The following is a 56,344-nucleotide window of genomic DNA, read 5'->3' as shown; positions in this document are numbered from 1 at the left end:
GAAGGCGCGCAGATTGGCCTCGACGGCGGCACCGTTAAGCGTGATCGCCTGCGTGATGGCATCATGGCTCAGCGGCAAGAGGCCGCGTTGCCACGCCGCACCAAAGATCATCATGTTGGAATAGATCGAATCGCCCATCACGGTTTTCGCCAGATTTGAGGCATCGAACATCTGCACGCCCTCGCGCAAACGCGCCTCGAGCGCCAGTTGCAGCCGGTCGGCGGGCAGGTGAAACTCGGGGTCGCGGGTGAAATCGCCGGTGACGATCTCGTGGCTGTTCACGACCGCCCCGGTGCGCCCCTGCCGCGTAAGGCCAAGCGTCTTGGCGCCCGCGCTCACCACCAGATCGCCACCGATCAGGGTATGCGCCTCGCCCGTCGCCACCCGGATCGCATTGATATCGCCGGAATTCTCGGCAATGCGGCAGTGGATATGCACAGCGCCGCCCTTTTGCGCGAGCCCGGCCATCTCCATCATGCCCGCCCCCTTGCCGTCGATCTGTGCGGCCTGCGCCATGACCGCGCCGATGGTGACGACGCCGGTGCCGCCCACACCGGTGATCACCACGTTGTGCGTGCCGTCGATTGCGGGCAGCGTGGGCGCGGGCATATCGGGCAGGTGCAACTCGGTCGTGCTTTCCTTGCGCGGCTTCGCCCCTTCGAGCGTGACAAAGGACGGGCAAAACCCCTTGAGGCAGGAGAAGTCCTTGTTGCAGCTTGACTGGTCAATCGCCCGCTTGCGGCCCAACTCGGTCTCAACCGGGACGATGGCCACGCAGTTTGACTGCACCCCGCAATCGCCGCAGCCCTCGCAGACATCAGTGTTGATGAAGACGCGGCGGTCAGGGTCGGGGAATTTACCGCGCTTGCGGCGGCGGCGCTTTTCGGCGGCGCAGGTCTGGATATAAAGGATGACACTGACACCTTCGACCTTCGCCAGCCGCTCCTGCACCGCCATAAGATCGGAACGCTCTGCAAATTCAATGCCCTGCGGAAAGGACTTAAGGTTCACATCCTCTTTCTCATCATAAACCACCGACAGGTGCTTGACCCCCATGGCGCGCAGTTCAGCGGCAATGCGCGGTGCATCCAGCCCGCCCTCATTGGCCTGTCCGCCGGTCATCGCCACGGCGTCGTTGTAAAGGATCTTGAAGGTGATCGTCGTGCCCGCAGCAAGGGCGGCACGAATGGCCTGCACGCCGGAATGGTTATAGGTGCCGTCGCCGAGGTTCTGGAACACGTGGTTGCGCGTGCTGAACGGTGCCTCGCCGATCCAGTTCGCCCCCTCGCCGCCCATATGGGTGAAACCGGTCGTCTCGCGGTCCATCCACTGCACCATGTAGTGACAGCCGATCCCGGCATAGGCGCGGCTGCCCTCAGGCAGCTTGGTCGAGGAATTATGCGGGCAGCCGGCGCAGAAATAGGGCAGCCGGGTCGCGATCTCCTCGGCATTATCGCCGGCGCGCGCCTCTGACAACGACGCAAGCCCCGCCTTGATCCGGTCGGTGCCGCGGCCCTCCTCAATGAGGATGCCGCCAAGCTTCTCGGCGATCCAGATCGGGTCCAGTGCGCCGCGCGTCGGAAACAGCTCGTCGCGATGCATGCCGCCCGCGCCGCCCTTGTACCAGCCATAAACACGGCGGCCGCGCCGGTCGTCAAATATCGCCTCCTTGATCTGCACCTCGATCAGCTTGCGCTTTTCCTCGACCACAACGATCAGGTCGAGCCCCTCGGCCCAGTCGTGAAATCCATGCATGTCGAGCGGAAAGACCTGCCCGACCTTGTAGGTGGTGATGCCCAGACGCTCGGCCTCAGTCGCATCAATCCCCAGCAATTCCAGCGCATGCACCAGATCGAGCCAGTTCTTGCCCGCCGCGACAAAGCCGATCTTGGCCCCCCGCTTGCCCCACATCCGCTTGTCCATGCGGTTGGCTCGCGAAAACGCCTCGGCGGCAAAGCGTTTATAGTCGATCATGCGGGTTTCTTGCGCATGCGGCGTGTCGATCAGGCGGATGTTCAGCCCGCCCTCGGGCATCGGAAAATCGGGCGTGACAAGCTGCACGCGGTCGGGATTTCCATCGACCACCGCCGTCGCCTCGACGGTGTCCTTCATCGTCTTGAGGCCCACCCAGACCCCTGCGAACCGGCTGAGCGCATAGCCGTAAATGCCGTAATCGATGATTTCCTGCACGCCCGCAGGGCTGACCACGGGCATGTAGGCATCCACCAGCGCCCATTCGCTCTGATGCAGCACGGTCGAGGATTCGCCGGTGTGATCGTCACCCATGGCCATCAGGACGCCGCCATGCGCGGAGGTGCCCGCCATATTGGCATGGCGCATCACGTCGCCCGAACGATCCACCCCCGGCCCCTTGCCATACCAAAGGCCGAAGACGCCATCATACCTGCCCTCACCGCGCAGTTCCGCCTGTTGCGCGCCCCAAAGCGCGGTCGCCGCCAGATCCTCGTTCAACCCTTCCTCAAAGCGCACCTGCGCCTCGGTCAGGACTTTCTGCGCGCGACGCATCTGCATGTCCACCGCGCCCAAAGGCGAGCCGCGATAGCCGGTAACATAGCCGGCCGTGTTCAGCCCCGCGGCCCGGTCCCGCGCGGCCTGCGTCAGCATCAGCCGCACCATGGCCTGCGTGCCATTCAAGAGAACCGGCGATTTTTCCAGATCGAAGCGGTCGTTCAGCGTTACCTTCTGCGTGGTCATGTTCGTGCCTTCCTTGGTTTGAGGGCCTCGCTTCAGTATAGGGCAATATTAGGTCATAATATGTGACCTACAAAGGGGAATTTCGTCAAAATTGCGCGCGCTTGCTATCGCCTCGCAGAGATTTTCTGCTATTACGTCAAGCGTGCTGCGGTTTTTCGGAAAGTTAGGGTCATGGACTGGGATAAACTCAGAATCTTTCACGCGGTCGCGGATGCCGGCAGCCTGACCCATGCGGGCGATCAGCTCCATTTGTCGCAGTCGGCGGTCTCCCGCCAGGTGCGGGCGCTCGAAGAGTCACTCAATGCCACCCTGTTTCACCGCCATGCGCGGGGACTGATTCTCACTGAACAGGGCGAATTGCTGTTCGATGCGACGCGCGCCATGCTCAAGCGGCTCGATGCCGCCACCGCCCGCATCCGCGACAGCGAAGAAGAGGTGTTCGGCGAATTACGCGTGACCACCACGACCGGATTTGGCACGCTGTGGCTTGCCCCGCGCCTGCCCAAGCTTTATGCGAAATACCCCGATCTTAAGATCGACCTCATGCTCGAGGAGCGCGTGCTGGATTTGCCGATGCGCGAGGCCGATGTCGCGATCCGCATGAAGGAGCCGAGCCAGGCCGATCTGATCCGCAAGCGGCTGATGAGCGTGCATATGTGCCTCTATGCCACGCATTCATACGTGGCGCTGCACGGCAATCCCGAAGCGCCCGAAGATCTGCAGGCGCATCGGGTGATCTGTCAAAACCCGCGCTCGACTCAGGTCGGGGCTGCGGCGACATTGGTCAACGAATTGATGACAAACGATATCTCCTCGCTGCTGACCGTGAACAACTATTTCGGCGTTTTGCAGGGCGTGCTGCATGATCTCGGCATCGGCGTTCTGCCCGATTACCTGATCCGCGATTTCCCACAGCTTGTACGCGTGCTGCCCGAGGTGTTTTCAAACGAAGTGCCGGTCTTTCTCGCCTATCCGGAGGAGTTGCGTCACTCCAAGCGGATCTCCGCCTTCCGCGATTTCGTGCAGGATGAGATCATCGCATATCGGAAAACGATGAAAGAACGGGCGCTTGGCTAAGGGATTGAGCGGGCCTTGAGGCAGTCATGCAGAAATCGCATATCGGCCATGCCGCATATGAGGTATCATTTCCCTTGATCGGACCGGACCGCCCCCTTATCTGCCCATTGTGACGGTGATAGCCGCAAGGCACTCACCCTCATACCTCCCTGTTGGACTTTGGCCGAGCTTAGTGCTCGGCCTTTTTTTTGCGCTGCCCGGAATTTGCGCACGCCCGTCAAATCACAGGCAGGTCGGATGTGGCGAACCGCGAGAGCCTGCGCGGCGCGGCATCGGTGATCACGATGTTTTCCTCATGCACCATGATCCGCCCCGGACCAAGGTCCACGCCCGGTTCCAGTGTGATGACCATGCCGGGCTGCAACACGGTCTGATCCTTGGCGGTCAGCGACAATCCTTCGGTCAGTTGCATGCCCAGACCATGCCCCAAACGCCCCGCCCCTTCGCCGCTGCCGACGATATCGGCCATCGCGCGCCAAAGATCACAGGCTCGCGCGCCCGCGCGCGCCGCCTCTTCCCCGGCAAGCGTGGCCTCGATCAGCCGTGCCTGCGCGTCGCGCTGCGCCGGGCTTGACCGCGTGACGGCGAAATTCCGGTCATAGTCGCAGAAATACCCGTCCCAGACCGCGCCGGTGTCGAGCATCAGCACGTCGCCCTCCGCCAGCGGCGCGTCCGAGGCAGGGGAGATTACATCGGCATAGCCCTGCGGCCCGGCCCCACCGGCAATGTAAGGCACCCAATCGGCCCCCTCCTCCAGCAGCAAACGCTGAAAATCGCGAAACACGCGTGATAGTGGCACGCCGGGGGCTGCGATTTCGCCCACCCGGTCAAAGGCGCGGCGCGCGATATCGCAGGCCCGCGCAATCTTGGCGATCTCGGCCGTGGACTTGACAGCGCGCAGCGCCGCCACGATGCCACCGTCGCCGCGCCAGTCCAGACCGCTTGCCCGGCGCACCCGTTCAAAATCCGCCCACGGCATGCGCAAGTGGCTCTCCGGCCCATCCGGAACGCCCACCGGATCACCGATTTCGCGCAGTGTATCGGCCAGCAGCGAAACCCCTTCATCGTCGGGCTCAGGGGCCGCCCATGTGCGGATATCGCTGATCCAGGTGGTGCCCATCAGCGCCGCGCCGATTGACGGGATCACCGCCACCGGATCGCCCGAGGCGGGCAGGATCAGAAACCATGGGCGCGACGGGCTTTCCCAAAAGCGTGTCAGAAACCCGGTGAAATAGCGGACTTCAGGCTCGGCCGTAAGCAACAGCGCGCGCAGTCCTGCCTGTTCCATTTCCGTCTGCGCGCGGCGCACCCGCACGCGGTATTCCGCAACCTCGACGCCGCGCGTCACCCCTCGGCCTCTTCGCTGAGAATGCACAACACGCGGGCATCTTCGGGCAGATTGAGCCCGCACAGCGCCGCCACACCGGCCGCACCCGAGGGCGTCGAGGCAAGGCCGCGGGCGGCGAGATCGTCCAATACCGCCTCGGCCTCGGCATCCGAGATCGTGACGAAGGCATCGGCATCCCGCGCCAGCCCCTTGAGCGCGATCAGCGACGGCACCTTGCAATCGAGACGCCCCATGTTCGACACCTCACCACTTGTCTCCAAGGGGCGGCCTGCGCGAATGCTCTCTTGCAGGGCGGGCGCGCGCTCGGGCTCGACCACGATGATGCGCGGTCCATCCCCCCAGACATGGCGGAACCACGCCGCCGCGGCGCCGGCCAGCCCGCCGACCCCAGCCTGCAACAGGATATGGCTGGGCGGCTCGGCCATCTGCCGCGTCACCTCCTCGGCCATGGCGAGATAACCCTCCATCAAGCGATGCGGCAACTCAAAATAGGCGGGCCATGAGCTGTCGGACAAAAGCGTCCAGTCGTTGTCGGTTGCGGCGCGACCGGCGGCGACCATGCTCGCCTCGTAATCCACGCCCACTCGCGCCACCTCCGCGCCCTTGGCGCGCAGTTTGTCGGCAAACCATTCGGGCACCAGCTCCGACAGGTAAATGACTGCCCGGGCACCGAATACATGTGCACCGGCAGCCACAGAGAGGCCGTGATTGCCAGCACTCGCCGTGACATAGGTGCGCCCCTGAAGCGCGCGGCCCATATCCCCGGTGCCGGTGGCGGCGGCATCATGCGCGATCACATACGCAGCCCCAAGCGCCTTGAAGCTGCCCAGCCCCATGCGCCCGCGTTCGTCCTTGATCCACAACTCGGCGCCAAACCCGTCAACCTGCCGCAAAGGCGTCTCCGCAGCAGCCGGACAGCGGGTCAGTAGATCGCGCACCGCCCCTGCATCCACGCTCGGCCACGGCGCGCCAGCCAGCACGCCTTCATCCATGCCGTTGCCACGAAACGGATTTTCTAGAATGTCCATGATACCCCCTTGTTTCGCGCATCAGAGCGAAAGCCGCCCGCGGCGTCAATCCTTCAACCCCGATGCTACCATGATTTCGTGGGATCATGGCATAACCGGAAATCCCGGCGATCCACTGACGAGGCACGAACGCGCCCCCGACAAGATCCTGCGAAACCGCAGAAAATCATCGCGCCGTATCTTCCTTTGGAACCATGCCCCGATCACCTGCGTTGGGTCACCAAGCGCGCAAGAAGCGCTTCGGATCAACCGCAGGCAAAACCCTGCAGAAACGGAGGATATCAATGACTTTCCGCACACTCGCATTCGCAACCGCCCTGACCAGCGTATCGGCGCTCGCGGCCCATGCCGCAAGCGACGCGATCGAAGACGATGGCACCGTCCGCCCACAACCCGATGAGGCCGCAGAGTCGACGCAAAGCCGCAGCGACGCGAACCCCGAGCAGCACGCCGACGACAAGGATCTCGACCCGGTCGCAGGTGACTTGCCCGAGGCGAGCGTGGCAATGCCCGAAATCAATCCGGAGGTAGATCTGCAGGCAGAAGCACCGTCGCAGACCGATCTGATGGCCAAGGAGTTGACCAATGCCGAGAAAACATTGATCGAGAACGTCCTGGCAGAGGCCGAACCGGGCTCCACGGTCAGCACGTCGAATGACTATGTGATCGGTAAAGTGACCGGTACGCATGGCGAAGAAGGTGCCGATCATCTGATCTACGTCGAAGTCAACGAAGATGCGGATATTCCGGCGCAGATTCTCGGTTTCCGCGCCAGCGCACTGAGTGTCGAACAGCTTGGCGATCTCGAATACGCCATGTCGCTAGAGACGCTGCGCAAGAACGTCGCGGAGCGCGTGGCGGCACAGACCCAATAAGAGCGCGCATCCGGCGGAGCGATCCGTCACATGGATAAGGCCCATCTGCGGCCCGGCCCCGAGCCGGGCCGCTTTTTTTCATCGCCGGAACCGGAATCCAACTCTTCCCTATGCGCCGCCCCTTTCCCCACCCACTGCAATCGCATAAAAGGCGCGCAATCGGACCACCTTGAGGGAAACCACGCAGATGCAGGACCCGGCACTCACGCCCGAACTGATCGAGGCCCATGGCCTCAAGCCCGACGAGTACGACCGCATTCTCGAGATCCTCGGGCGCGAGCCCAGCTTTACCGAGCTTGGTATCTTCTCGGCGATGTGGAACGAGCATTGCTCCTACAAATCCTCGAAGAAATGGCTGCGCACCCTGCCCACCACCGGGCCACAGGTGATTTGCGGGCCGGGCGAGAATGCGGGTGTCGTCGATATCGGCGACGGGCAGGCGGTGGTCTTCAAGATGGAGAGCCACAACCACCCGTCCTATATCGAGCCCTATCAGGGCGCGGCGACCGGCGTCGGCGGCATCCTGCGCGATGTCTTTACCATGGGTGCCCGCCCGATCGCGGCGATGAACTCGCTCAGCTTCGGCGAGGTGTCGCATCCCAAGACGCGCCAGCTTGTGCATGGCGTGGTCGAGGGGGTCGGCGGCTATGGCAACTGTTTCGGCGTGCCCACGGTGGGCGGCGAGGTGCGGTTCGATCCGGCTTATAATGGCAACTGTCTTGTAAATGCCTTTGCCGCCGGTCTGGCCGACGCTGACAAGATTTTCTATTCCGCCGCGTCGGGCGTGGGCATGCCGGTGGTCTATCTCGGGGCCAAGACGGGGCGCGATGGCGTTGGCGGGGCGACCATGGCGTCGGCCGAATTCGATGACAGCATCGAGGAAAAGCGCCCGACCGTACAAGTGGGCGACCCGTTCACCGAAAAGCGCCTGATGGAGGCCACGCTGGAGCTGATGCAGACCGGCGCGGTGATTTCCATTCAGGACATGGGCGCGGCGGGGTTGACCTGCTCCGCGGTCGAGATGGGCGACAAGGGCGGGCTTGGCGTCAAGCTTCAACTCGACGCCGTGCCGCAGCGCGAGACAGGCATGACCGCCTATGAGATGATGCTGTCGGAGTCTCAGGAACGCATGCTGATGGTTCTGCGCCCCGAGAAAGAGGCGCAAGCGCGCGCTGTGTTCGAGAAATGGGATCTCGATTTCGCCATCGTCGGCGAGACCATCGCCGAGGACCGCTTTCTCATCCTGCATGGTAATGACGTGAAGGCAGATCTGCCGCTGGCCACGCTGTCGGGCAGCGCGCCGGAGTATGACCGGCCCTGGGTGGAACCTGCCCTGCCCTCGCCGCTCGATCCCGCCTCTGTGCCCGGCGTCGACCCTATCGACGGGCTGCGCGCGCTGATTTCCTCGCCCAATTACTGCTCGCGGCAGTGGGTGTACGAGCAATACGACACCATGGTCATGGCCGACAGCGCGCGCACGCCCGGCGAGGGCGCGGGGCTGATCCGCGTGCATGGCACCGAAAAGCTTTTGGCCTTCACCTCGGATGTGACACCGCGCTACGTCAAGGCGAACCCCGTGGAGGGCGGCAAACAGGCGGTAGCCGAGGCATACCGCAACCTCTCGGCCCTCGGGGCCGTGCCGCTCGCCACCACCGACAACCTCAATTTCGGCAATCCCGAAAAGCCCGAGATCATGGGGCAATTCGTGGGTGCCATAAAGGGTATTGGCGAGGCCGTGGCGGCGCTCGACATGCCGATCGTCTCGGGCAATGTCTCGCTCTATAACGAGACCGACGGCGACGCGATCCTGCCCACGCCCACCATCGGCGCGGTGGGCCTGATCCGCGATCCTGAAACGGCGATCACCGGCGCGGCGCGCGAGGGGCATGTGGTGCTTCTCTTGGGCGAAACCCGTGGCCATCTGGGGCAATCCGCGCTGCTGGCCGAGGTGTTCAATCGCGCCGAGGGCGATGCACCCCCGGTCGATCTCGCTGCCGAGAAGCGCCACGGCGATTTCATCCGCGCCAATCACGCGCTGATCAAGGCCTGCACCGATCTCAGCGATGGCGGGCTGGCACTGGCGGCCTTCGAGATGGCCGAGGCGGCTGGCGTCGGCGTGCAGCTTGACCGCGACGACACCGCGACGCTTTTCGCCGAGGATCAGGGCCGCTATCTGATCGCGTGCAATTTCGATCAGGCCGAGGCGCTGATGATCGCTGCCGGTCAGGCGGGTGTGACGCTTGCGTCGGTGGGCCGGTTCACCGGCGATTCTGTGCGCATGGGCCGCGCCGAGGCGCCGCTCGCTGAGTTGTCAGAGCTGTTCCGGTCCAGCTTCGGGGCAACCTTCGGCTGAGGCAGGTGCGGCGCTCGGCTGGCCTGGAGCGGCGTTGACGGTTTCAGAGATGAGCCGTGCGGTGCCCGCCCGAGGGGGCGATCGGGCGCTGCGCGGCGGTGCCTGTGGCACCTTGGTTCCGCGCATTGGTTCTAGACTTCAACGACCGCTCCAGACCAAAACCCAACCAACGCCCCCGCCCGGCGTCATGCGAAAATCTGCGCCCGGTGCTCTTCGAGATAGATCCTCAGCCACGGCGTAAACCGCGAAGGTTCCGCCGCGATCCGCGCGCGCAACTCCTCCATGGCGCACCACTCCACCTCCATCACCTCATCCGGGTTGGGCTGCACGGGGATGGGCGACGCAACAACGGCGGTAAAGATATCGACCACCTCATGCTCGATCAGACCACCGCCCACATCGGCGCGATACTCCACCCGGTCGCGATAGCGCAGCCGCAGCCCGGTGATGCCCAATTCCTCATCCAGCCGACGGCGCGCGCAGTCGGCAGGGTCTTCGCCCCAATGCGGATGCGTGCAGCAGGTATTCGCCCACAGGCCCGGCGTGTGATACTTGCCCAGGGCCCGGCGCTGCAACAGCACCCGGTCGCCGCATAACACGAAGACCGACACCGCCTTGTGCCGCAGCCCGCGCCGATGCACCTCCAGCTTCTCGACAGCGACCAGATCGCCGCCCATCCAGGTGGGGATCATCACGCTCACGTATAGACCGCCGGAACCAGCCGGGTCAGATGTGCGAGGTTTCTCAATCCGATCCTGAGATGCGCCATCGGGCAGGCCTTCACCGGTTTCTTGTTCATACAGGCCTCGAAGGTGAGCCGTTGCACGTCGATATCATGGCAGAGCGAGACAAACCGCTCACTCCGCTCATGCGACTTGTAATAGGCATTGTGCATCTAGGCCAGCACCCGGAACACGGTTTTATGCTCACGCATGAACAGCTGCCGGGCCGGCCGCAGGTCCTTCACGCGCCCCGAAGCAAGGCACGCCACCACCGCCGCCGCATGTCCGCCGACCGTCGCGTCGTAAATCCCTTCACCCGAAGTTGGTGGCCGATACCAGTTCCTTCAACGACACCGTGTAGGCCAGGTCCATCACGCCCTTCATCGCCTCGTCACTGACCGCGACCGCACCCTCGGTGGCCGGATAATCGCACGGCGATTGCTCGCGCAGGATCAGGCCAAAGCCCAGATCCCCCGCGATGCCGTTGCCAGACCGCATCGCTCAATCGCCTCACGGATCGACTCAACGGCATGATCGGAGCCAGTGCGGCGTTCAATCATCCGCGCATCTTCCACCGCGCAACCCCCAATGGCGTTCGGCGGGCAGTCAAGATTGTCAGCCCGGATGTAATCTATTAATTCCGTCACATTTTCAGCCGTTTTCGCGTCGCCGCGCTCATGCTTGGCATGGAAAAACGTCCACTCGAGATAAGCTTGGTCAATCCCTCGTGATTGAGCGCGATCCCCATATGGACCCAGAGCCCGTGGCGGCGGAATTGATCGACCGCGACAAACGCCCCGAGCGAGTGATGTTCGAACTCGGGTGTGATCATCAGAACCGACTGGCCAAGCGGTATGCTGTGGTTGGCACAGGCGAGGGATCGCAGCGCGAATTCAACCAAAAAGCGAATTCCTTTGCCTTGCTCGCCGATATCCTGATGCGCGACTGGGGCATCAATGTGAAGCCGGTCAACTATTCAGCCCAACTGGCGGCTGCGCTTCACCCCGGACCGCTGCATTCGGATGCCGATATCGACCACCTCATGACGGCGCTCACGACGCTGTGCAAGCAATGCGCGCGGGCTCGTGCGGTGGCCTGACGAACGCCCGGCCACCAGCACCGCGATCGCTCAGAACGACATGATCCGCGTGTCGTCCGCCAGAAGGCGCTTGGCTACCGCAGGCGGCTTGGCCACGCCGATCCCGTCAAGGAGCGCGTCCTGCGCAACCCCCTTGCCCGGCAGGTAGATCGCACAGACCTCGACCGTGGCCCCCTGCTCCATGATCTTCTGCATCAGCAGTTGCGGGCTCATCCCCTTGGGCGGTTGTGGCGCGGTGGCCGCCTCCGGGGGCTCTTTCAGCGCCAAATCGCCCGCGGGGCCGCACAAGAGCACATAGGCCCCGGCCCCCGCCTGCATGGATTGCATGGTCAGGACCATGGACATGAGCTGCGTCTGCGGCTCTTCGCTCGTGAGGATGGTGACCATCTGTTTGGCCTCTTCGGCCTGGGTTGCGGGCGCGACAAGAGTGGCAATGCCAAGTGTGACGGCGGTCAAAATGCTACGCATGGGAACCTCTCGGGTTAAGGTGACTTCAGAATCTCTCTTTCACAGTCACACCCTAGAGGCCGCGCCATGCGCCCGGCCTTGATCCACGTCAAACATATTCGAATTTCGGCATTTATGAACCCTCACCCCCCAACCGCGCCAGAACCGCATGCGTATCAATTCCGCCGATTGCCCCTGCGACGCGCCCGCGCGGATCGCTCAGACGGGTGGCGATATAGGCTCCGGCCACGGCATCCGGCGCCTGGCGCAGCAGCACCGAGGCGGTGAGCAATGTGGCGAGGCTCTCGGCGTACCAGCGCGCCTGCGCCTCTTCGGGGGGCTTGGGAAAGGTCTGCATATGCGCGCGCAGCGCTGCGTCAAAGCGCCGGTCCTGCCCGGCCACCTGCGCCAGCTCCTCCGACAGGGCCTCGCCCGCCAGCGGCTCGCGCGCCAGCGTGCGCAGGATATCGAGGCAAATCACGTTGCCCGACCCTTCCCAGATCGAATTGAGCGGCGCCTCGCGATAGAGCATCGGCAGGGCTGTGTCCTCGACATAACCCATGCCACCCATCACCTCCATCGCCTCATAGACCAGACCGGGGCACAGCTTGTTGCCGAGAAACTTGGCCAGCGCAACGCCAAGCCGGGCAAAGGCGCGGTCACGCGGGCTGCTGCCGTCAAACGCCCGCGCCACATGCAGGCCCAATGCCAATGTCCCCTCCCAATCGAGCGCCAGATCGGCCAGCACAGACCGCATCAAGGGCTGGTCAATCAGCTGTTTCTGGAACGCGCTGCGGTACCGCGCCCAATGGCCGGCGTGATCAAGGGCCGCGCGCATCAGCCCCGCCGGGGCCATCGCGGTATCGAGCCGGGTGTGATGCACCATCTCCAGGATCGTGCGCACGCCCGCGCCCTCCTCGCCCAACCGATGCGCCAGCGCGCCGTGATACTCGATCTCGGCCGAGGCATTGGCACGATTGCCCAGCTTGTCCTTCAATCGCTGGATATGAATGCCGTTGCGCGCCCCCTCCAGCCAGCGAGGCACCAGAAAACAGGTCAGCCCCCCCTCGGACTGCGCCAACGTCAGAAACCCGTCCGACATCGGCGCAGAGCAGAACCATTTATGCCCGCTCAGCCGGTAATGCGCCCCCTCCGGCACCGCCCGCGTGGCATTGGCCCGAATGTCCGAGCCGCCCTGTTTCTCGGTCATCGCCATCCCCAAGGTGGCCCCCGCCTTGCGCGCCAGCACCCGGGCCGCAGGATCATAAAATCGCGCGGTCAGCTTCGGAACCCATTCGTCAAACAGCACTCTGTCGGCCCGCAGCGCCGGGATCGCGGCATAGGTCATGGTCATCGGACAGCACACGCCCGGCTCCACCTGAGAGGTGAGATAGACCATCGCGGCATGGGTGGCATGGCCGCCCTGCGCGCCCTCCCACGGCAGTGCGGCATAACCCGCGCCGATCCCCGCCTGCATCAGATCGTGATAGGCGGGGTGAAAGCGCACCTCGTCGAGCCTGCGCCCGCCCGCATCGAAGAGCACCAATTCGGGCGGCTGCCGGTTGGCGTCCCGCCCCGCCGCGCGCATCGCCTGCGTGCCGATCCTGGTGCCGTACTCGGCCAGATGCGCCGCATCCGCCCCCGCGGCCCCGGCATGGGATTGCACCGCCGGATCATCGCCCCACAGATCCAGGTCGCCTCGCGGCGCGGGCTGGTTCAGGACCTCATGGGTAGCAAGCGCGTCCTGCGCAGGGATCTGGGACATGCCGGGCCTCCTTTGCCTGCGATGCTAAAGCGCCGGAATTCCGGGCGAAAGGGGATTCACAAAGCAAATTGCCTGTGGCATGCTACGCGGGATCGCCCGGCAAGAGGCGGCGCAATGAGGCAAGGCACATCATGACCCCCCGCAACCGCCCCTGGGGCACACTGATCTTCTTCACCGTGGCGTTCTTTATGGGGGCCTATTTCACCTTTGCCGCCGTCCAGGGTGATTTCGGCCTGTTCCGCCGTGCCGAGATCGAAGCCCAAAGCGCCGAGCTGCGCGCCCAGCTTGACACGCTCGAGGCCCGCGTTGCGCGGATGGAAAACCTGACACACCGCCTTTCGGACGACTATCTCGACCTCGACCTGCTGGATGAACAGGCCCGCGACGTGTTGGGCGTGATGCGCAGCGACGAGATCATCATCCGGTAGGGGTACCCACCCGGAGTAAGATGCAGAATGGCGGCGGACGCGCGGGCGCTGGTCCGACATCCTTGAGCGGAACGGTCAGAAGACAGATCAGAGCCCGACTTGCGCAGGGCGGCGCGTTGAGGCGATGGGCGGTTTCGTCGCCTGAAGCGATCTTTGAAGCCTGCTACCAATGCGCGGAATCAAGGTGCCGCATGCACCGCCGCGCAGCGGTCATGCCGAAGGCATGCCCGGGGCTTGAGTTCCGGCACTGCATCCCCCACTCTGCCCCCTTGCCCGGGATGCTGGCAAAAGGATCACAGCCGATGCACGCCACCGACACCGATCTCGACGCGATGATCGTCTGTCCGACCTGCGATTTGCTCTATCGTGCGCCGCCCGTGGCGATGCGCGAGCGGGCCTTTTGCGGGCGCTGTCATACCGTGCTGATCGCGCCCCGGCGCAAGGCGGGCAAGCAACTGATCGCGCTCGCCCTCACCGTGCTGATCCTTATCGCGGCGGCAACGGTCTTTCCCTTTCTCGCCATCGGCGCGGGCGGGGTGCGGAATGAGGCCTCGGTGCTCGATACCGCCTTTGCCTTTTCGGGGCTATTGTCGGTGCTTGCGGTGGTGGTGCTCCTCTTCATCGTGATCATCCCGGCGCTGCGGCTGATGCTGCTGATTTACGTGCTCGCCCCGATCATCCGCGACCGACCGCCCGCGCCGCATGCCCGCACCGCGTTCCGCCTCTCGGAGGAGCTTTTGCCCTGGTCGATGGCCGAGATTTTCGCGCTTGGCTGCGCGGTGGCCCTTGTCAAGCTGAGCGATCTGGCCGAGGTGTTCTTTGGCCCGGCGGCATGGCTTTTTGCAATTCTGGTGGTCATTGTGGTGGCAACGGACCGTTTGATGTGCAGGTATTCGATATGGACCTCCCTGAAGGAGTGAAAACCGCGCGGGAGCAGGGGCTTGTGGGCTGCACCCGCTGTACCCGCCCCGCGCCCGCAGGCACCGCGCGCTGTCCGCGCTGCGGCAGCCGCTTGCAGTCGCGCGATGCGATGTCGCTGCAAAAGGTCTGGGCCTGGTGGCTGGTTGGGCTGGGCTGCTATATCCCGGCCAATATCTACCCGATGCTGGAGACCCGCACGCTGGTCAGCACGCAGAGCGACACCATCGTCGGCGGCGCGGTCGATCTGGCAAGACATGGCAACTGGGGGGTGGCAGCGATCATCCTGATCGCAAGCGTCCTCATCCCGGTGGGCAAGTTCGTGGTGCTCGCCGGGCTCGCCATCGGGGTCCGGCACGGGCCGCAGATCTCCGAAGGCTGGCGGCACCGGCTCTACGAGGTGGTGGAATATATCGGGCGCTGGTCGATGATCGACGTTTTCGTGGTGGCCATCCTGTCCTCGCTGGTGCAGCTTCAGGCGCTGGCCACGATCACGCCGGGACGGGCAAGCCTGTTCTTCGCCCTCTCGGTAATCTTCACCATGCTGTCGGCGCAGAGCTTTGACAGCCGATTGATCTGGGACAGCGCCGAGGGCACGCCGCCCCCCGCAAACCGAAGGAGCGTACCGCTTGAGTGACGAGACCACATCCCCGCCCGAGGCCCCGGTTTCTGCGGCCCGCCGCCCGGTCTGGCAACGGCTGTCGATCGTCTGGATCGTGCCGCTTTTGGCGCTCGTCGTGGTGTTGGCCATCGCGTGGCAGAACTACGCGGATCGCGGGCCGCTGATCGAGATCGGCTTCGAGAACGCCAGCGGCGTGCGCGCCGGTAGCACCGAGTTGCGCTATCGCGATGTCAAGGTCGGGCTGGTCGAGGAGGTGGGCTTTGCCGATGGCCTGGGGCAGGTGCTGGTCAGGGTACGTCTGGATCAGGGCGTGGCGCCCTATGTCGACAGCGATGCGCGGTTCTGGGTGGTGCGCCCGCAGGTCACGACGCAGGGCGTCTCGGGGCTCGATACGGTGCTCTCGGGCGTCTTTATCGAAGGGCTCTGGGATACCGAGCCGGGCCCGGCGGCCACCCGCTTCGAGGGGCTGGCCGATGCCCCGCTGGAACGACTGGGCGATCCCGGAATGCGGCTGACGCTGCGCGCCGCGGGCGGTGCGGCGCTGACCGAGAACGCCCCGATCCTCTATCGCGGGATCGAGGTAGGGCGCGTCGGCAAGCCGGTGATATCCGCGGACAACACCGCCGAAGCCGAGGCGGTGATCTATGCCCCGCATGACCAGCTGATCAACAGCGCGACACGGTTCTGGGATGCGTCGGGGTTCTCGTTTTCCTTCGGTCCGGGCGGGGCTGCGGTCGATTTCTCGTCCCTCGCCTCGCTGGTCTCGGGCGGCATCACGTTTGACACCATGCTGTCGGGGGGCGCCCCGACAGAGCCGGGCGCGCGCTTCACGGTCTTCGAGGAGGAATCGGAGGCGCGGGCCAGCATCTTTTCCGGCAACGAGGGCGAGACGCTGACGCTCTCGGTGATCTTCGACGAGAACATCACCGGGCTTTCCACCGGCGCGCCGGTGGAATTGAACGGGCTGCGCATCGGCGAGGTCGAGGCGCTCAACGGAATGGTCGACGAGGCGCGGTTCGGCGATAGCAACGTGCGCCTTGCCGTCACATTGGCGATCCGGCCCGGTCGGCTTGGCCTCGATGGCGAGAACGGCACCGAGAACGCGCTCGATTTCCTGCGCGAACGGGTGGCCGAGGGGCTGCGCGCGCGGCTTGCCACCGCGTCGATCCTCACCGGCGGGCTCAAGGTGGAACTGGTCGAGATGTCGAACGCCCCGCAGGCGCAGATCACCGAGACCGAGGGCACGCCGCCGGTGCTGCCCGCCACCGATAGCGAAATCTCCGATGTCTCGGCCACCGCCGAAGGGGTATTCGAGCGGATCAACTCCCTGCCCGTCGAGGAGGTCATGGCGCAGGCGATCAGCCTCATGCAGAACGCCAACACGCTGATCGCAAGCGATGATACCCGCGCCGTGCCCGGCAACGTCAACGCGCTGCTGACCGAAGCACAGGCCTTGCCCGCGCGGCTCGACACCACGCTGGCCGAATTGGAAACGCTGATCGCGCAGATCAACGAGCAGGCGCTGGCGGCGCGCATAACCGATCTGCTGGACGAAGCGGCAAAGGCCGCCCGCAGCGTGGGCACCGCGACCGAAGGCGTGCCGCAACTCATTGACCGGCTCGATGCGGTCGCCGCCCGCGCGGGCGCGGTCGAACTCGATGTGCTGGCCGCCGATCTTTCGGCGCTGCTGACCAGTGCCGATGCCCTGATCGGCCAAGACGACACCCGCGCCCTGCCCGGCCAACTCAATGCCACGCTTGGCGAACTGACCCTCGTGCTGGAAGAATTGCGCGCGGGCGGTGTCGTGGACAATGCCGTCGCCGCGCTCGACTCGGCCCGCAGCGCCGCCGATACCTTCGCCGAGGCCGGAGGCGACTTGCCCGGCCTCATCGCCGAGGCGCGCGGCGTGTTGGCGCGTGCCAATACCACGCTCGAAGGCTATCAGGCGCAGGGCGGCGTCGGGCGCGACGCCCGCGCCGCCCTGCGCGAGGTCGAGGCCGCTGCCAAGGCCGTCGCCTCGCTCGCCCGCGCCATCGAGCGCAACCCCGATTCCCTGATCCGAGGACGCTGAGCCATGTTCAAATCCCTTTCCATCGCCTGTTTCGCCACCCTGTCCCTGCTGACCGCCTGCGCCTCCGTTCCCGAAGAGCGCCTCACCATACCCCGCGCAGAAGTCACCGAAACGCAGCGCATCGCGCACACGACCGTCGCCCTGCGCAACGTCTCGCTGCCGACCTATGCGGCGGGCGAGGCGATCTTTACCGCCGATGCGACAGGCCTCCTGCGCGACAGCGGCGGGCTCCTGTGGGCCGACGATCCAAGCCGCGCGATGACCCTTGAACTGGCGCGTCACCTGACCGGGATCACCGGCGCGCGCGTCGCATCAGAGCCGTGGCCCTTCCTCGATCCCGCCGCCGCCGAGGTGGAGATCCGCGTCGAGGAAATGCTCGCCCGCGCCGATGGCACGTTTCACCTCTCAGGCCAGTATTTCGTGAGTTCCGAGCAGGGCCGCGACCGCGCGCGCCTCTTCGATCTGCAAACCGGGATCGGGGCAGAGACCACCCCCGAGGCGCTTGCCGCCGCGCGCGCCCGGCTGATACGCGATCTGGCGCTCGATCTGGCGAAACGCGGACTGCGATAGAAACAGCGTAGGGCGATCAGGCCTCCGACCCGCCCGGCATCCGCCGGGCAAGCGCGCAGAACCGTTCCAGATCAACCGTCTCGGCGCGATCGGTGGGCTCAATCCCGGCGGCCAGCAAGCGGTCCTCGATATCCGGGGCCGCCCCCTTGAGCGCCGCGCGCAGCATCTTGCGCCGCTGGTTGAAGGCGCGCGCCACGACCTGTTCGAGGATCTTGGGATCGGCAGGAAAACGCGGCTCGGCCAGCGCCGTCAGATGCACCACCGCGCTCGACACCTTGGGCGGCGGGATGAACGCCCCGGGCGGCAGATGCATGACAATGCGCGGCTCTGCCCGCCATTGCGCCAACAGCGCGAGGCGCCCATAGGCTTTCGATCCAGGTGCCGCCACGATCCGCTCTGCCACCTCGCGCTGAAACATCAGCGTCAGCGATTGCCAGAAGGGGGGCCAGTCACGCGGTGTCAGCCAACGTATCAGCAACTCCGTGCCGACGTTATAAGGCAGGTTCGCCACCACCCGAATGGGCGGCGTCAGATGCGCCAACGGATTGATGTCGAGCGCATCGCCGTTGATCACCTCCAGCCGCCCGTCCGAAACCGCCACAATCTCCTCCAGCGCAGGCAGGCATCGCGCATCCTTTTCGATGGCCAGCACCCGGCGCGCGCCTTCCGTCAGCAGACCGCGCGTCAGCCCGCCGGGCCCGGGCCCGATCTCCAGCACATCACAGCCCCTCAGATCGCCCGCCTGTCGCGCGATCTTGGCGGTCAGGTTCAGATCCAGCAGGAAATTCTGCCCCAGCGACTTGCGCGCCGATAACCCATGCGCCGCGATCACGCGCGCCAGCGGCGGCAGGTCGTTAAGCCCGCTCATCCCCGCCGCGCCCGGCCCATGGCCTGCGCCATGCGTAGCGCCTCAATGAGCGAGGTCGGGTTGGCCACCCCCTGCCCGGCGATGTCGAGTGCTGTACCATGATCGGGCGAGGTGCGGATGAACGGCAACCCGAGCGTGACATTCACGCCCCGGTCGAAATCCAGCGTCTTGATCGGAATGAGCGCCTGATCGTGATACATGCAAATGGCCGCATCATAGCCCGCGCGCGCCGCGCCGTGAAACATCGTGTCCGCCGACAGCGGCCCGCGCAGGTCAAGCCCCTCGCCGCGCAACCGCTCCAGAACCGGGGCGATCACCTCGATCTCCTCAGTCCCCATGCGCCCGCCCTCGCCCGCATGGGGGTTGAGGCCCGCCACGGCAAGGCGCGGCGCACTGATACCGAAATCGCGGATCAGCGCGGCATGGGTGATGCGGACCGTCTGCTCCAGCAGGTCGCCGGTCAGCGCCTGCGACACGTCCTTCAAGGGAATATGGATCGTCGCGGGCACCACGCGCAACGCATCCGAGGCCAGCATCATCACCACGCGCCCCACCCCCGCCAGATGCGCCAGGTACTCGGTATGGCCTGGAAAGGCGAACCCCGCCCCCTCCTGCAACGCCTGCTTGTGAATAGGCGCGGTGCAGAGCGCCAGCGCCTCACCCGCCTGCACCAGCCCCACCCCCCGCGCGATCACGTCGATCACGCCCTGCGCCTGCGCAGGCTGCGGCGTGCCGGCAATGCGCACCCCGGCAAAGTCATGCCGCAGCACCGGCAGGGCCTGCGCGCAGGCCGCCATTGCCTCGGCGGGGTGCTCGATCACCACATGCGGCGTGCCCTCGGGCAGATGCGCGGGATCACCGATCAGGAAAAACGGCAGATGCCCCCGCAACGCATCCCAGGCAGCGGCGGCGATTTCAGGGCCGATGCCGGACGGCTCGCCACAGGTCAGCGCGACCGGAACGCTCACTGCTCGACGATCCGCGCCTCGGCGCGCAGCTGCTCCAGAAAACTGTTGGCGAAGGACTCGATCCGTTGGTTGCGGATGAAGTTCGACAGATCCTCGACCGTGGGCTGCTCGCCTTCAAGCTTGGGTGTGCGACCACAGAGCATCAGAAAAACCAGCGTCTGCCCATTTGCCCGGGTGACATTGGCCGAGGTTTCACCGGGATCAAGCCGCGCCAGTTCAGCGGCGATATCGGCGGGGATCTCCTCGGGGGCCTTTGAGCCGCGCTCCAGCACCTCCGGCGGCTGACCCTGAGCCACGCCGTATAGGTCGTCACAGGTGTCGACCTCGGCGCGCACATCCGCAGCGCGCCGCAGCGCCTCCTCGCGACGCCCGCCTGGAATGTAATAGGCGGCATATTCAATGGCGGAATATTCCGGGACCGAGACAGCGGTCTCCTCGATATCGCGCATGAAGAACAGCGCAATCGCGCCGTCGATCGGCAGCGGATCCGACACCTCGCCGGGGGCCAGCGCCAGCACGATCTGGCGCAGCCCGGGCGGCAGGTCACTGGCCTTTGTCCAACTCATCCGCCCGCCTTGCCCCGCAGACCCGGCAGCGGAATGCTGCCGGGCGAAACCGGCAAACTCGGCCTCGGTATCGACCGTGCCGATGCGCGCCGCAAGGTCTTGCTGCGCCTCGGCCTCCTCCAGGCTTCTGATCGGCAGGATGATCTCCGACAGCAGCACCCGCACCGAAGAGCCGCTGGTCAGCGCCTGTGTCGCGCGCTCCAGATCTGCCTCGCTCACCGAAACGCGCGAGGAAAAGCGCGCGCGGGTGTACTCGCGCCAGGTGATCCCGGCGCGCACGAATTCGCGAAACGATTCCTCCGAGACACCGGATTGTTCAAGCCCCGCGATCAGCTGCTCTCCGGTCATGTCGGCCCGCCCGGCGAATTCCTCCATGCCGGTGCGCACTGCCTCGTCGTCAAGGGCAAGGCCCACGCCGCGCGCGGCATCGAGCTTGATGCGCTCCTCGATCAGTTGCTCGCGGGCCAGTTGCGCCGGGTCGCCCGGCGCGCGAAACAGGGTCAACATGCGCGCGCGCTGTTGCAACTCGTAACGGGTGATCGCCTGATCGTTCACAAAAATCACCGGCTCGAACAGATTTTGCGCCGCCGCCGGCACGATCGGAAGCGCCATGCCGATAAAGGCCGCGGCAAGAGACAGAGCCAGGCGGGCCATCGGGCGGCGGATACTCGGGGTCATGCTGATCAGTTCCTGCATTTGCGTGTAAAGCTCCGGTTCCGCGCCGCGGCCGAAAAGCCTTGTAGCGCCACCGTAAAGCCGATGTTGGTCTCGGGTTCAAGGATAGTCGACGTGGTGAACCGGCGCGAGACGGAAAGCGTGATATCCACGCATTCGTTGGAATAGGTCATGCCCGCACCCGCGCGCACGCTGCGATCGGTCGCAGTATCGTAGCGCCATTCGCCGCTGGCGGTCCAATGCCGGGCAAAGCGGTAACTGCCGTCGATCGACCATTCCGAGACGCTCGCATTGCGGCCCTCGCGCGGATCGCTGACCAGCCAGATATAGGTCGCGCCGATATCCGTGCGGTCGTTGCGCCAACTGGCGCGGGCCTCGGCCTTGGTGGCGTCGAACACCTCGTTGAACAGGCTACGCCCGGTCAGGACAAGACCGCCCACCGTGCGCAGCTGCGCGGCGAGCAGCAGATCCGAGCTGCGGTCGCGCAGGCCCGAGGACCGGGTGAAGCTGGTGCTGCCATCGGATTCGAGCAACCGTTCGTCGCGGAACACCTGCCCCATGGCCAGCCTGCCCTCCCAGCCGGTGGGGTCGATGCGGCTATAGCTCAGGCCATAGGCACCGCTATAGCCGCGCTCGCGCCGGTCCGGTGCGTTAAAGCGCGAGACGTTGAACAGATTGCCCTCGTCGAACTCGATCGCGGTGGTCTCATCCTGCGGGACGTCGGGGTTCGATCCGCCCGACCAGGCCAGTTGCACCACCGGTTCGATAACGTGGCTGACCCCGCCCAGGCCGGTCTTCATAAGCGGCCACCCCAGGCGGAGCGCCGCACTCGGCGTGATCTCGGTGGCATTGTCCCGCGCGGTGGTGCCGATCTGGCTGATCTCGAAATGATCGAGCGTGAGCCCGGTGCGGATATCGGCGCGCAGCCCCGCACCCAGAATCCAGCCCCGCTGCCAGTCGAGGCTCGAGGTAAAGCGCGTGACATCGCGGCCATCGGCAAAGCGGTCGGGGTCGGGCCCGTCGGTGATCAGGCCCGAGGTCCGCGCGTGGCTGTGCGCCGCGGCGGAAAACCGCAGCTCGCCACCCAGACGGGACGGAAAGAACCGGCGTTCGTATTCGGCATTGCCGATGATCGTCGGCAGAGTGGAATTGCGCTCGCCCACGCGCAGCGAATCGACCAGCGTGAACGCCCCGCGCACAAATTCGTCACGGCGCGCGCGCTCGATGGAAATCTCGCTCTCCAGCCGGTCTTTGTTGGAAAACCCGTGATCGAGCAGAAACGCGTCGTCGCTGGTCCATTCGACATTGAACCGCAGGGTAAAGTCGCGCGGCAGATCAAAGCGGCCCTCACCGAAGATATAACCCCTTGTGTCCTTTGGGCTGAAATCGTCATCGGAGATGGCCCCGTTGAATTCAATCTCGCCGGTCCGGAATGCCTGGCGATAGCGCAGTTCGAGCCGCCGCGAATCGGTGCCATAGAAAGGCGCCAGCGTCAGGTCGCGATGATCGCCCATGCGGATAAAGAACGGCACCCGTACCCCGGTGCCCAGCAGGCTGGAGTTGATGAGCGTGGGCACCAGAAATCCGGTCGCGCGCTCGACCGTCGGGTCAGGCAGGCGCAGGCGCGGCAGGTAAAACACCGGCACGTCGAGAATCCGGAACTGGGCGTTGTGAAAATAGATTTGGCGGTTCTGCTGATCGTGCACCATCCGCTCGGCACGGATCTGCCAGAGCGGCGGTTGCCCCGAATTGCAGATCCGGCAGGAGGTGACGGAGGCCTTGTAAAGCTCGTTGTAGCGCGCATCCGTGCGGCGCATCTGATGGGCGGCCAGTTGCAGCTGATCACGCATTACGATGCGCGCCCCGCGCAGGATACCGTCGGTCAGATCGCGATCGAGCTCGCCACTGTCAGCGACGACCACGGTCTCGCCATCGTCTTCGGTCAGGGTCATCGGGCCGGTGATGAACAGCCGGTCCTGCGCGCGGTCATAAACGATTTCCCGTGCGGTCAGACGACGGCCACGGTGCAGCGTCTCGACATTGCCGGTGGCGATCAGGCGCTCATCGGCCGTAAGGCGCACCTCGTCGGCCACCAGCATCGCCGCATCGCGCGCCGCGCCCTCCTGCGCCAGCGCCGCCCCCATCCAAAGCAGGAAAGCCACCAGTATCGAGCCCGCACGCGTCATCCATCCTCCAGATGCAACAAGAGTCCAACCGCAAGACACAGCGCCGCCAGCGGTGGTGCCCACCCCGCAAGCAGCACCGGAATCTGCCCGCTCTCACCCAGTATCTGCGCGAAATTGCGGATGTAATGCAACCCGAAGCCAACAAGTATCGCCGTCATGACCATAAGCCCGGCATTGCGCCCGCGCATGTGGCGCATGGTAAAGGCCGCCGACATCAGCACCAAAGCCACCAGAAACACCGGTCGCGCAAGCTCGCTGTGATACCAGACCGCATACCGCCGCGCCGAGAAACCGGCCCCCTCCAGCGCCGCGATGAAGTCTGGCAATTCCCAGATCGAGACATAGCGGGGCCGCCCGAAACTGTCGATGATGCGGTCCTGCGTCAGCTCCGACGGGATGGTCAGGCTTTCGACCTGCCGGGCCGCCGCCTCGGGATTGGTGCCGCGCGCAAGATCCCAGATCTTGGCATCGCTCAGATGCCACTCGCCCTGCGCCAGCCGCGCCTCGGTCGCCAGAACCCGGCGCAGCGGCGTGCCGTCGCCGGCAAAATTCAGAAAGGTCGGCTCATAAAGCGTGCCGAGATCGGAACTGGCGCGCAGCGCGAAGATGACGGTCTGCCCCTCCGCCCCCGCCTGCCGCAGCCACAGACCCTCGGCTGCGATGGCAAGCGCGGCGGTCTCCTGACCACGATAGCGATTGGCCAGGTCATGCTCGCGCTTGGAGGTGGCGGCGACGATGGGATTGCCGACCGCCAGCGCGACCAGCGCGATCGCGAGCGCGGCCAGACCCGGTGCCAGCAGGCCGCGAATGGCCGAGCGCCCCGAGGCGCGCAGCACCACCAGTTCGGACGACCGCGACAGCCGCAGGAACATCGCAACCGAGGCGAGGATCATCACCAGCGGCAGGATCTCGTAATTCGACCAGGGCATCTTGAGCAGCACGATCCCGAGCACATTGCGAAACGGCTGACCCGGAAAATCGCCCAGCTCGTCCATCAGTTCGATCATCACGATCAGCACCGCGAGGGCCGCCGCCACGGCGGCAAAACTGGTCAGAAAGCGCCGCGCGAAATAGAGATGCAGAATCATGCCCCCGCCCCCGCCAGACCGCGCCACGCACGTCGCACAGCCCGGCCCGGCATCTCGGGATGCATCGCCAGCCACAGCAGCAGCAGCGTCATGACAAGGCCGCTCAGCACCGGCAGATAGAGCAAGGGCCAGAGTGCGGCATGGACCAGAACCGGGGTCAGCACCGCGCTTTCGACCATCTTGAGGGCGATCAGCAGGCCAAAGGCCAGCACCACGCGCCGCCAGATCCCGAACCGGCTGAACCGGCCCACAAGCAGCGTGCAGAACCCCACCAGTGCCGCGATCACGCACATCAGTGCCGCCGTGAAGCGGCCGTGCAACTCCGCCATCACCGCACCCAGGCTGCGGCCCGTCCGCTCGGCCACCGCCTCCGGCTCGCGCAGCATCTCGCCGGTCGAGGCGAAGGCCACCTTGTTGAGGTTGATCGCCGCTCTCTCAATCAGCGTGCTGATATCATAGGAAAAATCGTCGAAATGCGTGGTGAAGAGCCGCGCGCCGCCGCGCTGCACGGTCTGGGCGAGCCCCGACACCATCACCAGCCGCACATCCTGCGCCTCCTGCACCAGATAGGCGCGCGACGAGGTATAGGTCACCGTCCTGTCCAGATCGCGCCGGTCCGACAGGAACACGTCGCGCAACTCGCCCTCGGGCGTGATCTCGCGGATGTAAAAGGTGATGCCGGGGGCGGGATGCAGAAACTCGCCCTCGGTCAGCAGCTTGACCGAGATGTTGCGCGACACCTCGTCCTGTCGCAGACGCAGCTGGCTCAGGCTGCTGGGAATGAGAACATGCGCCAGCACCGACATCAGCGCCGCGACGATCACCCCGAAGACCAGCACCGCACGCACCAGCCGCAGCGGCGAAAAGCCGGTCGCCTGAATGATCGTCAGCTCGCTTTCGACCACCAGCCGGTGCATCACATGGACCGAGGCGGCAAAGGCCGCGATCGGCAGGATGACGCCGATCACCCCCGGCAGCGTGAGCGCGGTAAACTCCAGAAACACCAGCGTGGACTGCCCGTCGGCGATCAGACGGTCGAACATCCGAACCGCCTTGTTGATCCAGAAGATGGCGATCAGGACAAGCGCGAAGAACCCGAACAGAACCATGAATTGCGACAGCATGTATCTGTCGAATCTGGTCACTGTCTTCCCCCACCGCTGACGACTTGGCCCGCAACCTAGCCGAATTGGCCGGGCGGGAAAACTGCTAACTGGTCATCGGCGGCCAGCCGCGCTAGGTCTGGACCGAACCAACAGAGGAGCCGTTTCATGACCACGCCCGTTTCCGTTTCCTTCGCCGAGACCGATCTCGACGCCATCGCGCATGCCGAGGGCCGCGTGGCCGTGATCCTGACCCCCGACGGCAAGCTCGATCAGGCGGCGCGGCGGGTCAACCGGTTGACCAAGGGCACGCTGGCGCGCATCGCCGAAAGCGGCGCGCTGGAGAAGAAGAAACCGGGCGATATCGTGACCCTCGCCTGGCCCGTAGGCCTCGCCGCCGAGGCGCTCGATATCGTCGTGCTGCCGCGCAATGCCAATGTCGAGGACAGCCGCCGCGCTGGTGTGGCACTCGGCCGGGCCAAGGGCGACAAGGCCCTGACGATCCTGGGGGCATCGCTGAAACGCCCGGTTGAGGTGGTTCTCGGTGCGGTGCTGCGCGCCTACGAGTTCACCCCGCACAAAACCGGCGACAAGGCCGAGGCCGGGCCGATCACCGTGATGGTCGCCAAACCGTCGGAGATCGAGGCCGAGGCCGCCCCGGCGCTCGCCGTGGCCGAGGGCGTGTTCTTCTCCCGTGATCTGGTCAGCGAGCCGGCCAATCACCTCACCACCACCGAATTCGCCAACCGCATCGCCGCGATGAAAGACCTCGGGCTCAAGATCACCGTGCTCGAGGAAAAGGACATGGAAAAACTCGGTATGGGCGCGCTCCTGTCGGTCGGACACGGCAGCATCAGCCCGACCAAGCTGGCAGTGATGGAATGGCACGGCGGCCCCAAGGGCGAGGCGCCCCTCGCGCTCGTTGGCAAGGGCGTGGTGTTCGATACCGGCGGCATAAGCCTCAAGCCCGCGCAGGGCATGGAGGACATGACCATGGACATGGGCGGCGCGGGCGTGGTGGCGGGCGTCATGCGCACGCTTGCGCGGCGTGGCGCCAAGGCCAATGTCGTGGGCCTCGTCGGGCTAGTGGAAAACATGCCCTCGGACCGCGCCACGCGGCCCGGCGACGTCGTGACCTCGATGAAGGGCGACACGATCGAGGTGATCAACACCGACGCCGAAGGCCGCCTGCTGCTCGCGGACGTGCTGTGGTACGCACAGGAAACCTATCGCCCACGCGGCGTAATCGACCTTGCCACGCTCACCGGGGCGTGCATCGTCGCGCTCGGCCATGAGAACGCCGCCGTTCTCAGCAATGACGACGCGCTCTGCGACGCCTTCCTAAAATCCGCGAAATCCGAGGGCGAAGGTGCGTGGCGTCTGCCCCTGGGCAAGGCCTATGCCGACATGATGAAAAGCCAGATCGCCGATATCAAGAACTCTGGCGGGCGGCCTGCGGGCACGATCACGGCGGCCGAATTCCTGCACCGCTTCATTCAGGACGGCATGCCCTGGGTGCATCTCGACATCGCTGGCGTCGCCAGCGTGAAATCTGACACGCCCTACGCCCCCAAGGGTGCCTCGGGCTGGGGGGTGATGGCGCTCAACCGCCTGGTCGCGGACATGCTTGAGAACGACTGATGGGCGCGGCCTATTTCTATCACCTCACGCAACGCCCGCTCGAGGTGACCCTGCCCCTGCTTCTGGGCAAGGCGCTTCAGGCGGGCTGGCGCGTGGCGGTGCGCGGGCGCGACCCGGGGCGCATGGACCGGCTCGACCAAAAGCTGTGGCTGGGACCGGAGGACGGATTTTTGCCGCACGGTCTGGCGGGTGGCCCGCATGACGCCGATCAGCCCGTGCTGCTGACCACCGGTGCGGACCACCCCAACGGTGCGGTCTGCGTGATGGCGGTGGATGGCGCCGAGGTCGCCCCGCACGAGGTACAGGCGCTGGAACGTGTCTGCATCCTCTTCGACGGCAATGACGCGGAGGCCGTCAACTTGGCGCGCGGCCAGTGGAAGGCGCTGACAGCGACGGGCTGTTCGGCGCAATACTGGTCCGAGGCGTCCGGCAAATGGGAGAAGAAGGCCGAGGCGTGACAGGCCTGTTGGGGTCGTTGCCGTCAACGAGATGAGCCGCGCAGCGCCAAGCTGACAAAGGCACCGGTCGCGCAGATCGTGGTGATCTGCCACAGCCCGCCGTCTATCAGCGGCGCCAGGCCCAGACCATAACTCAGGTCAGGCGGCGCGATACTTATGGGCCAGAGGTTGAAGGTGCCCTGTTGCGCTGTCCCCCAAAAAATCAGGATGGTCCCAAGGAGGGCGAAAGCCGCCCAAAAGCCCAGTCAATATTGGTCCAATGGCAGCGGGCGGTGCGTCAGGGTCGCGCCGGGCGCGGTGGCGGTTCGGCGTCTGACCGCGCTCAGACCTTGGTGGCCGAAACCGGCGGCGTCACCCGCCGCTTGAGCACCGCCTCTCGCCACGAGATGAAGCTCACCGAACCCACGATCACCGTGCCCCCCAGCACGACGAACATGTCCACCCCCTCGCCAAAGACCAGCGCGCCCAGAAGTACCGCCCACACCAGTTGCAGAAAAGTAACCGGCTGCGTCACCGTCAGCGGCGCCGACCGAAACGCCAGCGTCATCGTGTAATGGCCGCCGGTAGCGAGGCACGCAACAGCGAAGAGCACGCCCAATTCCCACAACGTGGGCGTCACCCAGACCGCCCAGGCCATCGGCGCAAGCCCCACCGTGACCGTGATCGACAGCATCGCCACGACCACGCCCGCGCTCACCCGGCCCGAGATCATCTTGGCCAGCAGGTAGGAGCCGCCGAAAAAGATCGCGGTAAACAGCATCGCCAGATGACCGCCGCCCACCTCGCGAAACCCGGGGCGCAGGATGATCAGCGCACCGCAAAGCGCCACCACCACCGCCAACACCCGGCGCGCCGCCAATGTTTCGCCAAGGAAAAGGGCAGCCCCCAGTGTCACGTAAATCGGCGAGAGGTAATTCATCGCCGTCACATCGGCGATTGGGATGCGCGCCATGGCGTAGAACCACAGCGCCACGCCCAATGTGTGAAACGCCCCGCGCGCGCCGATCAGCCCCCAGGTGCCCCGGTCGAGCCGCAGATCGCGCAAGGTGGTCAGCAGCGGCAACAGAAAGACGAGCCCGAGCAGATAACGCAGGAACGCCGCCTGCGGGGCGGGCACCCGCGTGCCCAGGACCTTCACCAGCGCCGTGACCCCGACAAAGAGAAGCCCCGTCACCACCATCCAGAAGATACCCCAGCCGGGACGTGCGGCGGCCTCCGCCCTGATCGTCTCATTCGCGCTCATGCCCGGCATTAACTCATGTCGTGCGGGATCTGTCGAGCGCGGGCGAGATGGATATTCATGCACTACTTGCAACACCCTGTCCCACCTGACGCATAACTCAGGGCAGCGGAATGAACTCCGCGTCATCTTTCGGCGGCAGTCTGAACCGCCCCCGCGCCCAGTCTCCGGCCGCCCAATCCGCTTTGGCTGCCTCGATCTTCTCGCGGCTTGAGGCCACGAAATTCCACCAGATATAACGCGGCCCGTTCAGCGTCTCGCCGCCCAGCACGATCAGCCGCGCGCCCTGCTCGCCTGCGCGCAGCCCGATCCGGTCGCCGGGGCGAAAGACCATCATCTGCCCGGCCTCGAAGACCTGCCCCGCCACCTCGACCGCGCCTGCGATCACGTAAACGCCGCGATCCTCGTGATCTTCGGGCAGCGGCAGGCCCGCCCCCGGCACAAGCCGCACATCGGCATAGAACATATCCGTAAAGGTGCTTACCGGTGCCGCAGCCCCCCAGGCCCGTCCCATGATCAGCCGCGCCTGCGCGCCGCCCGCCTCCAGCACCGGCAGCACGTCCTTGCCGTAATGCTCGAAGCTTGCAGCGCGCTCCTCTTCCGCGTCCGGCAGGGCGACCCATGTCTGGATGCCAAAGAGCTTGCTCTCACCGCGCCGGGTGGCGTCGCTCGTGCGTTCCGAATGGGTCACACCGCGCCCCGCCACCATCCAGTTGACCGCGCCGGGATGAATCATCTGATCGGTCCCGAGACTGTCACGATGCTGAAACTCACCCTCAAAGAGATAGGTCACCGTGCCCAACCCGATATGCGGATGCGGGCGCACGTCGATACCCTGCCCGATCACAAACTCCGCCGGGCCCATCTGATCGAAAAAGATGAACGGCCCCACCATCTGCCGTCGCGGCGCGGGCAGCGCCCGGCGCACCTCAAACCCGCTGATATCGCGGGCGCGCGGCACGATCACGGTCTCTACCGCATCAAGCCCCGCCTCGGGGCAGACCGGCTCAACTGTCGGGTTCCAGCTCATCGCGCATCCTCCAGGCTTTTGCCCAGAATAGCACGATCACGCCCGCCGCTCAGCCCCAAGCCCCGCACAGCCCTGTGCAGGTTCATCCCTTCAGCAGGCTCGCGGCGATTGCCCACATCACCGCCCCCACGCCCACATCCAGCACCCGCCAGCTGACCGGACGGCGAAAGACCGGGGCAAGCAACCGCGCGCCATAGCCCAGTGCGAAGAAGAACACGAAACTCGCGCAGACCGCGCCGATGCCGAACCCCAGCCGATTCTCGTACTGCGCCGAGACCGAACCCAGGAGTACCACCGTATCGAGATAGACATGCGGATTGAGCCAGGTCAGCGCCAGACAGGTCAGCACCGCACGCCGCAGGCTGCCCGCGCCCGTCCCTGCCTCCAGCGCCGCGCCCCCGCGCCAGGCGGCCCGGAAACTGCGCGCGCCGTAAACCAGCAGGAACGCCGCGCCGCCATAGCGCATCACCCGCTCCAGCCCCGGCACCGCCTCGGCCAGCGCGCCGAATCCGCTGACCCCCGCCGCCACCAGCATCGCATCCGAGATCGCGCAGACCAGCACCACCGCCAGCACATGCTCTCGCCGCAGCCCCTGCCGCAAGACAAATGCATTCTGCGCCCCGATCGCCAGGATCAACGAAAATCCCAACGCGAACCCCGCCAGCCCTGCCTGCATGCCCCTGCCCTTTCTTCTTGGTAGAAATACTCAAAATCCGACCGCAGCCACCAAAGGCCCTGCCTATCGCCGGGCACGGGATTATTCAAACTCAATCGCTGGTCCTGCATGATGCGCCCGTCACGGCTCTCGCGCCGGGGCGCGCATCTCCCACCCGGCCGAGACCGGGCTTGCCCTTTGCCACGGCGCGTCCTAACACGAGATCCATGAAAATACTCTTTCTCGGTGATGTGATGGGGCGCGCGGGGCGCGCGGCGGTGGCGGACAAACTGCCCGGCCTGCGCGCGGCGTGGAAGCTCGATTTCGTGGTGGTCAATGGCGAGAACGCCTCGGGCGGGATGGGGCTCACAAGCGCGCATGCCAAGGGTCTCTTCGAGGCCGGGGCCGATTGCGTGACACTGGGCGATCATGCTTTTGACCAAAAAGACATGTTGCAGGCCATTGAGCGCGACAGCCGCATAATCCGCCCGCTCAACTATTCCAAGGTGGCGCCGGGCCGGGGCGCGCGGGTCTTCACCGACGGGCGCGGACGCAAGATCCTCGTGGCGCAGGTGCTGGGTAACGTGTTCATGCGCCGCGCGTTCGATGATCCGTTCTCGGCCATCGACGCCACGCTGCGCACCCACCCCCTTGGCGGCGCGGTGCAGGCGGCGCTCGTTGATGTGCATTGCGAGGCGACCTCCGAGAAGATGGCGATGGGCCATTTCTGCGATGGCCGCGCAAGCCTCGTGGTGGGCACCCATACGCATATTCCCACCGCCGACACCCAGATCCTGCCCGGCGGCACCGGGTTTCAGGGCGATGCGGGCATGTGCGGCGATTACTATTCGGTCATCGGCATGGACAAGACCGAGCCGATGCGCCGTTTCGTGACCGGCATGGGCCGCGAACGCTTTACCCCCGCCATGGGGGCGGTCACACTCTCGGGCGTCTACCTCGAGACCGACGACACCACCGGCCGCGCCACGCGGGTCGAGATGGTGCGGCAGGGCGGGCGGCTCACGCAGGCGGGGCCGGATTAACGCCAGCTGATCTCGAACCGGCAGGCCGTGGCAGCCGCAGGCGTGGCCTTGATCGCGGTCTCCTCCAGACAAGCCAGCCCCCGGCACGCAGCGCGCGCCCGGCACGTCCTCCTGCGCTAGCTTGCGAGTGCATTCCATGACATGGATCGACGGGGTGATGGCGGTGACGCCGATCACATCGGGCTGCAACTCGCGCATATGGCCCGCCAGATAGGCGACCCGGGCGGGTGGCCAACTGCCCGCGATCTAGGCGCCGCCGGGCTGGTAATCGGGGTGGACAGGCACGATGCGCATGGTGATATCTTCCTGTCCTGTCAGATCAGGCTATCAGAGGATGTGTCCAGATTAGGTGAGATATATCGAACCCACGCGATACCGACATGATACCGATGCAATACCGCCCCCGCCGGGCCGTGTGAGAGGGGCGTTGCCCTGCCGCGCATCACCGGATAAAAGGCGGCAGATTTGCGAAAATGCAGGAGAAGGCACCATGGCCGGCCATTCCAAATGGGCGAATATTCAACACCGCAAGGGGCGGCAGGATGCCGTGCGGGCAAAACTATTCTCCAAGTTCTCCAAGGAGATCACCGTCGCCGCCAAGATGGGTGACCCGGATCCCGACAAGAACCCCCGCCTGCGCCTCGCGATCAAGGAAGCCAAGGCGCAGTCCATGCCCAAGGACAATATCGAACGCGCCATCAAGAAGGCCTCGGGCGGCGATGCCGAGGATTATGAAGAAATCCGCTACGAAGGGTACGGACCGAACGGCGTCGCGGTGATCGTCGAGGCGATGACCGACAACCGCAACCGCACCGCATCGACCGTGCGGTCGACTTTTTCCAAGAACGGCGGGAACTTGGGCGAGACCGGCAGCGTCGGCTTCATGTTCGAGCGCAAGGGCGAGATCACCTATCCGGCCGAGGTAGGAGACGCCGACACGGTAATGATGGCAGCCATCGAGGCGGGCGCCGAGGATGTCGAGAGCGCCGAAGACGGCCACGTGATCTGGTGCGGGGATACCGATCTCAATGACGTGGCGACCGCGCTCGAGGCGGATCTGGGCGAAAGCGAATCGACCAAGCTGGTGTGGAAGCCCACCACCACCACCGAGATGGATCTCGAAAACATGCAAAAGCTGATGAATCTGATCGAGGCGTTGGAGGACGACGACGACGTACAGCGCGTCACCACCAATTTCGAGGCTTCCGACGAGGTGATGGAGCAGCTTTGACGGCCAGCGTTGCCATGCCGACTAGGTGCTGATGCGGTAACGCGCCTTGTACTCGACCGGAAAATTCACCGAGCGCGCGATGAAGCAATAGTCATGCACCCGGGCATGAAGCGCGTCCGCCGCTTTCAGGTCGGTCCCCTGCGCCACGCTGATCCGGGGGCGCAGCGTGGCGTGCAGAAACCGGCTCGCGCCGGTGGCATCGGTCTCGCCTGTGGCCAGGGGATCGTCCTCGTATCCGGTCACGATCACACCGGCATCGCTCGCCAGATGCAGGAACCACAGCATGTGACAGGCCGAGAGCGCGGCGATCAGCATGTCCTCGGGATTGTGCAGCGCCGGGTCACCGCCAAGAAGTGGATCGTTGGAACAGGGAATGACCGGCTTGCCCGGCGTCTCCACGTTCCAGGTTCGGGCATACCCCTTGTAATCGCGGGTGCCAGTGCCGCGATTGCCGGTCCAGACCACACGCGCGCTATACTCATGTTCGGCCATTGCCCTGCCCTCCAACCGTTGACGGCACAGACCTCAGGTCAGCCGAAAATCCGCTCGCCCTGCTCGTCGATCACCTGTTTCGCCTTGCGGATCGAGAACGCCTCGGCGTTCTCAAGACTGCGCAATGTATCGGCGCGCAGGAGGTGATGCACCCTGACCTCGCCGTCCACATCCTTCTCAATCCGGGCGCCGACGCGATAGCCGTCGGCATCCGATTGCGGGGCGGCGATGATGCGGAACTCCTTGTAGGTCTCCGAGGGTTCCACCCGCGTCTCGGGCTTGGTACCCCCTCCGAACAAGCGTGACAGGATCGACATGCGACCTCCTATTTGGCGTGACCGCGCAAGCCAGGCGCGGCAATGGTCATGGCAGCGGCACCGGATGTCCATTGCCGCCCGGATCACAGGATAAACCAGACGAGGCGCGCGGTCCATGCGCCGCGCTCGGAACCTCGCCAAGGGATCCCGCTGCGCCACGCGCGCGGGTGTGCCGTTGACAGGGTTGCTCTGTAAATCGGACAGTTCAGGCCGAACGTGCCGTCTCCTGCGTCCGTCCGGCCTCGGCGGCGACGCGCTCGGCCAGACGCAACGAGAGCGCGATGATCGTTAATGTCGGGTTCGACCAACCGCCCGTCGGAAAGACCGAACTGCCCGCAATCCAGAGATTGTCCACGCCGTGCAAGCGGCACTCGGGATCGACCACGCTGCTTGCTGGATCGGTGCCCATGCGCGTGGTGCCCATGTGATGATAGCCGCCGAGCGCATGGCCACTGATCGTCGGATCCGCGGGCCAGCCCGCCGTCGCGTCATCGAGCCAGTCGGCACGGGCGAAGCCGCCGATGCCCTCCCGGTCGAGCGTGGCACCAAAGACCTCACCCATCGCGCGGGCTGTGGCCACCTCCTGCGCGCCGATGCGCCAGTCGAGCCGCGCCATCGGCTGACCAAGCGCATCGCGCTGCGCGCTCAGCGTGATCCGGCTTTCGGGATCGGGGGCCTGTTCAGCGCGCACCATGACCTGAAAGCTGCCCGCCCCCGCCGCGATCTGCGCCCGGCGCAGGGCCATCTCGGCGCGCTGAACGACGGCCCGGTCAACCAGCGATTTCATGCTCCAGATGCGCCGCACGAGTCGGTTGGGCGAGCCCCGATGGCGCACCTCCTCGTAGAGGCGCGCAAACACGGACCGGCCACCGTTCGGACGGTATTTCAGCGTCACCGCTGCGTTGAGCACACCACGCGCCTCCTGCTCGGCATCGGGCAGACGCAGGGCCGGGGTAAGCTTGGCACCGGCCTTGTGAAAGGCGCGGTAGGCCTGCCACAGCCGCAAACCGTCCTGCCCGTGCACACAACCGATCAGGGCGCGGGGATGCTCCATGAAATAGCGGCCCACCTGATCCTGCGCGTTGCCCAGCCCCATCGGCATGGTGCCCCGCGCATTGAGCAAAAGGCGCGGATTCTCGATTCCGCCCGCCGCCAGCACCACCTGCCCCGCCCGCAGCCAGCGCCGTTGACCGTCGCGCCCGGCCAATTGCAGATCCTGCACATGGCGCGCCTGCGGGTCGGTCACGATATCCACCAGCGTCGCCCCGAGCAGGATGCGCATATCGTCGGCCTGCACCAGATCCTGGCAGTTGGGTAGACCAAAGCGCCAGAACGCGTGGTCGAATTGCCAGAACGCGGTATCGAGCCCCGCGCGTTCCAGCGGAAAATCCGGCAGGTCGAGCACCTTGCGCAGGCGTGCGTCGAAGTGCTCGAACCGCAGGTCAAGCCCGGCACCCGCCTTGCGCAGCCACGGCGCAAGCGCGGCCTCATCGATCGGCCATCCGCTTTGCGGCACCCAGGGTCGGGCGCGATAATCTATCGGATCGAGCGGCATGCAGCGCCCGCCCCATATCGCCGTGGTGCCGCCGAAAAAGCGCAACCGCGCATCGCGCAGATCGTAATAGGGCTGGCCGCGGGTCTCTCCGATCGAAAGATCCTGCACCTCGGGCTGATAATCCGCATCCCCCGATTCGACGAGACAGACGGACAAGCCACGCCCCAGCAGGGCGCGCGCCAGGGTAATGCCCGCAGCCCCCGCGCCGACGATGGCGACATCCGCATGAATCCGCGCATCCGGCGCGTGCTCCGTTAACCGGTTCAGCATGTTATCCCCCACGTCCGATGCGACTGCTCTTGCCAGCAACGATACACGCTGTCACCCCGCCTTGCGCGCCACATACCGAAACGTGACCGAAATCGCGCACTGTGTGACCCGGCCCGCCCATAGCCGGGCGCGACCGTCACGCCGCCTCGGCGGCGACCATCTGGATTCGCTCGATCATCGCACGCAACCCATTGGAGCGCTGCGCCGAAAGGTGATCGTTGAGTCCCAGGCGTGCAAGCTCCGCCGTCGCGTCCACCTTTGGCACCTCCGCGACCGGCCTGTCGTTATAGAGCGCACGCAGCACTGCGATCAGCCCGCGCACGATCATCGCATCGCTGTCGCCGTCAAAGCTGAACCTGCCCTGCTCAATCCGGGCATGCAGCCAGACCTGGCTGGCACAGCCCTCGACCTTGGTGGCCGGCACCCTGAGTGCATCGTCAAGCGGAGCCATCGCCTTGCCGCGCTCGATCACATAACGATAGCGATCCTCCCAATCCTCGAGGAAATCGAAATCATCGACAATCTCTTCAAATGCCGCGCTCGTCATGGGGTGCTCCTTGTGTTCCTGAGCAACACCTAGGCAGGCTGCCCCCGAAGGTCCAGTCTCGGCTTGCACCTTTTCAAACGGATCCGGATGCGATAACCCGAGCCAAGGATATCAGAGGCGGATGACATGCAGAGGCGGGTTTTTCTTTCCATGGCCGGGGCATTTGTGCTGGCGGGCTGCGGCGGGTCGCGATTGAACCCGCGCAACTGGTTCGGGCGCAGCAGCGAACGGCGCCGTGCAAAGGCCGAGGCCCCGGCCGAACCGACCAATCCGCTGATTCCCGAGCGCGAAAATACAATCTTCAGCCGTCGGCGGGAACCCGAGACCTACGAGGGCACACTCGTGGATCAGGTCACGGTTCTGGAGGTGAAACCCACCACCGACGGTGCCATCGTCCGGGTTGAAGGCCTGCCGCTGCGTCAGGGGGTCTTCGATGTGCGTCTCGTGCCGGGCACGCCTGAGGCGGAGCCGGTGGACGGGGTGCTCGTCTTCGAATTGCGCGCGATACAGCCAGACAATACACCACAGGGTTCCGAGCGGTCGCGGCGCGTCATGGCTGCGGTCGCGATATCGAAACAGACCGTCGAGCGCACCTCGGAAATCCGCGTCCTAGGCGCACGAAACGAGCAGATCAGCCATCGCTGACCATTTCTGTTTCGGCCCTTGCCTGCGCTCAGATCTCCACCGGCTCGACCGCGCTGCCTTTGACCGCCAGCGCGATCTCACCTTCGCAGAGCCGTAACGCATCGTGACCGAACACATCGCGCCGCCAGCCGCGCAAAGCCGCCACGTCGCGGGTGCCGCCCGCCATGGCGTCGAGATCGGCAGCGCTGGCGATCAGCTTGGCCGCGACCCCATAGGTCTCGCTCTTGGCCTTCAGCAGCACGCGCAGCAGATCGGCGAGCGCGGGATTGACCTGCTGGCGATCCGCGCTCTTGTCGGGCACGGGCAGGTTCTCCTGTGGACACTCCAATCCCGCCCGGACCGCCGCCAATATACCCTCGGCGATCTCACCCTTTCGCGCCTCTCGCAGCAGCAGCCGAGAGCGGCCCAGATCCTGCACGCTCTGCGGTTTGGTCGCGGCCAGTTCGACAAGCGCATCATCCTTGTAGACCCGGCTACGCGGGACGTTACGGCTCTGCGCATAGTCTTCGCGAAACCGTGCCAGTTCACGCAAGAGCGCTAGAAAGCGCGGCGACGTATTGCGCGTCTTGATACGCTGCCAGGCCTCACTCGGTTCGGTGCGATAGGTTTCGGGATCGGTCAGCACGCGCAGCTCTTCCTCGACCCATTTGTCACGCCCGCTGCTGGCCAGTTTCCGGGCGAGAAATTCATAGATCCCGCGCAGATGTGTCACGTCCGCCAGGGCGTATGTCTTTTGCGCATCGGTCAAAGGGCGGCGCGACCAGTCGGTGAACCGCGAGCTTTTGTCGAGCGACTGCTTGGCTATCTTCTTGACCAGCGTCTCATAGCCCGCCTGTTCGCCGAAGCCGCAGACCATCGCCGCCACCTGCGTGTCAAATAGCGGCGCGGGGATCACTCCCGCCTCGACCTGGAAAATCTCCAGGTCCTGCCGCGCGGCATGAAACACCTTGACCACCGACGGATCGCGGAACAGCTCGTAAAGCGGCTCCAGCGAGAGGCCCTCACCGGCTAGCGGATCGACCAGGACGGCGCTGTCATCCTCCTTGCCGGGTACGGCCAGCTGCACCAGGCAGAGCTTGGAATAATAGGTGCGTTCGCGCAGGAATTCGGTATCCACGGTCACGTAATCATGCTGCTGTGCCTTGGCGCAGAACGCCGCGAGATCGTCTGTTGTGGTGATGGTCTTCATGGGGTCCGCTGTCTACTTTCGTTCTTGTCTTGTCCGCCCTGCACCGCCCCCCATGCCCCAGCTATAGACGAGAACGCGCGGAATGCAAACGCCACCCGCCCGCACAGTCAGGGCAGATAAAGCGGGGCAGTCTCACCCGCCGCAAATCGGCGCAGCGCCATCGGATAAAGGATATGCTCCTGCTCCAGCACCCGCGCGGCCAGGCGCTCGGGCGTGTCGTCGGGCCGAACCACGACGCGCGCCTGCCCGAGGATCGGGCCATCGTCCAGTGCAGGCGTGACCTCGTGGACAGTGCAGCCCGCCTCGCGCTCACCCGCCGCAATGGCGCGCGCATGGGTGTTGAGACCGCGATATTTCGGCAAGAGCGACGGATGAATATTGATCATCCGCCCTTGCCAAGGCGTCACGAAGCCCGCCGTGAGAACCCGCATGAAACCCGCAAGGCAGATGATGTCGATCCCATAGGTCGCGATCCGCGCCGCAATCTCGGCTTCAAAGCCTGCCCGGTCGGCCCCATGCGGCCGGTGATCCACCACCTCGGTCGCAATCCCGCGCGCGCGCGCCCAGGCGATCCCGCCCGCATCGGCATTGTTCGACAGCACGAGCGCGGGCCGCGCGGGATGATCGTCCGCCATGTCCTCGACCAGCGCCCGCATGTTCGAGCCGCCCCCGGACAGAAAGATCGCGACCCGCCTGGTCAAAGGAGATGGCCCGTGTAGCACACCGCCCCCTCGCCCGCCGTGACCTGCCCGATCCGGTATACGGTCTCACCCGCGCCTTGCAGCACCGCCTCGACCGCGTCGGCCTGCGCCGGGTCCACCGCCACGACCATGCCGATCCCGGCATTGAAGGTCTTGAGCAATTCGCCCTCTGCCATCCCCCCGGTCTCGGCCAGCCAGCGGAACACGCCCGGCAGCTCCCATGCCCCAAGGTCGATCTCGGCCCCCGTGCCCTCGGGCAGCACGCGCGGCAGGTTCTCGGTCAAACCGCCGCCGGTGATATGGGCCAGCGCATGCACGCCGCCCTCCGAGATCGCCTCCAGCACCGGCCGCACATAGAGCCGCGTCGGCGTCAGTAGCGCCGCCCCCAGACTGCCCTCACCCCAGGGGCAGGCATTCTCCCATCCCAACCCTGACATCTCGACGATCCGCCGCACCAGACTGTAGCCATTGGAATGCACCCCGTCCGACGCGAGCCCCAACAGGATGTCGCCCTCGGCCACGCCCGCAGGCAGCTCGTGGCCACGCTCCATCGCGCCCACGGCAAAGCCCGCCAGATCGAAATCCCCCGCCGGGTACATGCCCGGCATCTCCGCCGTCTCGCCGCCGATCAGCGCGCAACCAGAACCCTCACAGCCCCGCGCGATCCCTTCGATCACCTGCGTCGCCTGATCAAGCGCGAGCTTTCCGGTCGCGAAATAATCCAGAAAGAACAGCGGCTCCGCACCCTGGCAGATCAGGTCGTTGACGCACATCGCCACCAGATCGACGCCCACACCCCCGACATGGCCGGTGTCGATGGCAATCCGCAGCTTGGTGCCCACGCCATCGGTGGCCGCGACCAGAACCGGATCACAATAGCCCGCCGCCTTGAGATCAAAGAGCCCGCCGAACCCGCCAAGTCCCGCCATCACACCGGGGCGTACTGTGCGCTTGGCGGCAGGCTTGATCCGTTCGACCAGTGCATTTCCCGCGTCGATATCGACGCCGGCCTCTGCATAGGTGATCCCGTTTCGCGTATCGGTCATGGCTGTCCCCGTCGGATGAATGCGCCACCCGTTAGCCCATCAGCACCCGCCACGCAACGTCAAAGCCTTGACCTCCCCCCGGGCTACACTTACGACGAACATCAGGTCGGGCCTGTAGCTCAATTGGTTAGAGCAGAGCGCTCATAACGCTTTGGTTGGGGGTTCGAGTCCCTCCGGGCCTACCAAAATTCTGTAAAAACAATAACTTGCGCATACGTTGGGGCAAATGCCATGTTATTGGATTTCAAAGGCTTGCGGTGCGTCTGTTCCCATGCCCCGTCAGTGGTAGCGCCCCAAACACAATGGCACGGGCCACCGCGACACGCTGGCGCTGCCCGCCCGGATTGAGCAACAGCCGCCGACCCGCGAAAAGGCGTGTTGCGCGCCGGAGGTGATGAAGACCTGCTGCGGGTGACATTTGATCCCCTTGAGCGCACTGAGATGCGCGGCGATGGCCCGGCGCAGCACGTCGAGCCCCTTGGGCAGACCAAAGCCCATCACATCGCTGCCCTCCCCGCAAATGCCGCGCCGACAGCCGCGCCCAACGGGCCATCGGAGAGGCCGTAGGGCTGCCGGTGACGCCGCATTGCGTCAGCCTGTCGCTGGTGACGCTCTTCACCATGCACATTCTACGCGCGATACCGAACGTCGGGAAATACCTGGAGTTCTCTATCGAGAGGCCGGATTACTATCCTTGGTAACGGGGTCTCTTCACCTCCCCCCTACCGGATCGAAGACGGCAACGCTGCGGTGACCGGCGCCCCCGGCTGGGGGGCCGAGATCAACCCCGAATGGCTCGCGCGGGCGGATTACCGGGTGACAAGGTCAGGCTGATCGCCCTGTACAAGGGAAAGGCCCGACGCCGCAGCGCTATCGGATGGCCGCGCCTCGACGGTTCAACAGGCAGACGGGCCAGCCCTCCGATGCGTCGCTCAGAAGGACGGCGGCGTGCAGGCGCTCACGATCTTGCAGACCTCTGTCCCGGTATTGCGAAACCGGTGGGGCAGACGGCTGTCGAATAGATATCCGTCGCCGGGTTTCAGAACTCTGACCTGATCGTCGACGGTGATTTCGATCTGCCCCTCGATCACGATGCCCGCCTCTTCACCCACATGGCTGAGACGTTCCGGCCCGGTATCGGCATTCGGCGGATAGGTCTCGTCCAGAATTTGCAGGGCATGATGGCTGGCATTGCCAAGCTGCCGCAATGAGACCGCTGTCTGGCCCGATTGGGGCGCAATCTCGGTGAACTCGTCCGGGCCGAAGAAATATTTGCTGTTCGGGGCGTCTTCGATCGTAGCAAAGAATTCCGCAATGCTCATGGGAATCGCATCCAGCAGACTTTTGAGCGAAGCCACCGAGGGGCTGGTCTTGTTCTGCTCGATCAGCGAGATCGTTCCGTTCGTCAACCCTGCCCGCGCGGCAAGTTCCCGCTGAGACAAGCCATGCGCCTTGCGTATTTCCTGAAGCCTGTTGCCGATGTCCACGTCTCGCTTCCTTTGCGGCTTTGCGATAATCTTTTGCAAGATCAGGGTCGTACACGCAACCCCATGCTGTAACCGGCGCGGCTATTAAATCGTCTGCCTTGCTCGCATCTGTCGCAGTCTGACATCGCGGTGGCAGAAACAGGATTGACAGGTAAATTAAACGGATTATGAGAATTTTAAACACATCCCACAAGGGGCCAGTGTTCATATGAACCAGGAGACATCATCATGTCCAACACCGTAAAGAAAAAGCCCCGCAAGGCCGCCGCCGCGTCGAAACCGAAGATCTCGGTCGTGCCGGATGCCGCACGTGAGGCGCAAAGCAATGCCGCGCTCCTCGCGCGGCGTGAGGCATCGGTGGCGCGCGGTGTGGCCTCTGCGGCACCGGTCTTTGCAAGTCATGCCGAGAACGCAGAGCTTTGGGATGTCGAAGGCAACCGTTACATTGATTTCGTCGGCGGTATTGCCGTGCTCAACACCGGCCACCGCCACCCCAAGGTGATCGCCGCCGCCAAGGCGCAGGAAGATCACTATACCCATACCAGCTTTCAGGTTGTGCCCTACGAACCCTATGTCGCCCTGGCCGAGAAACTGAACGATCTGGCCCCCGGCGATCACGCCAAGAAGTCGCTTTTGGTCACCACCGGCGCCGAAGCGGTTGAAAACGCGGTCAAGATTGCCCGCGCGGCCACCGGGCGCCCGGGCGTTATCGCCTTTACCGGCAGTTATCATGGCCGCACATTGCTGACGCTTGGCATGACCGGCAAAATCTCTCCTTACAAAAAGGATTTCGGACCATTCCCGTCGGATATCTTCCGCGCACCGTTCCCGAGCGTGCGTGACGGCATCACCGTGCAGGACGCGCTGACCGGCTTGCAGAACCTTTTGCTGACCGATGCCCAGCCCGAGCGGATTGCCGCGATCATCATCGAACCGGTGCTTGGCGAGGGCGGGTATACCCCGGTGCCCTTCGAGATGATGCAGGCCCTGCGCGATATTTGCGACACCCACGGCATCCTGCTGATCGCAGACGAGATTCAGGCCGGTTTCGGACGCACCGGCACATGGTTCGCGGTTGAACATTCGGGCGTTGTGCCGGATCTGATCACCGTCGCCAAGTCGATGGCGGGCGGCTATCCGCTCGCCGGTGTGATCGGTCGCGCCGAGGTGATGGATGCGGTCATCCCCGGTGGTCTGGGGGGCACGTATGGCGGCAACCCGGTGGCCTGTGCCGCAGCGCTCGCCGCAATCGAGGCAATCGAGGAAGAAGGTCTGCTTGCCCGCTCCACGGCGCTTGGCGAGCATTTCCGCACCCGCCTTGCCGAGATCGGCGCGCGCGTGGCACCGTTCCGCATGTGGGACATTCGCGGCCTTGGGGCCATGCTCGCGGTCGAATTCGTCACCGACTTTGACAGTGCCACACCCGATGCCGCGCTGACCAGGGCGGTTGTCGCACATGCGCTCAAGCGCGGTCTGATCCTGCTGTCCTGCGGGATGCATGGCAACGCGCTTCGGATCATGGTGCCGCTGACCGCGTCGGATGCGATCATCGACGAGGGCCTCGCGATCTTCGAGGCCGCCCTTGTCGATGCCATCGCGGACCTGCACGGTCACGCCTGATCGAGACGACGAAAAGGGGCGGGCATCGTGCCTGCCCCTTGCGCGTGGCTGCGCGCCCGTTTCGACCACGGGCGCGCATCGGTCTCTCGGGAATGGCCCGCGCCAAGAGATCGAGGCGGGCGAACGGGACAGGTCAACGCGAGAATCACACCGGCGCCTTCGCGACCGACTTTGCCGCTACAGTGGGCATCGACAGGACGATCAAACGCGTCGAAAATTTCAACCGGATTGAGCGATTCAGGGTGGTCCATTGGTTCGCAAGCAGCTCCGGAAGCGCCTGATCAATCCGGCGGCACGCTGTTTTTGACGGCAGCACCCCACCCCAGACGCTGCTTCTCCAGGACAGGCATGCAAGCCATCCGTGCCGGGTTTTGCAAAGTAACCAACGATCGAGACGCGCAACGGCGTTTGCGACCTCGGTCCGCATGAATGCGTCTAACCGTCTATAATAAAAAGATATTTGAAGAAACCCTCTGGTTCGACATTGCGGGCATTCGCAGTGCCGGGACATATCGGTGGGCGCCGCCGCCCTCGACCGTTGTCAATCATACAGGGCCGTCATTGATTGGCGTCGCACGCAGCGCTCGGCAGTCTAGAATTATTTCAGAGAGCGGGCACAATGCAGCTCCGACGCGGCTCGATCAAAGTTCGAAAGCGCCAATGTAGAAAATATTAAACAACCGACCCTCTTGATAAGATGCGAAAACAGTGCAGACTGATTGGATCGGACAACGATCAGCCGTTGGAGGGTTGAATGTATGAACACTCTGTCTGCGCGCAGTTTCGCGGCTGCTCGCTTTGATCGGCGGGGCATGACCTCACCCAAAGCCGAGCCTGTGCGAGCGTTTCCTGGCGGCTCCCGTGTTAATAGCGTGTTGCTCAGATCACCTGTTTCCGTCTTGCTGATGAGGGCGTAATAGGTGGCCGATGCAGAGAATCCTTGTGCCCGATCCGGGCCGCTCTGCCAGCACGGAGAGCTGACACCATGACCCCATTCGCAATCGCCGGCGTCCAGATGTACGTCAACGCCCTGCAACCCAATGTCGACGGCATGCTTCACCGCCTTGAGATTCTGATGGCGCGGTTTCCCTGGACGCAAATGGTGATGTTCAGCGAGCTTTCGCCCTTTGGCCCGCTCGACAAATACGCCCTGCCGCACGAGAACGACGTGATCGACAGGTTCTGCGAGGCGGCGCGTCGCTACAAGATCTGGCTCATCCCCGGGTCGATGTTCCTGACCTCGTCGGTGGACGGGCGTATCTACAACACGTCCCTTGTCATCAACCCCGACGGCGACGTCATCCGGCGCTACGCCAAGATGTTTCCCTTCCTGCCCTACGAGGCGGGGATTGCAGCAGGCACCGAATTCTGTGTTTTCGATGTACCCGAGGTGGGCCGCTTTGGCCTGTCGATCTGTTATGACATGTGGTTCCCGGAAACCACGCGCGAACTGACCAGTCAGGGGGTCGAAGTGCTGCTTCACCCGGTTCTGACCGGCACCACCGATCGCGACGCGGAACTTGCCATCGCGCGCGCCACGGCGGCACAGTTTCAGTGCTACGTGTTTGACGTGAATGGCCTTGGTGCAGGCGGCGTCGGCAAATCTCTGGTCGTCGATCCGACATCGCTGGTGCTGCACCAGTCGGCGGGACAAGAGGACATGTTCCCGATCGAGGTCGATCTTTCGATGGTGCGCCGTCAGCGTGAAACCGGGATGAAGGGCCTGGGTCAGGTGCTCAAGAGCTTCCGCGACCGCGCCGTTGACTTCTCGGTCTATGACCGCGCCAGCACGACCAACGATTATCTCAGGACACTCGGGCCGCTTGAGATCCCGCAACAGGGATCGCGTGCAGGATTGCACGTGGACGTGCCCGCCGATGCAGAGGCCGAAGAGCGCAATCACACGCGCAACCTCGGCTATGGAACGACGCCTTTCGAGGGCAGAACAACAGTCGGCTAGGGCGCAGGACCGCGGGGGGCCTTGCGTCCCTGATCCGCTGATCGCACTCTTGCCTGACAGGCGGGAGGACGATTGATGGATTCAGTAAGCGACTATTATTCTGCGACGCAGCTTCGCTCGGACCGGTGGAGCGCGTTGCGCGAGGCGACAACCTCGATATGCCGTGAGCGCGACGCCAAGAAGATCGCCGCCCTGAGATCCCGGATAAATGAGCTTTTCGAAGCGCTCGCGGTGATCGAGCCCTATTGGGCCTTTCCCGGCATGGCCGCGTTCGATCACATGCGCCGCCACTTCGAGCATGACAATCTGGATGATCTGTCGTTCGGCGTGCACCGGACCACGCGGGCTCTGACCACCGGGGCCTACCGGCGCCGCACGATCCCTCTTGATCGTGACAGCCATGACGACGAGGAACACAACGACGAGGCGATGCTGTCGCCAGAGGCCCGCGCCATGGCGCGCCCTTATTTCGAGGTTCTGATCGTCGACAATGTCAGCGAGCAACAGGAACGCTGGCTCCGGTCCAACGTCACCCGGATGCGTCGCGCCGAAGACCCGTTCCATTACGAGGCTGTCGTCGTTCCAAGCCTCGAGGACGCGCTGATTGCGGCGCTGTTCAATCACAACATTCAGGCGATCGTGGTGCGCCCCGGTTTAATCCTGAAGTCGAAGAACGAAAATGAGATTCTCGGCAAGTACCTGAGCAATGCCAGCGGTACCGACGAGCTCGAGGCGCTCCTGCCCGAGAATTACGGCCCCGAGCTTTGCCGTCTGATCGACCGGGTCCGCCCCGAGCTTGACGCATATCTTGTCACCGAACGCTCGGTCGAGGACATCGCGGGCCTCGATCTCGGTATTTGCCGACGGGTCTTCTACAATCAGGAAGACTTCATGGAGTTGCACCTCAACATCCTGCGCGGGGTCGAGGCCCGCAACAAAACGCCGTTCTTTACCGCTCTCGTAGACTATTCCAAACAGCCCACCGGTGTGTTTCACGCGATGCCGATCAGCCGTGGAAAATCCATCAGCCGCAGCCACTGGATTCAGGATATGGGCGCGTTTTACGGCCCCAACATTTTTCTTGCCGAAACCTCGGCCACCTCGGGCGGGCTTGATAGCCTTCTGGAACCGCATGGCCCCATCAAAGAGGCGCAGGAACTGGCCAGCCGGGCGTTTGGGTCAAAACAGACTTTCTTTGCCACCAATGGCACCTCGACCTGCAACAAGATCGTGGTGCAGGCGCTTGTGCGTCCCGGTGACATCGTGCTTGTGGATCGCGATTGCCACAAATCGCACCACTACGGCATGGTTCTGGCCGGCGCCGAGGTTGTCTATCTCGACAGCTACCCGCTGAATGAATACTCGATGTATGGCGCGGTGCCGCTGCGCGAGATCAAGCATCAGCTGCTGGCGCTCAAGGCCGCGGGCAAGCTTGACCGGGTCCGCATGCTGTTGCTCACCAACTGCACTTTTGACGGGCTGGTCTATAACGTCGAGCGCGTGATGGAGGAATGTCTGGCGATCAAGCCTGATCTCGTGTTCCTTTGGGACGAGGCATGGTTCGCCTTTGCCCGGTTCAGCCCGACCTACCGTCAGCGCACCGCCATGCGCACCGCCAACAACCTGCGCCGCCGCCTGCGCACAGATGCGCATCGTCGCACCTATGAGGCACAGCAGGAAGAGCTGGCCGAAGCGCCGGACGAAACATGGCTCGATACCCGACTTATCGCGCCACATAACGCGCGGATCAGGGTCTATGCCACACAATCGACGCACAAGACCCTGACGTCGCTGCGACAGGGCTCGATGATCCACGTCAACGATCAGGATTTCAAAGGCGAGGTCGAGCAGAGCTTTCACGAAGCCTATATGACCCACACGTCAACCTCGCCCAACTATCAAATCATCGCCTCGCTTGATGTCGGCCGCCGTCAGGTGGAACTTGAGGGCTTTGAATTTGTCCAGCGCCAGATCGAGGCGGCGATGTCCATGCGCAAGGCGATCAGCAGCCATCCTCTGTTGCAAAAGTATTTCAAGGTACTGACCGCGGGCGACATGATCCCCGAGCATTACCGACAGAGCGGTGTCACCAGCTATTTCGACACCGAGCAGGGCTGGACCGATATGTGGGATTGCTGGGAGCAGGACGACTTCGTGCTCGATGCCACCCGCGTCACCCTTGCTGTCGGCGGAACGGGCTGGGATGGCGATACCTTCAAGACCGATATCCTGATGGACAAATACGGCATCCAGATCAACAAGACCTCGCGCAATACCGTGCTTTTCATGACCAATATCGGCACCACGCGGTCATCTGTGGCCTATCTGATCGAAGTGTTGGTCGAGATCGCCAAAGACCTTGACGATCTGCTGGACGATGCCTCGAACATGGAGCGGCTCGCGTTTGACCGGCGGGTCAGGAATCTGACCGAGAATTACCCGCCCCTGCCGGATTTCAGCCGCTTTCACGATGCGTTCCGGCCGGGCGACCTGACGCCCGAGGGCGATATCAGGACTGCCTATTACCTAAGTTATGATCTGAAGAACTGCGATTACCTCGAACTCGATGGATCGCTGAAAGACGCGCTTGAGGCGGGGCAAGAGGTGGTTTCAGCCAGCTTTATCATCCCCTATCCGCCAGGCTTTCCGATCCTTGTGCCGGGCCAGGTGATCAGCAAGGAAATCCTTGCCTTCATGCGCGCGCTCGACGTCAATGAAATCCACGGCTACCGCGCCGACCTGGGGTTGCGCGTCTTCACACCAGAGGCCCTGGCCGCCTTGCCCAAGACCAAACCCATCAAGACTGCAGCCGAATAGGGAAGGAAAACAATATGGCAACTGCGCTTAAGAATATCTCGGAGATCCGCCGGTTTTTTCACCGCAATGACGACCCGATCTACTTTATTTCGGCCACCAACTTTAACCTCCTCGGGCTTGATGAGTGGGTGAAGAACTTCAAGTATATCTGCTATATCGACTGTTACGGCGGCAAGCATCCCAACGTGTTCTGCCCCTCGGAACAGCCCCATGCAGAGTTTCAGTCAATCGAGGACATCAACAACTACCTGTTGCAGCACAAGGAGGTGATTGATTTCATCAAGCGGCGCGGTGGCAAGCCGAAATTCGTCTTCCTGATGTTCGACGAGGAAACCGAGCGTCTGTCGAAAGAACTCGGTGCCGATGTCTGGTTTCCCAAGGCCAAGCTGCGCACCAAGATGGACAACAAGATCGAAACCGTCCGTATCGGCAACAAGGCCGGCGTGCCCTCGGTGCCCAACGTTCTGGCCGAGGTAAAATCCTACGAGGATCTGCAAAAGACCTGTGAAAAGGCCGGGATCGGTCATGATCTGGTGCTGCAATCAGCCTTTGGCGATAGTGGCCACACCACGTTTTTCATCAAATCCGAGGCCGATTTCCGCCGCCACGAGCACGAGATCATCGGCGAGGGCGAAATCAAGATCATGAAGCGGATTGATTGCCGGGGTTCCGCGATCGAGGCCTGCGCCACCAAGGAGGGCACCATCGTCGGCCCGCTGATGACAGAGCTTGTCGGTTTCAAGGATCTCACCCCCTATCGCGGCGGCTGGTGTGGCAATGAAATCCTGTCCACCGCCTTTCCGCCAAAGGTGCGCCAGAAAGCGCGCGAACTGACCTTCAAGTTCGGCGAACAGTTACGCAAAGAGGGCTATCGCGGCTACTTTGAGCTTGATTTCCTGATCGACAAGAAAACCGGCGACCTGTGGCTGGGCGAGTTGAACCCGCGCATCACCGGAGCGTCGTCGATGACCAACCACGCCGCCTTTGCCCATGCCGATGCGCCGTTGTTTCTGTTCCACCTGCTGGAATTTTCGAGAAAGAAGTTCGACCTTGATGTCGACGAGTTGAACGCACGTTGGGCCGACCCGGACATGATCGACAGTTGGTCACAGATGGTGATAAAACATACCGAGGATAGCGTTGATATCTGCACCGACGCGCCCGAAACCGGCATCTACAAGATGTTGGAAGATGGCCGCGTCGTGTTTGACCGGTTCGATTATCACCGCCGCGCGGTTGAATCGGAAAACGAGGCGTTTTTCCTACGCATCCTTCAACCCGGCGATTACCGTTATGAGGGTGCCGATATCGGCATTCTGGTGACCCGCGGCCGCTCCATGACCAAGGGGTTTCAGTTGAATGAACGCGCCAAGAAATGGATTCACGGGATCAAGCAATCCGTCGCGGGAAAACCCCTGCCGGTTGCCAATGCTGGGCCTGCGCTTGCGGACCCGGCCTTCAAGATCATGTAAGGGCTGTCTATGCTTTGGCGCGCAGTGAGTGAAGATTTGCCCGGCCCGAAATGGGCCGGGCTTTTCGCCGAATACTGGCCGCACTACCGGCGCTGGTGGCTCAAGGAGGGCGACGGCGCGCGCCCGAAATACCTCGAGAGCCGCCGCGCCATCGCGCAGCACATGCCCGAGATCGTGCCGCTATACGATAGCTTGTGCGATCTTGCAGGCGGTGGCGATCAGGCGGCACGTTTCCTCAGTTTCCATTGCCCGCCGCCCTATCTGTCGGGCTGTAGCCAAGCGATCTGGACCGGCGAGGAGCCGGTGCTTGTGCGCAATTACGACTATAATCCCAACGCCTTTGACAGCCTGATCCTGAAAACCGGCTGGCAAGGGCGGCGCGTCATCGGCACCTCGGATGGACTCTGGGGGCTGGTTGACGGGATGAACGATGCCGGGCTTGCGATCTCGCTTACCTTTGGCGGCAGGCGCGTGGTCGGTGAGGGCTTCGGCGTGCCGCTGATCCTGCGCTACGTGCTCCAGACCTGCGAGACCGCCAAAGAAGCAGGTGCGGTTCTGGCGCGCGTGCCGACACATATGAGTTATAACGTCACCGTTCTGGACGCCAAGCGGCAATATCTGACCGCGATGATGGCACCCGACCGCCCGACCCTGATCACCCATGCCGCCGTTGCCACCAACCATCAGGAAAACGTCGAATGGGTCAGCCACGCGCGCTTTACCGCCACGGTCGAGCGCGAGCGCTATCTGCTGCACCGCCTGACCCTGCATCGCGACCCCGAGGATAAATTCATCAACGCTTTCCTGCGCCCGCCGCTCTATTCTACCGCGTTTTCCGCCGGGTTCGGCACGCTTTACACCGCCGTTTACCGCCCAAGACTGCAACAGATGGAGGTTCGCTGGCCGGGCACCGTCTGGCCGCAAACGATGGATCACTTTCACGAAGGCGGTCGTGATGTGCAGATACCGGGTGCGGCATAGCACAAATGCATCGCCACCCGTGGTGAGACACGGCCCTGCACTTTCTGCAAACCCGGTATCAGACGGACGTGTCAGGGCACCGCATTCCCTCTTGACCATTTTCCGACAATGGACCGCCAGCGCTCGACGCGTAAATACTTGATCGGCCGCGTTCATTCACATCGGTGGCTCGCTCCTCATGAAAGAATCCGAAGGCCTTGATATAGCGAGACGGTCGTTGTTGATGAGGCCCTTGCCCAGCACGGTCGAGGAGGCATTGTTGTCCGATGCGTCAACGCGCGATTTTGCGCAGGGCGAAACGTTTTTCCTTCAGAACGAAAAGGCAACCGTGGTTCATGTGGTCCTGGAAGACTGGGCTGTAGATATGCCGTTACTCGCGGTCATGTGTCATGGCGGATTGCCCGTGATCGGGCGCACCCCGGCCAGACACAGCGCCACGCCGGGCGATTGTCCCCGTCGCCGGGTTCGTCATGCCGAATTGAACCGCAGCGACAGGCAGGACATGCCGCCGTCGAGTTTTGCGCATTCACTGTTGTTGATCTCGACCAGCGTATACCCGGCGCGATCAAGCCGCTCGGCGGTGCGGGGAAAGCCGCCCGGCATCAGAACCACGTCGTTGAACCTGATAGTGTTGGCCGCGGCCTCTTCGCCCTCGGCGGTGTGGATCAGGCGATAGCCCTCGAAGCAGCCCGCAGCGGCGAGGCGCTCGGTGGTCAGGATGGTCTCTGCATCGAGAAGCGAACAGTCGGTCTTGAAATGCAGGATATCGGCGGGCGTCTCGACCTCGCGCAACCTGTGGCCCCAGTCTGCGACGATGCGCGCGAGTTCGGCCACGCCCGCCGCGTCGGTGCGAGCCGACCGGCCCACGAGAATTTCGCGCCCGGTCACCAGAATGTCGCCGCCCTCGACATATCCCGGCCCGTCGATGCGCCGCAGGTCGGTGAAATGCGTGGCCAGGGTCGGCGCCATCTCGGCGGCCTCGCCCAGACGGGACGGGGCCCCGGGGCGCAGGATCACCGCCCCTTGCGGCAGGCAGAGCGCGGTATCCTCGACGAACATCGCATCGGGATAGCCGCTCAGCGGCGGCAGCACCGTGACCTGGGCGCCGGTGGCCCGCAGCGCCACGACATAGGCGTCATGGTCGGCCTGCAACCGGGCCATGTCGGGCGCTCCGATATCATGGGCGCGCAATCCGTTCACGGCGCTTGCGGCGGGTTGCCGCGTGATCGCATGGCTGAAGTGACAGGTGGGGTCGGTCATGGGCTGGGCTCCGTCTTGCGGGTCATCTTGGCGGTGCGGATCTCGATCATCGACGGCCCCCGAGTGTCAGCGGCGCGGCGCAGGGCCTCGGCCAGTGCATCGGGTGTCTCGGCGCAGAGGGCGTAAGGCATGCCGCAGGAGGCCGCCACCAGCGCGAAATCCGGCGGTGTCGGATCGCAGCCGACAACCTCGATCCCGGCACCCTCCATCGAAACCGCGATCTCGCCATAGCCGTGATTGTTCCAGATCAGAAAGATCACGGGCAAATTTTCATCGGCGGCGGTCATCAGCTCGGGCAGGACGAACTGCGCCCCGCCGTCGCCGGTGATGCACAGCACCGGCGCATCCGGACAGGCCAGCGCCGCTCCGATCGCGGCAGGAATACCGTAGCCGAGGGCGCCATAGCCGGTGGCAGCGTTGAACCAGCCGCCGGGCCGGTCATGGTCGTAATAGAGGTTGCCCGCATAGATCAACTGCGTGGAATCCCCGACCATCAGGGCGTTCGGCAGCGCGTCGCGGGCTGCGTTCAGAAGCGCCAACTGAGCCTGCTGTTCGGCGGTTAGGCTGGCAAAGGCCCGCTCGCGGATGTCCCGCGCGCGTTCGGCACCGCTCTGCCCTCGTGCCTCGTGGTTCTCAAGTTCTGCCAGCAGGGCCGCAACGCCCGGTGCGGCGGCGCTGTGCAAGGTCAGATCAGCAGGGTGGCGGGCAAGTTGCTCGCGGCAGATATCCATGCGGACAAGGCCCGGAAACCGGGGCAAGCAGCCGGTGAACTCCATGTCGTAATCGGTCTGCCCCAGCTCCGTGCCGATGGCGAGCACGCAATCCGCAGCTTCAATCAGGTGCCGGACCGGGGCCAGGCTGGGGCTGGCGGGAATGACCAGCGAATGCCCGTGCAAGTGGCCTCGCGCGTTGGTGGTCAGCACCACCGGCGCATCCAGCCGTTCGGCCAGCCTGCGCAGATCACCGGTCGCAGCCGCAGCCCCTCCGCCGACCAGAATGACAGGCCGTGCGGCGCGGCGCAGGCGATCCGCCGCCGCCGCTATCCGGTCCGTCGCCTCGGTCGGCTGTTGCGGGGCTGAGGGGGGCGGCATCGGGGCGTCATGCGCCTGACCGGCCACATCCAGCGGCACCTCGATATGGGTCGGGCCAGGGCGCCCCTCGGCCATGCGGGCAAAGGCGCGATCCACGGCACCTGCAAGGCCATCGGCGGTTGTCACCCGGGCGCTGTCAAGCGCCACCGTGGCCGCGAGCGCCGACTGGTCGGGCAGTTCATGCAGATGGCCAAGCCCGCGGCCGAGACTGGACAGGACATTCACCCCGGATATGACAAGCATCGGCACGCTGTCGGCCCGCGCCTGCGCCATCGGTGTCAGCGTATTGGTCAGCCCGGGGCCGGTGATCACCAGCGCCACGCCGGGCCTGCCAGAGGCGCGCGCATACCCGTCGGCCATAAAGCCCGCGCCCTGTTCGTGCCGTGGCGTGACATGGCGGATGGGTGAGGCGGCAAGCCCCCGGTAGAGCTCGACCGTATGCACGCCCGGGATTCCAAAGACCGTATCCACGCCCTGCGCCTCGAGCCGCCTCACCAGCGCCTCGCCGATTGTCTGTGTCATGTAGTGGCCCTCGCGTGCTGGCGAGCATGCGCGACAATCCGGTCGCAGGCCACCTCGAAGCGGGCGTCGTCTACCGTCAACGCGACGCGGATCCAGTGATTGAGCCTTGCGCCGAAGGCGCTGCCCGGCATCACGGCCACGCTTGCGTTCTCCAGCAGATCGAGGGCATAGGCATGGCCGTTCATTCCGGTCTTCTCGACATTGACCATGGCGAACATCCCCGCCTTGGGCGCGTGCACCTCAAGCGTCCACTCCGCGCTCAGCCGGGCGTGCAGCCGTGCGGCGCGCGCGGCAAAGCGGGCGCGCATGCCCGCCGCCACCTCGGACTGGGCGCTGACCGCCGCCGCCGTCATGTCGGCGATGAATGGCTGGTTGCCGAACAGCATCGTTTCCGACAGGGACAGCAACCGCGCGGTGAATTCGGGCGGTCCGATCGCCCAACCGCTGCGAAAGCCCGGCGCGGCATGCGACTTCGAGATCGAGGAGACGACCACCACCCGGTCGGCCAGTTCGGGGATCGACAGCGGTGAATGAAAGGTCTCGCCGTCAAAGACCAGCTCTTCATAGACCTCGTCCGCGATGATCCACAGGTCATGCTCCTGCGCCAGCTTGCCGATTGCCAGCAGATCCGCGCGCGACAGGATCGCCCCGGTCGGGTTATGCGGCGTGTTCAGCAGGAGGACGCGGCTGCGCGGCGTGATCCGCGCCGCGATATCCTCGGCGCGGATGCGAAATCCCTGCGCAGGCAACAGCGGCACTGGCACCATCGTCGCCCCGGTGGCGCGGATCACGCCCTCGTAGGTGGCATACATCGGGTCGCCGACCAACACTTCGTCGCCGGTTTCGGCCACCCCCATCAGGACCGCGAAAAGCGCCGTCTGGGTGCCGGGAAAGCACAGGACCCGGTCGGGTTCGATCCGGGTTGCGGTGCTTTGCGCGTATCTTTGCGCAAGGGCGGCGCGCAGATTATCCTCGCCGCGACCGTCGGAATAGCCGGTGCGCCCACGCCGCAGCGCGTCAACGGCCACGTCAGTCAGCGCCTGCGGCGTCGCAACATCGGGTTCGCCGATTGTCAGCTCAATAATGTCACGCCCATGGGCGGCCAGTTCCCGGGCGCGGAAATGGACATCCCACTTGGCGCCCCCCAACCCCGCGAGGCGGTCGACGATGCCTGCATATTTCATCTTTACAAGTCCTCTGTATCTTCAAGTGGCAGCCCGACCAGCGCCCCGACCGAGCGCAGCCCAATGGCCGTCAATTCCCCTTGAGCGAACGCGTCCGGCAGCGCGCCGCCCTCGATCCACAGCCCGTCGATGACGGCGTTGCAGGCGATGGCCAGTCGACGCGTCTCGGCTTTTGTATGCGGTCGGCCCACATGCCGCAGCGCGTCCGCGATGAGCGATTCGAGACGGTCGCGGAAATAGCAGTAGGTGCACTCATGCGTCTTCAGCAGTTGCGGATCCTGCATCGCCCGGCCCAACAGCGCCGCCCAGAGCGAAACCCAGTCGCGGTTCAACACCGGCGGTGACAGCGACGAGATCACGAACGCCGCCAGACGCGCCCGGGGCTCGGGCTTGTCGCTCGCCTGCCAGACGGCATCGGTCATCCGGCTCATGTGATAATCATAGGCCGCCGCGACCAAGCTCTCCTTGGAGCCGAAATAGTGCCGGATCAGCCCCTGCGTGACCCCCGCCTCCTGCGCGATGTCGCGCACCGTGGCCGCGCGCACGCCCTTCCGCGCGATCAGCGACAACACCGCAAGAATCAACTGCTCGCGCCGTTGTGCGGGCAATTCGCGGGTGAACTTGCGCTGATCGGCACTCATGCGGGCGACGGCCTTGTGACGGAAGTTGACAAAACTATACACTTGCATAATTACTCGCTCTCTGCCTAACTACAAGCTGAAAATGCAACATCGGGGCCCTTCCTTTGACTGCAAATCGCACCGCAGACGGCGAACCATCGGCAATACAGGTCATTGATCTGTGCAAGAATTTCGGCTCTGTCGAAGTCTTGAAGGGGGTGTCTCTCGACGCCCGAAAGGGGGATGTCGTCGCCATCATCGGGGGCAGCGGATCCGGCAAGTCGACCCTCTTGCGTTGCACCAACTTTCTGGAAACGCCGACCTCGGGCAAGATCATCGTCGATGGCGAGGAGGTTGCCATGCGCGCGGACGGACGCCCCGCCAACCGGCGTCAGATCGAACGCATCCGCAGTCGGCTGGGCATGGTTTTCCAGAGCTTCAACCTCTGGACCCACCGTACATTGCTCGAAAACGTGATCGAGGTGCCGGTCCACGTGCTGGGGATGCACCGCGACGCGGCGACGGCGCGCGCCTTCGATCTGCTCGACCGTGTCGGGCTGCGCGACAAGGCCGACACCTATCCCGCTTACCTGTCCGGCGGCCAGCAACAGCGCGCCGCGATTGCCCGCGCGCTGGCGGTCGATCCGACGGTGATGCTCTTTGACGAACCCACCAGCGCACTCGATCCTGAACTGGTGGGAGACGTGCTGCGCGTGATCCGCGATCTGGCACAGGAGGGCCGCACCATGTTGCTGGTCACCCACGAAATGAAATTCGCGCGCGAAGTCGCAAGCCATGTCTTGTACCTGTCCGAAGGCCGCATCGAGGAACAGGGACCGCCGGAGCAGCTGTTTGCCAACCCGCGCTCCGAGCGATTGCAGCAATTCCTGCAAACAGTTCACTGAAAACCAACCAAACCAACAGGAGATAGAAAAATGAAATTCATGAAATCCCTCGCTGCTGCGACCCTTGCCGGGGCGCTTGGCGCTGGCGCTGCCATGGCCGAAGAGGTCAAGATCGGCATCGCCGCCGAGCCCTATCCGCCCTTCGCCTCGCTTGATGCCTCGGGCGAATGGGGCGGTTGGGAAGTCGAGATCATCAACGCGGTCTGCGAGGCTGCCGAGCTTGACTGCGTGATCACCCCGGTCGCGTGGGACGGCATCATTCCGTCGCTGACCGGACAGCAGATCGACGCCATCATGGCCTCGATGTCGATCACCGACGAGCGCATGAAAACCATTGATTTCAGCGATCCCTACTACAACACGCCAGCGGTGATCGTCGCCGACAGGTCGATGGATATCGCACCAAGCGCCGCCTCGCTGGACGGCAAGATCCTCGGGGTTCAGGCCGCGACCACACACCAGGCCTATGCCACCGCGCATTTTGCCGATGCCGCCGCCGAGATCCGCGTCTACCAGACCCAGGACGAGGCGAACCAGGATCTGGTCTCGGGCCGCATAGACGCGATCCAGGCCGACAGCATCGCGATGGGCGAATTCGTCAATTCCGACGCCGGTGCCTGCTGCGAAATCAAGGGCGCGGTGCCCAATGACGAAAGCATTCTTGGCAAGGGGGTCGGTGCGGGCCTGCGCAAGGGCGACGACGACCTGCGCGAAAAGATCAATGCCGGCATCGCGAAGATCATCGAAAATGGAACGCACGACGAAATCACCGCGCGCTATTTCGATACGAGCATCCTGGCCGAGTAGAGCCCGGACTTGGATGCCCTGGTTGAATTTTTCGGACTGGCCGACAGTCTGAAACTGCTGTCCCTG

51 protein-coding genes, 1 tRNA gene and 4 pseudogenes (2 of these 56 running past the window's edge) are annotated in these 56,344 nt (G+C 64.3%); 24 read left to right on the top strand and 32 right to left on the bottom strand.

What is annotated here, in order from left to right:
• Positions 1-2,715, bottom strand: the 5' portion of a protein-coding gene (locus BHD06_RS13765) for an indolepyruvate ferredoxin oxidoreductase family protein (RefSeq protein WP_080457547.1). The gene continues 705 nt to the left of window position 1, outside the view; 2,715 of the gene's 3,420 nt are visible here — the first part of the coding sequence; its start codon is at positions 2,713-2,715; its stop codon lies beyond the left edge, outside the window.
• A gap of 171 nt (positions 2,716-2,886) precedes the next feature.
• Here BHD06_RS13765 and BHD06_RS13760 point away from each other — a divergent pair, with 171 nt between their 5' ends.
• Positions 2,887-3,792 (top strand): LysR family transcriptional regulator, encoded by a 906-nt coding sequence (locus BHD06_RS13760; protein ID WP_080457546.1) that lies wholly within the window; start codon positions 2,887-2,889, stop codon positions 3,790-3,792.
• Between the two features lie 217 nt (positions 3,793-4,009).
• On the opposite strand, the gene BHD06_RS13755 is transcribed toward BHD06_RS13760, so the two are convergent.
• Complete coding sequence (locus BHD06_RS13755) at positions 4,010-5,140, bottom strand: Xaa-Pro peptidase family protein (RefSeq protein ID WP_080457545.1); 1,131 nt, start codon at positions 5,138-5,140, stop codon at positions 4,010-4,012.
• On the bottom strand, positions 5,137-6,168 hold the full coding sequence (locus BHD06_RS13750) for a pyridoxal-phosphate dependent enzyme (protein ID WP_080457544.1): 1,032 nt from the start codon (positions 6,166-6,168) through the stop codon (positions 5,137-5,139). The genes BHD06_RS13755 and BHD06_RS13750 overlap by 4 nt, the downstream gene beginning before the upstream one ends.
• 284 nt (positions 6,169-6,452) lie before the next feature.
• Here BHD06_RS13750 and BHD06_RS13745 point away from each other — a divergent pair, with 284 nt between their 5' ends.
• Both BHD06_RS13745 and purL read left to right on the top strand, forming a co-directional pair.
• Positions 6,453-7,043, top strand: a complete 591-nt coding sequence (locus BHD06_RS13745) for a phosphoribosylglycinamide synthetase (RefSeq protein ID WP_254892419.1) — start codon at positions 6,453-6,455, stop codon at positions 7,041-7,043.
• Positions 7,044-7,230: 187 nt separating this feature from the next.
• On the top strand, positions 7,231-9,396 hold the full coding sequence (gene purL / locus BHD06_RS13740; RefSeq protein ID WP_080457543.1) for a phosphoribosylformylglycinamidine synthase subunit PurL: 2,166 nt from the start codon (positions 7,231-7,233) through the stop codon (positions 9,394-9,396).
• A 185-nt stretch (positions 9,397-9,581) separates the two neighbouring features.
• On the opposite strand, the gene idi is transcribed toward purL, so the two are convergent.
• From idi to BHD06_RS13725, 3 genes and pseudogenes are all read right to left on the bottom strand, one after another.
• On the bottom strand, positions 9,582-10,097 hold the full coding sequence (gene idi / locus BHD06_RS13735; RefSeq protein WP_080457542.1) for an isopentenyl-diphosphate Delta-isomerase: 516 nt from the start codon (positions 10,095-10,097) through the stop codon (positions 9,582-9,584).
• Positions 10,094-10,444 (bottom strand): annotated as a pseudogene (locus tag BHD06_RS13730) (geranylgeranyl diphosphate reductase); the annotation flags it as partial. The pseudogene BHD06_RS13730 and the gene idi, both read right to left, overlap by 4 nt.
• Positions 10,431-10,616 carry a hypothetical protein gene (locus BHD06_RS13725; RefSeq protein ID WP_080457541.1) on the bottom strand — a complete coding sequence of 62 codons (186 nt, stop codon included), beginning with the start codon at positions 10,614-10,616 and terminating at the stop codon, positions 10,431-10,433. The gene BHD06_RS13725 and the pseudogene BHD06_RS13730, both read right to left, overlap by 14 nt.
• Positions 10,617-10,866: 250 nt before the next feature.
• On the opposite strand from BHD06_RS13725, the gene BHD06_RS13720 reads away from it, so the two are divergent.
• Positions 10,867-11,217, top strand: coding sequence for a hypothetical protein (locus tag BHD06_RS13720; protein WP_139784739.1), 351 nt, complete (start codon positions 10,867-10,869; stop codon positions 11,215-11,217).
• Between the two features lie 30 nt (positions 11,218-11,247).
• Here BHD06_RS13720 and BHD06_RS13715 read toward each other — a convergent pair whose 3' ends face one another.
• Together BHD06_RS13715 and BHD06_RS13710 are read right to left on the bottom strand one after the other, a co-directional pair.
• Positions 11,248-11,685 (bottom strand): hypothetical protein, encoded by a 438-nt coding sequence (locus BHD06_RS13715; RefSeq protein WP_080457539.1) that lies wholly within the window; start codon positions 11,683-11,685, stop codon positions 11,248-11,250.
• 112 nt (positions 11,686-11,797) lie between these two features.
• Complete coding sequence (locus BHD06_RS13710) at positions 11,798-13,429, bottom strand: acyl-CoA dehydrogenase family protein (protein WP_080457538.1); 1,632 nt, start codon at positions 13,427-13,429, stop codon at positions 11,798-11,800.
• 131 nt (positions 13,430-13,560) lie between these two features.
• Here BHD06_RS13710 and BHD06_RS13705 point away from each other — a divergent pair, with 131 nt between their 5' ends.
• The 5 genes from BHD06_RS13705 (at position 13,561) to BHD06_RS13685 (ending at position 18,038) form a co-directional block, all read left to right on the top strand.
• Positions 13,561-13,857: a septum formation initiator family protein gene (locus tag BHD06_RS13705; protein ID WP_080457537.1), complete on the top strand. Its 297-nt coding sequence runs from the start codon at positions 13,561-13,563 to the stop codon at positions 13,855-13,857.
• A gap of 302 nt (positions 13,858-14,159) precedes the next feature.
• The gene (locus BHD06_RS13700) at positions 14,160-14,777 is read left to right on the top strand and encodes a paraquat-inducible protein A (protein ID WP_139784738.1); all 618 of its coding nucleotides are present in this window, start codon (positions 14,160-14,162) and stop codon (positions 14,775-14,777) included.
• Positions 14,756-15,412, top strand: coding sequence for a paraquat-inducible protein A (locus BHD06_RS13695; protein WP_080457535.1), 657 nt, complete (start codon positions 14,756-14,758; stop codon positions 15,410-15,412). The genes BHD06_RS13700 and BHD06_RS13695 overlap by 22 nt, the downstream gene beginning before the upstream one ends.
• Positions 15,405-17,468: an MlaD family protein gene (locus tag BHD06_RS13690; protein WP_080457534.1), complete on the top strand. Its 2,064-nt coding sequence runs from the start codon at positions 15,405-15,407 to the stop codon at positions 17,466-17,468. The genes BHD06_RS13695 and BHD06_RS13690 overlap by 8 nt, the downstream gene beginning before the upstream one ends.
• Positions 17,469-17,471: 3 nt before the next feature.
• Entirely contained in the window at positions 17,472-18,038 is a 567-nt protein-coding gene (locus BHD06_RS13685) for a membrane integrity-associated transporter subunit PqiC (RefSeq protein WP_080457533.1), read from the top strand.
• 16 nt (positions 18,039-18,054) lie between these two features.
• Here the strand turns inward: BHD06_RS13685 and rsmA are convergent, their stop codons facing one another.
• From rsmA to lptF, 6 genes are read right to left on the bottom strand one after another with little or no spacing between them, the layout of a single operon-like run.
• A complete protein-coding gene (rsmA, locus tag BHD06_RS13680) occupies positions 18,055-18,906 on the bottom strand; it encodes a 16S rRNA (adenine(1518)-N(6)/adenine(1519)-N(6))-dimethyltransferase RsmA (protein ID WP_080457532.1) in 852 nt (283 codons plus the stop codon).
• Positions 18,903-19,874 (bottom strand): 4-hydroxythreonine-4-phosphate dehydrogenase PdxA, encoded by a 972-nt coding sequence (gene pdxA, locus BHD06_RS13675; protein ID WP_080457531.1) that lies wholly within the window; start codon positions 19,872-19,874, stop codon positions 18,903-18,905. The genes rsmA and pdxA overlap by 4 nt, the downstream gene beginning before the upstream one ends.
• Positions 19,871-21,118 carry a peptidylprolyl isomerase gene (locus tag BHD06_RS13670; protein WP_254892418.1) on the bottom strand — a complete coding sequence of 416 codons (1,248 nt, stop codon included), beginning with the start codon at positions 21,116-21,118 and terminating at the stop codon, positions 19,871-19,873. The genes pdxA and BHD06_RS13670 overlap by 4 nt, the downstream gene beginning before the upstream one ends.
• Positions 21,119-21,123: 5 nt before the next feature.
• A complete protein-coding gene (locus BHD06_RS13665; RefSeq protein ID WP_080457529.1) occupies positions 21,124-23,301 on the bottom strand; it encodes an LPS-assembly protein LptD in 2,178 nt (725 codons plus the stop codon).
• Positions 23,298-24,389, bottom strand: a complete 1,092-nt coding sequence (gene lptG, locus BHD06_RS13660) for an LPS export ABC transporter permease LptG (protein WP_080457562.1) — start codon at positions 24,387-24,389, stop codon at positions 23,298-23,300. Before lptG ends, BHD06_RS13665 begins: the two co-directional genes overlap by 4 nt.
• On the bottom strand, positions 24,386-25,513 hold the full coding sequence (lptF, locus tag BHD06_RS13655; RefSeq protein WP_080457528.1) for an LPS export ABC transporter permease LptF: 1,128 nt from the start codon (positions 25,511-25,513) through the stop codon (positions 24,386-24,388). The genes lptG and lptF overlap by 4 nt, the downstream gene beginning before the upstream one ends.
• A gap of 147 nt (positions 25,514-25,660) precedes the next feature.
• On the opposite strand from lptF, the gene BHD06_RS13650 reads away from it, so the two are divergent.
• Positions 25,661-27,133: a leucyl aminopeptidase gene (locus tag BHD06_RS13650; RefSeq protein ID WP_080457527.1), complete on the top strand. Its 1,473-nt coding sequence runs from the start codon at positions 25,661-25,663 to the stop codon at positions 27,131-27,133.
• On the top strand, positions 27,133-27,591 hold the full coding sequence (locus BHD06_RS13645) for a DNA polymerase III subunit chi (protein WP_080457526.1): 459 nt from the start codon (positions 27,133-27,135) through the stop codon (positions 27,589-27,591). The genes BHD06_RS13650 and BHD06_RS13645 overlap by 1 nt, the downstream gene beginning before the upstream one ends.
• Before the next feature lie 38 nt (positions 27,592-27,629).
• On the opposite strand, the pseudogene BHD06_RS13640 reads toward BHD06_RS13645, so the two are convergent.
• From BHD06_RS13640 to BHD06_RS13625, 4 genes and pseudogenes are all read right to left on the bottom strand, one after another.
• Positions 27,630-27,824, bottom strand: a pseudogene (locus BHD06_RS13640) (photosynthetic reaction center subunit L); the annotation flags it as partial.
• 89 nt (positions 27,825-27,913) lie between these two features.
• On the bottom strand, positions 27,914-28,843 hold the full coding sequence (locus BHD06_RS13635) for a DMT family transporter (protein WP_376764853.1): 930 nt from the start codon (positions 28,841-28,843) through the stop codon (positions 27,914-27,916).
• Between the two features lie 88 nt (positions 28,844-28,931).
• A complete protein-coding gene (locus BHD06_RS13630; RefSeq protein ID WP_080457525.1) occupies positions 28,932-29,861 on the bottom strand; it encodes a pirin family protein in 930 nt (309 codons plus the stop codon).
• An 82-nt stretch (positions 29,862-29,943) separates the two neighbouring features.
• Complete coding sequence (locus BHD06_RS13625; protein WP_080457524.1) at positions 29,944-30,537, bottom strand: LysE/ArgO family amino acid transporter; 594 nt, start codon at positions 30,535-30,537, stop codon at positions 29,944-29,946.
• A gap of 206 nt (positions 30,538-30,743) precedes the next feature.
• On the opposite strand from BHD06_RS13625, the gene BHD06_RS13620 reads away from it, so the two are divergent.
• Complete coding sequence (locus tag BHD06_RS13620) at positions 30,744-31,559, top strand: TIGR00282 family metallophosphoesterase (protein WP_080457523.1); 816 nt, start codon at positions 30,744-30,746, stop codon at positions 31,557-31,559.
• A 78-nt stretch (positions 31,560-31,637) separates the two neighbouring features.
• On the opposite strand, the pseudogene BHD06_RS24765 reads toward BHD06_RS13620, so the two are convergent.
• A pseudogene (locus tag BHD06_RS24765) lies at positions 31,638-31,805 on the bottom strand (magnesium-protoporphyrin IX monomethyl ester cyclase); the annotation flags it as partial.
• A gap of 244 nt (positions 31,806-32,049) precedes the next feature.
• Between BHD06_RS24765 and BHD06_RS13610 the strand changes: the two are divergent.
• Positions 32,050-32,790, top strand: coding sequence for a YebC/PmpR family DNA-binding transcriptional regulator (locus tag BHD06_RS13610; protein WP_080457522.1), 741 nt, complete (start codon positions 32,050-32,052; stop codon positions 32,788-32,790).
• Between the two features lie 21 nt (positions 32,791-32,811).
• Here the strand turns inward: BHD06_RS13610 and BHD06_RS13605 are convergent, their stop codons facing one another.
• From BHD06_RS13605 to BHD06_RS13590, 4 genes are all read right to left on the bottom strand, one after another.
• Entirely contained in the window at positions 32,812-33,282 is a 471-nt protein-coding gene (locus BHD06_RS13605) for an OsmC family protein (protein WP_080457521.1), read from the bottom strand.
• Positions 33,283-33,320: 38 nt separating this feature from the next.
• On the bottom strand, positions 33,321-33,599 hold the full coding sequence (locus tag BHD06_RS13600; protein ID WP_080457520.1) for an HlyU family transcriptional regulator: 279 nt from the start codon (positions 33,597-33,599) through the stop codon (positions 33,321-33,323).
• A gap of 205 nt (positions 33,600-33,804) precedes the next feature.
• The gene (locus tag BHD06_RS13595; protein ID WP_080457519.1) at positions 33,805-35,424 is read right to left on the bottom strand and encodes an FAD-dependent oxidoreductase; all 1,620 of its coding nucleotides are present in this window, start codon (positions 35,422-35,424) and stop codon (positions 33,805-33,807) included.
• A gap of 136 nt (positions 35,425-35,560) precedes the next feature.
• Positions 35,561-35,971, bottom strand: a complete 411-nt coding sequence (locus BHD06_RS13590) for a SufE family protein (protein ID WP_080457518.1) — start codon at positions 35,969-35,971, stop codon at positions 35,561-35,563.
• Positions 35,972-36,097: 126 nt separating this feature from the next.
• On the opposite strand from BHD06_RS13590, the gene BHD06_RS13585 reads away from it, so the two are divergent.
• Positions 36,098-36,616, top strand: a complete 519-nt coding sequence (locus BHD06_RS13585) for a hypothetical protein (protein ID WP_080457517.1) — start codon at positions 36,098-36,100, stop codon at positions 36,614-36,616.
• 28 nt (positions 36,617-36,644) lie between these two features.
• On the opposite strand, the gene rnd is transcribed toward BHD06_RS13585, so the two are convergent.
• The 3 genes from rnd to purM all read right to left on the bottom strand — a co-directional run bounded on the left by rnd (position 36,645) and on the right by purM (position 39,552).
• Positions 36,645-37,805: a ribonuclease D gene (gene rnd, locus BHD06_RS13580; protein WP_080457516.1), complete on the bottom strand. Its 1,161-nt coding sequence runs from the start codon at positions 37,803-37,805 to the stop codon at positions 36,645-36,647.
• A 107-nt stretch (positions 37,806-37,912) separates the two neighbouring features.
• On the bottom strand, positions 37,913-38,506 hold the full coding sequence (gene purN / locus BHD06_RS13575; RefSeq protein ID WP_080457515.1) for a phosphoribosylglycinamide formyltransferase: 594 nt from the start codon (positions 38,504-38,506) through the stop codon (positions 37,913-37,915).
• Positions 38,503-39,552, bottom strand: a complete 1,050-nt coding sequence (purM, locus tag BHD06_RS13570) for a phosphoribosylformylglycinamidine cyclo-ligase (protein ID WP_080457514.1) — start codon at positions 39,550-39,552, stop codon at positions 38,503-38,505. The genes purN and purM overlap by 4 nt, the downstream gene beginning before the upstream one ends.
• Positions 39,553-39,660: 108 nt before the next feature.
• Between purM and BHD06_RS13565 the strand changes: the two genes are divergently transcribed.
• A tRNA-Ile gene (locus BHD06_RS13565) sits at positions 39,661-39,737 on the top strand.
• Positions 39,738-39,831: 94 nt separating this feature from the next.
• Here BHD06_RS13565 and BHD06_RS13560 read toward each other — a convergent pair.
• The gene (locus tag BHD06_RS13560; RefSeq protein ID WP_176214358.1) at positions 39,832-40,050 is read right to left on the bottom strand and encodes a hypothetical protein; all 219 of its coding nucleotides are present in this window, start codon (positions 40,048-40,050) and stop codon (positions 39,832-39,834) included.
• 53 nt (positions 40,051-40,103) lie between these two features.
• Between BHD06_RS13560 and BHD06_RS24350 the strand changes: the two are divergent.
• Positions 40,104-40,386 (top strand): annotated as a pseudogene (locus tag BHD06_RS24350) (enolase C-terminal domain-like protein); the annotation flags it as partial.
• Positions 40,387-40,484: 98 nt separating this feature from the next.
• Here the strand turns inward: BHD06_RS24350 and BHD06_RS13550 are convergent.
• Complete coding sequence (locus BHD06_RS13550; RefSeq protein ID WP_080457513.1) at positions 40,485-41,039, bottom strand: cupin domain-containing protein; 555 nt, start codon at positions 41,037-41,039, stop codon at positions 40,485-40,487.
• Positions 41,040-41,267: 228 nt separating this feature from the next.
• Between BHD06_RS13550 and gabT the strand changes: the two genes are divergently transcribed.
• The 5 genes from gabT to BHD06_RS13525 all read left to right on the top strand — a co-directional run bounded on the left by gabT (position 41,268) and on the right by BHD06_RS13525 (position 49,889).
• Entirely contained in the window at positions 41,268-42,659 is a 1,392-nt protein-coding gene (gene gabT / locus BHD06_RS13545) for a 4-aminobutyrate--2-oxoglutarate transaminase (RefSeq protein ID WP_080457512.1), read from the top strand.
• A gap of 985 nt (positions 42,660-43,644) precedes the next feature.
• Positions 43,645-44,619 carry a carbon-nitrogen hydrolase family protein gene (locus tag BHD06_RS13540; RefSeq protein WP_080457511.1) on the top strand — a complete coding sequence of 325 codons (975 nt, stop codon included), beginning with the start codon at positions 43,645-43,647 and terminating at the stop codon, positions 44,617-44,619.
• 75 nt (positions 44,620-44,694) lie between these two features.
• Positions 44,695-47,436, top strand: coding sequence for an aminotransferase class I/II-fold pyridoxal phosphate-dependent enzyme (locus BHD06_RS13535; RefSeq protein ID WP_080457510.1), 2,742 nt, complete (start codon positions 44,695-44,697; stop codon positions 47,434-47,436).
• 14 nt (positions 47,437-47,450) lie between these two features.
• Complete coding sequence (locus BHD06_RS13530; protein ID WP_080457509.1) at positions 47,451-48,908, top strand: biotin carboxylase; 1,458 nt, start codon at positions 47,451-47,453, stop codon at positions 48,906-48,908.
• Positions 48,909-48,917: 9 nt separating this feature from the next.
• The gene (locus BHD06_RS13525; protein ID WP_080457508.1) at positions 48,918-49,889 is read left to right on the top strand and encodes a C45 family autoproteolytic acyltransferase/hydolase; all 972 of its coding nucleotides are present in this window, start codon (positions 48,918-48,920) and stop codon (positions 49,887-49,889) included.
• Between the two features lie 468 nt (positions 49,890-50,357).
• Here the strand turns inward: BHD06_RS13525 and BHD06_RS13520 are convergent, their stop codons facing one another.
• The 4 genes from BHD06_RS13520 to BHD06_RS13505 are packed head-to-tail and all read right to left on the bottom strand — an operon-like array spanning position 50,358 to position 54,587.
• Complete coding sequence (locus BHD06_RS13520; RefSeq protein ID WP_080457507.1) at positions 50,358-51,149, bottom strand: dimethylarginine dimethylaminohydrolase family protein; 792 nt, start codon at positions 51,147-51,149, stop codon at positions 50,358-50,360.
• Positions 51,146-52,762 carry a 5-guanidino-2-oxopentanoate decarboxylase gene (locus BHD06_RS13515; protein WP_080457506.1) on the bottom strand — a complete coding sequence of 539 codons (1,617 nt, stop codon included), beginning with the start codon at positions 52,760-52,762 and terminating at the stop codon, positions 51,146-51,148. The genes BHD06_RS13520 and BHD06_RS13515 overlap by 4 nt, the downstream gene beginning before the upstream one ends.
• Positions 52,759-53,946, bottom strand: coding sequence for a pyridoxal phosphate-dependent aminotransferase (locus BHD06_RS13510; protein WP_080457505.1), 1,188 nt, complete (start codon positions 53,944-53,946; stop codon positions 52,759-52,761). Before BHD06_RS13510 ends, BHD06_RS13515 begins: the two co-directional genes overlap by 4 nt.
• Before the next feature lie 2 nt (positions 53,947-53,948).
• Positions 53,949-54,587, bottom strand: a complete 639-nt coding sequence (locus BHD06_RS13505; protein ID WP_080457560.1) for a TetR/AcrR family transcriptional regulator — start codon at positions 54,585-54,587, stop codon at positions 53,949-53,951.
• A 104-nt stretch (positions 54,588-54,691) separates the two neighbouring features.
• Between BHD06_RS13505 and BHD06_RS13500 the strand changes: the two genes are divergently transcribed.
• The 3 genes in view from BHD06_RS13500 to BHD06_RS13490 are tightly spaced (at most 30 nt apart) and all read left to right on the top strand, a layout consistent with a single transcriptional unit that may run on beyond the window.
• On the top strand, positions 54,692-55,471 hold the full coding sequence (locus BHD06_RS13500; RefSeq protein ID WP_303245687.1) for an ABC transporter ATP-binding protein: 780 nt from the start codon (positions 54,692-54,694) through the stop codon (positions 55,469-55,471).
• A gap of 30 nt (positions 55,472-55,501) precedes the next feature.
• A complete protein-coding gene (locus BHD06_RS13495) occupies positions 55,502-56,278 on the top strand; it encodes a transporter substrate-binding domain-containing protein (RefSeq protein WP_080457503.1) in 777 nt (258 codons plus the stop codon).
• Positions 56,279-56,287: 9 nt separating this feature from the next.
• Positions 56,288-56,344, top strand: partial view of an ABC transporter permease gene (locus BHD06_RS13490; protein ID WP_080457502.1) — the beginning only. It continues 696 nt past the right edge of the window; 57 of the gene's 753 nt are visible here — the first part of the coding sequence; the start codon lies at positions 56,288-56,290; its stop codon lies off the right edge, out of view.

The sequence above is a fragment of the Roseovarius sp. A-2 genome, assembly GCF_002072155.1.
In the GTDB taxonomy this organism is placed as follows: Bacteria; Pseudomonadota; Alphaproteobacteria; order Rhodobacterales; family Rhodobacteraceae; genus Roseovarius.
This window is presented reverse-complemented; position numbering and strand designations above follow the sequence as displayed.

Bases quoted from the DNA above. Each gene is read 5' to 3' on its own strand.
- BHD06_RS13600 (WP_080457520.1), bottom strand. From the start codon at position 33,599: ATGTCGATCCTGTCACGCTTGTTCGGAGGGGGTACCAAGCCCGAGACG.
- BHD06_RS13725 (WP_080457541.1), bottom strand. From the start codon at position 10,616: ATGCGGTCTGGCAACGGCATCGCGGGGGATCTGGGCTTTGGCCTGATC.
- BHD06_RS13630 (WP_080457525.1), bottom strand. From the start codon at position 29,861: ATGAGCTGGAACCCGACAGTTGAGCCGGTCTGCCCCGAGGCGGGGCTT.
- rnd (WP_080457516.1), bottom strand. From the start codon at position 37,805: ATGAAGACCATCACCACAACAGACGATCTCGCGGCGTTCTGCGCCAAG.
- BHD06_RS13585 (WP_080457517.1), top strand. From the start codon at position 36,098: ATGCAGAGGCGGGTTTTTCTTTCCATGGCCGGGGCATTTGTGCTGGCG.
- BHD06_RS13710 (WP_080457538.1), bottom strand. From the start codon at position 13,429: ATGTCCCAGATCCCTGCGCAGGACGCGCTTGCTACCCATGAGGTCCTG.
- BHD06_RS13505 (WP_080457560.1), bottom strand. From the start codon at position 54,587: ATGAGTGCCGATCAGCGCAAGTTCACCCGCGAATTGCCCGCACAACGG.
- BHD06_RS13685 (WP_080457533.1), top strand. From the start codon at position 17,472: ATGTTCAAATCCCTTTCCATCGCCTGTTTCGCCACCCTGTCCCTGCTG.
- BHD06_RS13700 (WP_139784738.1), top strand. From the start codon at position 14,160: ATGCACGCCACCGACACCGATCTCGACGCGATGATCGTCTGTCCGACC.
- BHD06_RS13495 (WP_080457503.1), top strand. From the start codon at position 55,502: ATGAAATTCATGAAATCCCTCGCTGCTGCGACCCTTGCCGGGGCGCTT.
- BHD06_RS13515 (WP_080457506.1), bottom strand. From the start codon at position 52,762: ATGACACAGACAATCGGCGAGGCGCTGGTGAGGCGGCTCGAGGCGCAG.
- BHD06_RS13530 (WP_080457509.1), top strand. From the start codon at position 47,451: ATGGCAACTGCGCTTAAGAATATCTCGGAGATCCGCCGGTTTTTTCAC.
- BHD06_RS13650 (WP_080457527.1), top strand. From the start codon at position 25,661: ATGACCACGCCCGTTTCCGTTTCCTTCGCCGAGACCGATCTCGACGCC.
- purM (WP_080457514.1), bottom strand. From the start codon at position 39,552: ATGACCGATACGCGAAACGGGATCACCTATGCAGAGGCCGGCGTCGAT.
- BHD06_RS13760 (WP_080457546.1), top strand. From the start codon at position 2,887: ATGGACTGGGATAAACTCAGAATCTTTCACGCGGTCGCGGATGCCGGC.
- gabT (WP_080457512.1), top strand. From the start codon at position 41,268: ATGTCCAACACCGTAAAGAAAAAGCCCCGCAAGGCCGCCGCCGCGTCG.
- lptF (WP_080457528.1), bottom strand. From the start codon at position 25,513: ATGCTGTCGCAATTCATGGTTCTGTTCGGGTTCTTCGCGCTTGTCCTG.
- BHD06_RS13590 (WP_080457518.1), bottom strand. From the start codon at position 35,971: ATGACGAGCGCGGCATTTGAAGAGATTGTCGATGATTTCGATTTCCTC.
- BHD06_RS13670 (WP_254892418.1), bottom strand. From the start codon at position 21,118: ATGACCCCGAGTATCCGCCGCCCGATGGCCCGCCTGGCTCTGTCTCTT.
- BHD06_RS13525 (WP_080457508.1), top strand. From the start codon at position 48,918: ATGCTTTGGCGCGCAGTGAGTGAAGATTTGCCCGGCCCGAAATGGGCC.
- BHD06_RS13610 (WP_080457522.1), top strand. From the start codon at position 32,050: ATGGCCGGCCATTCCAAATGGGCGAATATTCAACACCGCAAGGGGCGG.
- BHD06_RS13715 (WP_080457539.1), bottom strand. From the start codon at position 11,685: ATGCGTAGCATTTTGACCGCCGTCACACTTGGCATTGCCACTCTTGTC.
- BHD06_RS13595 (WP_080457519.1), bottom strand. From the start codon at position 35,424: ATGCTGAACCGGTTAACGGAGCACGCGCCGGATGCGCGGATTCATGCG.
- BHD06_RS13520 (WP_080457507.1), bottom strand. From the start codon at position 51,149: ATGACCGACCCCACCTGTCACTTCAGCCATGCGATCACGCGGCAACCC.
- BHD06_RS13625 (WP_080457524.1), bottom strand. From the start codon at position 30,537: ATGCAGGCAGGGCTGGCGGGGTTCGCGTTGGGATTTTCGTTGATCCTG.
- lptG (WP_080457562.1), bottom strand. From the start codon at position 24,389: ATGATTCTGCATCTCTATTTCGCGCGGCGCTTTCTGACCAGTTTTGCC.
- BHD06_RS13745 (WP_254892419.1), top strand. From the start codon at position 6,453: ATGACTTTCCGCACACTCGCATTCGCAACCGCCCTGACCAGCGTATCG.
- BHD06_RS13560 (WP_176214358.1), bottom strand. From the start codon at position 40,050: ATGGGCTTTGGTCTGCCCAAGGGGCTCGACGTGCTGCGCCGGGCCATC.
- rsmA (WP_080457532.1), bottom strand. From the start codon at position 18,906: ATGAGCGGGCTTAACGACCTGCCGCCGCTGGCGCGCGTGATCGCGGCG.
- BHD06_RS13705 (WP_080457537.1), top strand. From the start codon at position 13,561: ATGACCCCCCGCAACCGCCCCTGGGGCACACTGATCTTCTTCACCGTG.
- BHD06_RS13665 (WP_080457529.1), bottom strand. From the start codon at position 23,301: ATGACGCGTGCGGGCTCGATACTGGTGGCTTTCCTGCTTTGGATGGGG.
- BHD06_RS13540 (WP_080457511.1), top strand. From the start codon at position 43,645: ATGACCCCATTCGCAATCGCCGGCGTCCAGATGTACGTCAACGCCCTG.
- BHD06_RS13620 (WP_080457523.1), top strand. From the start codon at position 30,744: ATGAAAATACTCTTTCTCGGTGATGTGATGGGGCGCGCGGGGCGCGCG.
- purL (WP_080457543.1), top strand. From the start codon at position 7,231: ATGCAGGACCCGGCACTCACGCCCGAACTGATCGAGGCCCATGGCCTC.
- BHD06_RS13635 (WP_376764853.1), bottom strand. From the start codon at position 28,843: ATGCCGGGCATGAGCGCGAATGAGACGATCAGGGCGGAGGCCGCCGCA.
- BHD06_RS13510 (WP_080457505.1), bottom strand. From the start codon at position 53,946: ATGAAATATGCAGGCATCGTCGACCGCCTCGCGGGGTTGGGGGGCGCC.
- BHD06_RS13750 (WP_080457544.1), bottom strand. From the start codon at position 6,168: ATGGACATTCTAGAAAATCCGTTTCGTGGCAACGGCATGGATGAAGGC.
- BHD06_RS13605 (WP_080457521.1), bottom strand. From the start codon at position 33,282: ATGGCCGAACATGAGTATAGCGCGCGTGTGGTCTGGACCGGCAATCGC.
- BHD06_RS13720 (WP_139784739.1), top strand. From the start codon at position 10,867: ATGGACCCAGAGCCCGTGGCGGCGGAATTGATCGACCGCGACAAACGC.
- BHD06_RS13535 (WP_080457510.1), top strand. From the start codon at position 44,695: ATGGATTCAGTAAGCGACTATTATTCTGCGACGCAGCTTCGCTCGGAC.
- BHD06_RS13695 (WP_080457535.1), top strand. From the start codon at position 14,756: ATGGACCTCCCTGAAGGAGTGAAAACCGCGCGGGAGCAGGGGCTTGTG.
- BHD06_RS13645 (WP_080457526.1), top strand. From the start codon at position 27,133: ATGGGCGCGGCCTATTTCTATCACCTCACGCAACGCCCGCTCGAGGTG.